The sequence below is a fragment of the Pseudomonas sp. DL genome (assembly GCF_047199225.1).
GTDB classification, from domain to species: Bacteria; Pseudomonadota; Gammaproteobacteria; order Pseudomonadales; family Pseudomonadaceae; genus Pseudomonas; species Pseudomonas aeruginosa.
In genome coordinates this window covers 5859760-5916031 of sequence record NZ_CP178323.1, presented here as the reverse complement: position 1 = coordinate 5916031, position 56272 = coordinate 5859760, and the positions used below count along the sequence as shown (strand labels likewise).

The window sequence follows — 56272 nt, the reverse complement described above, 5'->3', positions numbered from 1 at the left end:
ACAGGGTGGCCCGGAGGAGTAGAAAAAGATCCGCAGAAGGCATTGGATCTCTATCAAAAGATGATAGATCTGGATGTGCCTCAGGGGTTCTATGATATGGGGGCAATGATTGGTAATCGTGCCGGTGTTAAGAACCCTGCTACCGATGGTCTGACCTTCTTGGATAAAGCCGCTAGTTTGGGGAACCCGCCAGCACTGACCGAGTTGGGTAAACTCTATATTTATGTGGCCAAGGAAAAGGAATTGGGGCTGGCGTATACCAGTTGTGCTTCCAGTCAAGGTTATGCTCCGGCGAGCTATGAGCTTGGAAGCTACTATGAGTTGGTTGAACATAATTATCAAAAGGCACTTGGCTACTATCAAGTCTCCGTCTCTCAAGGCGGCAGGAGTGCAGCCTTTTTTCTCTCGCGCGTCTTCGGAAAGAGGACGCCTCCTTCAAGTGCAATGTGGTATACGCCGGATGAAAAGCTTGAGAAATTCTACTACTCCCTCTATCTGCAAATTGATGCCGACTCCGATCTTCGTTTTCCCAATTTGGTAAAAGATAACCCCTTGCCACCCCACCCCGTCCAGGGCTACGACGCAGCTCGACCCGACTGGAAGCCGGGTCAGTGATTCGGCTAATGGCTATTGGAATATGGGCTGTACTTTGTCTCGCAGCAGTTCCCGCTATGGCTGACAGCAAGCCTTTTGTCTGCGTTAACGAAAAGGACCATCTACCCCCTCTGGACCCGCAGGCCGATGCTTGGTATCGCGAAGCGGCGACCCTGGCCAAGCCCGATACCTTGCGTCCGTGGCCTCGTATCGTCGGGTTGTACAGCAAGGCGGCCGAGCGCGGCCACTGGAAGGCCATGCACAACCTGGCGAATCTTTATCGTACAGGGTGGCCCGGAGGAGTAGAAAAAGATACGCAGAAGGCATTGGATCTCTATCAAAAGATGATAGATCTGGATGTGCCTCAGGGGTTCTATGATATGGGAGCAATGATTGGAAATCGCGCCGGGGTTAAAAACCCTGCAACTGACGGACTTACTTTTCTTGATAAGGCTGCTAGCCTAGGAAATCCGCCGGCACTAACCGAGCTAGGTAAGCTCTATATATATGTGGCCAAAAAAAAGGATTTGGGGTTGGCGTATACTCACTGTGCTGCTAGCCAGGGCCATGCGCCGGCTAGTTATGAGTTGGGGGCGTATTACAAGATAGTAGAGCATAATTTTCCAAAAGCATTGGGTTATTATCAGGCGTCAGTCTCTCAGGGCGGAAAGAGTGCGGCTTTATTTATCTCCGGTGTTTTTGATAAAGCCAGTCCTGATGTCGATAGAATGTGGTACGCCCCCGATGAGAATCTGCACAAACTATATGATGGTATTTACGATCAACTTGCCGCTGATCCTGATTTGCGTTTTCCCAATTTGATAAAGGACCATCCTCTGCCTCCTCACCCGACCCAAGGCTACGACGTGGACCACCCAGACTGGAAGCCGGAGCGGTAAGTACGCGAGGCGTGGGCCAGAACGACGTCCAAGGTTTCCAGCGGCAGGCCAGGCGGCAAATGCTACATCTGCACGGCCCGCAAACGCTCCTCGGCCTGGCGGGCGAGCATCCGCAGCAGCGGAGCGAGGGTGTGCGGCGGGGTTTCGTCGGCGCGGGTGATGGCGTAGAGGGTGACCGGGAAGGCCGGGCTCAATGGGCGGATCGCGGTGCTGTGCGGGTCGGCGCCGAGGGCGGTGAAGGGATCGACCAGCGCCAGGCCCGCCCCAGCCTCCACCAGGGCGCGGGCGAGGGCGTAGGTCTGCACGGCGATCTTCACCTGCGGCGGTGGCTCCACGGCGCTGAGGTAATCCTCCAGGCGGGCGAACAGCGGGTCGGCGGTGGACAGCCCGATCAGCGCTTCGCCGGCCAGCCCGGCCAGGCTCAGCGGCTGCCGGCGTTCCGCTTCGGGCCAGTGTTCGCGCGGCGCCAGGGCCACCAATACGCCGCTGGCGATGGCTTCGCCGCGCAGGCCGGGGTGTTCCGGCTGCTTCAGGCTCAGGGCCAGGTCCAGTTCGCGCATCAGCAGGCCCTGCACCAGCTCGCGCGAATGCAAGGTGGCCAGTTCGCAGCCGCTCTGCGGATAGCGCGCGCTCCATTCGCCGATCGCCCGCGGCAGCAGCGACAGCGCCAGGGCCGGGGTGGCGCCGATGCGCAGGCTGTGGCCCGGCTGGCGCCGCAGGTTCTGCGCCAGGCGCCGCACCGCCTGCAGGCTATCGCTGAGCTTGGCCACTTCGCGCTCCAGTTCCAGCGCTTCCGGAGTCGCCAGCAGCTTGCCGCGCACTCGCAAGAACAGCGGGAAGCCCAGTTGCTGCTCGGCGTGCTGCAGGACCTTGCTCACCGCCGGTTGGGACACATGCAGCAACTGTGCGGCGCCGCTGACCGAGCCAGCCTGGCGGATCGCCTGGAACACTTCGATATGGCGGAGCTTCATCGGCGCGATCCCATAACCTGGATTTATACCCTGGCCATCTTTATTCATTGTCCTACCGCTGTCATCCGCGCCTATCGTCGAAGCCCTGGAAAACACCTGGATAACGATTGTCATGGCTCAGCGGGTTTGCATCATCGGCGCCGGCGTGGTCGGCCTGGCCACGGCCTACGCCCTGGTTCGCGAAGGATTCGACGTGACCCTGGTGGAAGCGCGCGAGCGGGGCGGGCTGGAAACCAGCTACGCCAATGGCGGGCAGTTGTCCTATCGCTACGTGGCGCCATTGGCCGACAGCGGCGTGCCGGCCCAGGCGCTCGGCTGGCTGCTGCGCAACGATGCGCCGTTGCGCCTGCGGCCGCGTCTTGATCCGGCGCAGTGGCGCTGGCTGCTGGGCTTCCTCGCGGCCTGCCGCGGCTCGTTGAACCGCCGCAATGCCGCGCACCTGCTGCGCCTGGCATTGCTCAGCCAGCGCACCCTGCAGGACTGGCGCGAGGAGGATGGCCTCGATGGCTTCGACTGGCGGCGCAACGGCAAGCTGGTGGCGTTTCGCCAACCGGCCAGCTTTGCGCGGGCCCGCCAGGGCCTGGCCGATCCCTCGGCGCAATTCGTCCTGTCCACCGCCGAGTGCCTCGCGCTGGAGCCGGCCCTGTCCGCCGCGCCCATCGTCGGCGGCATCCACACGCCGGACGAGGAGGTCGCCGACTGCCATGCCTTCTGCGTGCAACTTGCCGAGCGCTTGCAGGCTTCCGGACATTGCCGGCAACTGCATGGCCGCAGGGTGACGAAGATCGTCGAGGGCGGCGCGGCGGTGCGTGGCGTCGAGGTCGGCGGCGATCTCATCGAGGCCGATCATGTGGTGCTGGCCGCCGGCTACCGCAGCGCCGAATTGATGCTGCCGGGCCTGCGCCTGCCGCTATACCCGCTCAAGGGCTATAGCCTGACCCTGCCGGTCGGCGCGCAGCACCGCGCGCCGGATACCAGCATCACCGATTACGACCGCAAGATCGTCTACGCGCGAATCGGCGAGCGGCTGCGGATCGCCGCGATGGTCGACATCGTCGGCTTCGACCCCGGCCTCGAGCCCGCGCGCCTGGCACTGCTGCGCCAGCAGGCGCGAGACACGTTCCCGCAGGGCGGCGATTTCGACGCCGCCGTCGAATGGGCCGGCATGCGCCCGGCCACGCCCACCGGGGTACCGCTGGTGGGCAACGGCGGCTACCGCAACCTCTGGCTCAACCTCGGCCACGGCGCGCTCGGCTTCACCCTGGCCTGCGGCAGCGGGCGCCTGCTGGCCGAGCAGATCGGCCGCCGCCCGCCGAGCATCGATACCTCTGGCCTGCTTCCGCGCGGCGCGCTGGCTGGCTGAATTCCCCTCGACCTGGAGCACTCCCATGGAACCGACCCGTATCGCCACCAACGACCGCCTGTCCGCCGCGGTCTGCTTCGACGCCCTGGTATTTCTTTCCGGCCAGGTGCCGGGCCAGGCCGAGGATATCCATGGCCAGACCCGCGAGGTGCTGGCGAAGATCGACGCGCTGCTGGCCGAGGCCGGGTCGCGCAAGGAGCGTATCCTCAGCGCGACCATCTACCTGAAGGACATCGCCCGCGATTTCGCCGCCCTGAACGAGGTCTGGACCCAGTGGTTGCCGACCGGCCAGGCGCCCAGCCGGACCACCGTCCAGGCGGAGCTGGCGCGTCCGTCGGTGCTGGTGGAGATCACCGTGGTGGCGGCCAGGGGCTGACTTACTTTCCATAGCCATAAGAAAAAAGAGGCAGAACCTCCGATGAAAATCCTTGTATCCAGCACTCTCGCACTCTCCCTGTCGCTCGCCATCGGCGCCGCGCAGGCCGAGGAACTCAGCGGCACCCTGAAGAAGGTTGCCGACAACGGCACGATAACCCTGGGTTATCGCGATGCCTCGGTGCCTTTCTCCTACCTTGGCGATAACAGCGGCCAGCCCATGGGCTATTCGGTGGAACTGGCCGACAAGGTGGTGGAGCGGCTCAAAAGCACCCTCGGCAAGCCGGAACTCAAGGTGAAGTACAACCTGGTCACTTCGCAGACCCGTATCCCTCTGGTGCAGAATGGCACCGTCGACCTGGAGTGCGGCTCCACCGGGGTCACCGCCGAGCGGCAGAAACAGGTGGCGTTCTCCTACGGCTTCATCTACGTCAAGGGCCAGTTGCTGACCCGCAAGGACAGCGGCATCGCCCACTTCGACGACCTCAAGGGCAAGAACGTGGTGACCACCGCCGGCACCACCAACGAGCGCTACCTGAAGAACTACAACGCCGAACACAAGCTGGGGATGAACGTGGTCAGCGCCAAGGACCACGGCGAAGCCTTCCAGATGCTGCAATCGGGTCGCGCGGTGGCCTTCTACATGGACGATGCGCTGCTCTACGGCGAACGCGCCAAGGCGCGCCAGCCGCACGACTGGGTGGTGGTCGGCGAGCCGCAATCGCGGGAGATCTACAGCTGCATGGTGCGCAAGGACGACCCGCAGTTCCTTGCCCTGGTCAACGAGACCCTGGCCGGGCTGTATCGCTCGGGCGAGATACAGGGCATCTACCAGCGCTGGTTCCAGCAGCCGATCCCGCCCAAGGGGTTGAACCTGGAGTTTCCCATGACCGCGGAGCTGAAGGCGATCCTCGAGAACCCCACCAGCGATCCGGTGCAGTGAGCGTCTAGCGCTGCAGGCCGAGGTGGCGGATCGACGGCGTCGGCGCGTCCAGGCGCGACCAGACGTCGTCGGCCAGTTCGGCCGGATAGAACGACGGCAGGCCAGGCAGTTCGTCGCGGGCGATCCAGCCGACCTCGCGGATATCGAACTCGTCGCCGCCCAGGCCCTTCAGGTTGGCCAGGGTCGGCTCGCCACGCCAGGCGTCGATGCGGTAGAACAGCTCCATGTGGAAGCGCCCGGCGGCGGGTTCGGCGAATTCGCGCACGTAGACCAGCGGGCCGACGTCCACCCGCAGGCCGGTCTCCTCGAAAAACTCGCGCCGGACGGTATCCTTCGTCGATTCGTCGCATTCCGACTCGAAGCCGCCGCCGGGCGGAATCCAGTAGATGTCGCCGCCGACCTCGTGGCGGACCAGCAGGATGCGTTGCTCCACCACCAGCAGGCCGGCGGCGCGGATACGGTGTCGCAAGGCCTCGGCCATGCTCGTTCTCCCGGCGCCAGGCGCCGTTGCTTGGATTGATGGTTTCCCCTCTACCGGGGCGGACATGAAAGCCGCTCGGTTTTTTTCCCGGCGCCGAAGTATCATGCGCGGCAGAGCAAAGGACGGGCCCCGCTGTCGACGTTTGCGCCGGGGGCCGAACACATCGCCTCGGGAGCGCATCATGCTAGTTCTGTATCCGGAAATTAAACCCTACGCTCGCCACGAGCTGGCCGTCGACGAACCGCATGTGCTGTATGCCGACGAAAGCGGTTCGCCGGACGGACTGCCGGTCGTCTTCGTCCACGGCGGCCCCGGCTCCGGTTGCGATGCCCTGTCGCGTCGCTTCTTCGATCCCAACCTCTACCGTATCGTCACCTTCGACCAGCGCGGTTGCGGCCGTTCCACGCCCCACGCCAGCCTGGAGAAGAACAGCACCTGGGAGCTGGTGGCGGACATGGAGCGCCTGCGCGAGCACCTGGGTATCGAGAAGTGGGTGCTGTTCGGCGGTTCCTGGGGCTCGACCCTGTCGCTGGCCTACGCGCAGACCCATCCCGAGCGGGTCCATGCGCTGATCCTGCGCGGCATCTTCCTCTGCCGTCCGCAGGACATCCACTGGTTCTACCAGGAAGGCGCCAGCCGCCTGTTCCCCGACTATTGGGAAGACTATGTCGCGCCGATCCCGCCGGAAGAGCGCGGCGACCTGCTGGCGGCCTTCCACAAGCGCCTGACCGGTAGCGACCAGATCGCCCAGATGCACGCTGCCAAGGCCTGGTCGACCTGGGAGGGCCGCACCGCCACGCTGCGCCCCAACCCCATGGTGGTGGACCGCTTCACCGAGCCGGGCAGGGCGCTGTCGATCTCGCGCATCGAGAACCACTTCTTCGTCAACCAGGGCTTCCTCAGGCCCAACCAGTTGCTCGAGGACATGCACCGCATCGCCCATCTGCCTGGCGTGATCGTGCATGGCCGCTACGACGCCATCTGTCCCCTGGACAATGCCTGGGCCTTGCACCAGGCCTGGCCGAACAGCGAACTGCAGATCATCCGCGACGCCGGGCATACCGCCAGCGAGCCGGGGATAGTCGATGCGCTGGTGCGCGCCACCAACGAGATCGGCCGGCGACTGCTCGACCTGCCGCCGGAGGCCGAATGAAGGCATTGCTGCAGCGCGTCGGCGCGGCGCGGGTGGAGGTTGGCGGCGAAATCGTCGGCTCCATCGATCGCGGCCTGCTGGTGCTGGTCGGGGTCGAGCCCGAGGATGGCGAGCGTTGCGCGGCGAAGATGCTGCACAAGCTGCTCAACTACAGGGTGTTCGGCGACGACGAGGGCAAGATGAACCGGTCCTTGCTGGACGTGCAGGGCGGCTTGCTGCTGGTCTCGCAATTCACCCTGGCGGCGAACACCCGCAGCGGACTGCGTCCGAGCTTCTCCAGCGCGGCGCCGCCGGCGCAAGGAGAGGCGGTGTTCGAGCACCTGGTGAAACTGGCGCGGGAGGCCTATCCGCAGGTGGCGACCGGGCGTTTCGGCGCCGACATGCAGGTGCACCTGGTCAACGACGGGCCGGTGACCTTCCTGCTGGAGAGTTGATCGGCGTCGAGGGGATTTTCCCCAAGGTGCTTCAGGGAGGGATGGCGGGGCCGGAACGGTGAATTTTTGTGACAGATACATGGCCTTTTGTCACAACCTCGGTGCATCATCCGCACGCCGATTTCATGCTGTACAGGACAGGCCGGCCGGCATCCCGATGCCGGGCGGGGCGTCCTGCAACCCAATGGACGGGAATCATTCCGCCCGGGCAGGGTCGGAACCTCTGGGGTCGCTAGCCGACGAGCGGCATGCCCCCTGGTCTTCCAGGCCCGGTGCACGTAACGCGAATGACTGGAAACAGGCATTCTTTTTGTCAGATCGCGCCAAATCTGGCTATCTATCGGGTTTGGCAGCGAATGTGGCGAAACCATGTTCGACCGGCACTCCGGTGCCGTCGGAGACCCCTGAACGGTCAGGGCGTCTTCAGTAATTCATGTTCACGGACGAGGGGGCCTCGTGATTTTCCGTTCCGTTTCAAACACCGATTTCCGCGCCCGCGTGCGCACCCTGCTGCTTGCCGGCTCGACCGCGCTGGCATTCGTCGCCGCCCCGGTATGGGCGTTCAGCATCGACGACGTGGCGAGCAAGGCCAAGGACCTGGCCGGCGACAAGTATTCCGCGCCGACCAGCAACCTGCCATCGGAATTCAGCGAAATGAAATTCGCCGATTACCAGCAGATCCGTTTCATCAACGAGCGCGCCTACTGGGGCAAGCTGAAGACGCCGTTCAAGCTGAGCTTCTATCACCAGGGCATGCACTTCGACACGCCGGTGAAGATCAACGAGGTGACCGCTACCACGGTCAAGCCGATCAAGTACGATCGCACCAAGTTCGATTTCGGATCCCTGAAGTTCGACGAGAATGCCACCAAGGATCTCGGCTATGCCGGTTTCCGCGTGCTCTATCCGATCAACAAGGCCGACAAGCAGGACGAGATCGCCACCTTCCTTGGCGCGAGCTACTTCCGCGTGGTCGGCAAGGGCCAGGTCTACGGTCTGTCGGCGCGCGGCCTGGCGATCGATACCGCGCTGCCTTCGGGCGAAGAGTTCCCGCGCTTCCGCGAATTCTGGATCGAGCGGCCGAAGGCGCAGGACAAGCAACTGGTGATCTACGCCCTGCTCGACTCGCCGCGGGCCACCGGCGCCTACCGCTTCGTGCTGCGTCCGGGCAAGGATGCGGTGATGGATGTCCAGGCCCGCGTGTTCCTCCGCGACAAGGTCAGCAAGCTGGGCCTGGCGCCGCTGACCAGCATGTACCTGTTCGGCTCCAACCAGCCGTCCGAGCAGCACAACTTCCGGCCCGAGCTGCATGACTCCAGCGGCCTGCAGATCCATGCCGGCAACGGCGAGTGGCTGTGGCGTCCGCTGAACAATCCGAAGCACCTGTCGGTGAGCACCTTCAGCGTGGAGAACCCGAAAGGCTTCGGCCTGCTCCAGCGCGGCCGCGAGTTCTCCCGCTACGAAGACCTGGATGACCGCTACGACCTGCGTCCGAGTGCCTGGATCGAGCCGAAGGGCGACTGGGGCAAGGGCACCGTGGAACTGGTGGAAATCCCGACCCCGGACGAAACCAACGACAATATCGTCGCGTTCTGGAACCCCGAGACCCAGCCTGAGGTCGGAAAGCCGCTGGACTTCGCCTACCGCCTGCACTGGACCATGGATGAAGACGAGCTGCACGACCCGAAATCCTCCTGGGTCAAGCAGACCATGCGCTCGGTCGGCGACGTGAAGCAGAAGAACCTGATCCGCCAGCAGGACGGCAGCACCGCCCTGGTCGTCGACTTCGAAGGACCGGCCCTGAAGGACCTGGCGCCGGACGCGCCGGTGACCACCCAGGTCAGCACCGACAGCAACGCCGAGGTGGTGGAGAACAGCCTGCGTTACAACCCGGTCCTGAAAGGCTGGCGCCTGACGCTGCGGATCAAGGTCAAGGATCCGAAGAAGCCGGTGGAAATGCGCGCGGCGCTGGTCGACGAGGCGCAGAAGCCACTGAGCGAAACCTGGAGCTATCAGCTGCCTGCCGATGAATAACCCATCCACTACGAAAGCACCGCTGGCCGACTACCTCGCTCATCTTCCCCTGGCGGAAGAGGAGCGGGAGCGGCTTGGCGAGTCCGCTTCCTTCTCCGAGCTGCACGCTCGCCTGGCGGGAGCGGAAGGCGCCGCTGCCGATGCCGGGGGCGATCCCGCCCTGGCCTCGGTACGCGCCCGCCTGCAGCTGGGCACCCCTGAGCTGGACGACGCCGAGATGTTCGGCGTCGACGCCCAGGGTCGCACCTTCCTCAAGATTTCCCCGCCGATCCGCCGTACCAAGGTGATTCCCGAGCCCTGGCGCACCAACATCCTGGTGCGCGGCTGGCGTCGGCTGACCGGACGCAGCAACCCGCCCAAGCCCAAGCGTGCCCTGCCGCGGGCCCGCTGGCAGCGGGTCGGCTCGCTGCGCCGGTTCATCCTGCTGTTGTTGATGCTGGCGCAGACCTCGGTCGCCACCTACTACATGAAAGGCATCCTGCCCTACCAGGGCTGGGCCTTCGTCGACCTGGAGGAGCTGGCCCAGCAGAGCCTGCTGGATACCGTCCAGCAGGTGCTGCCCTATGTCATCCAGTTCGGCATCCTGACGCTCTTCGCGATCCTCTTCTGCTGGGTCTCGGCCGGCTTCTGGACCGCGCTGATGGGCTTCTGGGAGCTGCTCACCGGGCGTGACCGCTACCGGATCTCCGGCAGCAGCGCCGGCAGCGAGCCGATCGCCGCCGACGCCCGCACGGCGATCGTCATGCCGATCTGCAACGAAGACGTGCCGCGGGTATTCGCCGGCCTGCGGGCGACCGTCGAGTCGATGGCCGCCACCGGCGAGATGGAGCGCTTCGACTTCTTCGTCCTCAGCGACACCAACGACCCGGATATCGCCGTCGCCGAGCAGCAGGCCTGGCTCGAGCTGTGCCGCGAGACCAAAGGCTTCGGCAAGATCTTCTACCGTCGCCGCCGGCGTCGGGTGAAGCGCAAGAGCGGCAACATCGACGACTTCTGCCGGCGCTGGGGCGGCGACTACCGCTACATGGTGGTGATGGACGCCGACAGCGTGATGAGCGGCGACTGCCTGGCCAAGCTGGTACGCCTGATGGAGGCCAATCCTGAGGCGGGGATCATCCAGACCGCGCCGAAGGCGTCCGGCATGGACACCCTGTATGCGCGCATGCAGCAGTTCGCCACCCGCGTCTACGGCCCGCTGTTCACCGCCGGCCTGCACTTCTGGCAACTCGGCGAGTCGCACTACTGGGGCCACAACGCGATCATCCGCATGCAGCCCTTCATCGACCACTGCGCCCTGGCGCCGTTGCCGGGCAAGGGCTCGTTCGCCGGCGCGATCCTGTCCCACGACTTCGTCGAGGCTGCGCTGATGCGCCGTGCCGGCTGGGGCGTGTGGATCGCCTACGACCTCGACGGCAGCTACGAAGAACTGCCGCCGAACCTGCTCGACGAACTCAAGCGCGACCGCCGCTGGTGCCACGGCAACCTGATGAACTTCCGCCTGTTCCTGGTCAAGGGCATGCACCCGGTGCACCGCGCGGTGTTCCTCACCGGGGTCATGTCCTACCTGTCGGCGCCGTTGTGGTTCTTCTTCCTGGTGCTTTCCACCGCGCTGCTGGCGGTGCACCAGCTGATGGAGCCGCAGTACTTCCTGGAACCGCGGCAGTTGTTCCCGATCTGGCCGCAGTGGCATCCGGAGAAGGCCATCGCGTTGTTCTCCACCACCCTGACCCTGTTGTTCCTGCCCAAGCTGCTCAGCGTAATGCTGATCTGGGCCAAGGGCGCCAAGGGTTTCGGCGGGGTGATCCGGGTGACCCTGAGCATGCTTCTGGAGATGTTCTTCTCGGTGCTGCTGGCGCCGGTGCGCATGCTCTTCCACACCCGCTTCGTGCTGGCCGCCTTCCTCGGCTGGTCGGTGCAGTGGAACTCGCCGCAGCGCGACGACGACGCCACGCCCTGGAGCGAGGCGATCCGCCGGCACGGCATGCAGACTCTACTGGGTATCGCCTGGACCCTGCTGGTGGCCTGGCTCAACCCGCGCTTCCTGTGGTGGCTGTCGCCGATCGTCGGTTCGCTGATCCTGTCGATCCCGGTATCGGTGATCTCCAGCCGGGTGAAGCTGGGCCTGCGCGCCCGCGACGAAAAGCTGTTCCTGATCCCGGAGGAGTACGACACGCCGCGCGAGCTGCGCGCCACCGACGAGTACACCTACGAGAACCGCTGGCATGCGCTCAAGGATGGCTTCCTCAAGGCCGCCGTCGATCCGTTGCTCAACGCCCTGGCCTGCGCCATGGGCACGGCTCGCCACAACCGTGCGCAAGCCATCGAGACGGTGCGCGGCGAGCGTATCGGCAAGGCCATCGATAAGGGCCCGGAACAGCTCGACGGCGCCACGCGCCTGGCTCTGTTGAGTGACCCGGTAGCACTTTCGCGCCTGCATACGCGGGTCTGGGAAGAGGACCGCGACGACTGGCTCGGCCGCTGGCGCAAGGCCGAGGCGGACGACCCCCACGCCGCCAGCGTACCGCTGGCCCAGGTAGTGCCCGGCGACGCCGGCCTGCTGCCCGCCGCCCAGTCCTGATCCCATGCCCCCGGCGGAGCGCCGCCGGGGGCATGGTCTGTTTCTTGCCTGTTTTCCCCGTGCGGCGCTGCTGTTACCCTGCGCCGGCAATCCAGAAAGTCTCGTATCGTTCGCCAGCTGAGGTACTATCGGCCGCCTTTTGCGCAGCCGGTCATGGCCTGCTGCCCGCCCGGGACGGCGACACGACGAGAGCATCCGTTCGACGACTGTGTTTCTAAGACTGCTGGGGATTGGGGAATGAAAAAGTATCTTGCTTCATTGGTTCTGGGCGTCTGCGCCCTGGTGGGCGTGGCTTCGGTCCAGGCGGCCGGCGCGGTGGAGGACGCGGTCAAGCGCGGCACCCTGCGGGTCGGCATGGACCCGACCTACATGCCGTTCGAGATGACCAACAAGCGTGGCCAGATCATCGGCTTCGAAGTCGACCTGCTCAAGGCCATGGCCAAGTCCATGGGCGTCAAGCTGGAGCTGGTCTCCACCAGCTACGACGGCATCATCCCGGCGCTGCTGACCGACAAGTTCGACATGATCGGCTCGGGCATGACCCTGACCCAGGAGCGCAACCTGCGCCTGAACTTCTCCGAGCCCTTCATCGTGGTCGGCCAGACCCTGCTGGTGCGCAAGGAACTGGAAGGCAAGATCAAGTCCTACAAGGACCTGAACGATCCGCAGTACAGCATCACCTCGAAGATCGGCACCACCGGTGAGATCGTTGCCCGCAAGCTGATCAGCAAGGCCAAGTACCACGGCTTCGACAACGAGCCGGAAGCGGTGATGGACGTGGTCAACGGCAAGGCCGACGCCTTCATCTACGACTCGCCCTACAACGTGGTGGCGGTGAGCAAGTTCGGCGCCGGCAAGCTGGTCTACCTCGACCAGCCGTTCACCTACGAGCCGCTGGCGTTCGGCCTGAAGAAAGGCGACTACGACAGCATCAATTTCATCAACAACTTCCTCCATCAGATCCGCGAAGACGGCACCTATCAGCGCATCCACGACAAGTGGTTCAAGAACACCGAGTGGCTGAAGGAAATGGAATGAACCGCTGACGGCCCCCGCGAAGGGGGCCGTCGTACCTGCGCATTCCATCGTTCGAGAGAGTTTCCGTGACCAAGAAGAAACGTTCCGTCTGGCCCTGGCACCTGCTGACCGGGCTGATCCTGCTGGTCCTGGCCTGGGCGCTGTGGTTCTCCACCTCGCTGATTTCCTATGAATGGCGCTGGAACCGCGTTCCGCAGTACTTCGCCTACCAGGCCGAGGAGCCGTTACGGGCCAACGAGATCGGCCGGGTCGAGGCTATCGAGGAACAGGGCAGGGACGCGCGCGTCACGCTGCTTGGCGAGAGCGGCGAGAAGCAGGTCGTGACCGTCGCCCAGGACAGCCTGCAATTCTCCGAAGGCGACGACGTGGCCGAGGGCGACGCGGTCGGGGTGACCCGCCACTGGGCCGCCGGCCCACTGCTCTGGGGCCTGTGGACCACCCTCTGGCTATCGCTGGTGTCCGGTGCCATCGGTCTGGCTATCGGCCTGGTCGCCGGCCTCTGCCGGCTGTCGAAGAACCCGACCCTGCACGACCTGTCGACGATCTACGTCGAGCTGGTGCGCGGCACGCCGTTGCTGGTGCAGATCTTCATCTTCTACTTCTTCATCGGCACCGTGCTCAACCTGTCCCGCGAGTTCGCCGGGGTCGCGGCGCTGGCGCTGTTCACCGGCGCCTACGTGGCCGAGATCATCCGGGCCGGCGTGCAGTCCATCGCCCGCGGACAGAACGAGGCCGCCCGCTCCCTGGGCCTGAACGCCGGCCAGTCGATGCGCTACGTGATCCTGCCGCAGGCCTTCAAGCGCGTGCTGCCGCCGCTGGCCGGGCAGTTCATCAGCCTGGTCAAGGACACCTCGCTGGTCTCGGTGATCGCCATCACCGAACTGACCAAGAGCGGCCGCGAGGCGATCACCACCTCGTTCTCCACCTTCGAGATCTGGTTCTGCGTCGCCGCGTTGTACCTGCTGTTGAACCTGCCCCTTTCGCACATGGCATCCCGACTGGAGCGGAGGCTCGGACAAAGTGATTGAAGTACGCAACCTGCTGAAGGTCTTCGATACCCGCGGCCAGGTAGTGCGCGCGGTGGACGACGTGAGTACCCGCGTGGCCAGAGGCGAGGTACTGGTGGTGATCGGTCCGTCCGGTTCCGGCAAGTCGACCTTCCTGCGCTGCCTGAACGGCCTGGAGGAGTTCGACGAAGGCTCGGTGAGCATCGACGGCGTCGACCTGGCCGACCCGAGGACCGACATCAATGCCTACCGCCGCGAAGTCGGCATGGTGTTCCAGCATTTCAACCTGTTCCCGCACATGACCGTGCTCGAGAACCTCTGCCTGGCCCAGCGCGTGGTGCGCAAGCGCGGCAAGGCCGAGCGCGAGGCCAAGGCGCGGGCGCTGCTGGCCAAGGTCGGTATCGGGCAGAAGGCCGACGAATATCCCTCGCGCCTGTCCGGCGGCCAGCAGCAGCGCGTGGCGATCGCTCGGGCGTTGTGCATGGACCCCAAGGTGATGCTGTTCGACGAACCGACCTCGGCGCTCGATCCGGAGATGGTCGGCGAAGTCCTCGACGTCATGAAGACCCTGGCCGTGGAAGGCATGACCATGGTCTGCGTGACCCACGAGATGGGCTTTGCCCGCGAAGTGGCCGACCGCGTGCTGTTCTTCGACCACGGCAAGCTGCTGGAGGACGCGCCGCCGGCGCAGTTCTTCGACAATCCGCAGGACCCGCGGGCCCAGGCCTTCCTCCGCCAGGTCCTCTAGTACCGCGCTAGGCGAACGGCTTGCCCGGCGGCGGCAGGAGCGACGTCGGACTCTGCCGCGCGGCCGGCTGGATATCGTTGTCCTCCAGCCAGTCCAGCGCCCATTCGCGCAGGCGCTCGTTCTGGTAGCGGTACCAGTCCTGCAACAGTTCCGGGTACTCCATCAGAGAGTGCTTGAAGGCCTTGAACGGCTTGCGGCTCTGCAGCGCGTTGGCGAGCGTCGCATAGGCGTGCGGCTCTTCCACCTCGCGGAGGAAATCCTGCATCAGTCCCAGCGACTGGGTGGTGCTCAGCGGGTCGATCAGCAGCAGGCGTTCCGGCTCGTTTTCCAGCAATGCGTCCAGTTCGGGATCGGGCGCCTCGGCGGAGATCAGCAGCACCTTGCCGCTGTACAGGTCGAGGTAGTGGTCGATTCCCGGGGTATCCAGGGCGAAGGCCAGTTCGTCGATATCGATGGTCATCGGGCGCATGGCGTCATCTCCCAAAAGGCGAAAGCCTGATCCTACGCAAAGGTGCCCCTCCTGTCCGCTTTCGATGGACGGGAGGGGCTGCCGATGCAAGGAGGATCCTCTCGGGATGTTACAGGCGGAAGCGTCCCACCTGTGCCTGCAACTGCGTGCCCAGGCGCGCCAGCTCGCCGCTGGAGGCGGCGGTCTGCTCGCTGGCGGCGGCCGACTGCTCGGCGACGTCGCGTACGCTGAGGACGCTGCGGTTGATCTCCTCGGCCACCGTGCTCTGTTGCTCCGCGGCAGTGGCGATCTGCAGGTTCATGTTCTGGATGTCGGAGACGGTGCGGGTGATGCTGTCCAGCGCGGCGCCGGCGCGGCGCGCCAGTTCCACCGTGCTGGCGGTCAGCGAGCGGCTGTTCTCCAGGCGTTCGGCGGCTTCGCCGGCGCCCTGCTGGAGACGCTGGATCAGGCCCTCGATCTCGGCGGTGGACTGCTGGGTGCGCTGGGCCAGGCCGCGGACCTCGTCGGCGACCACCGCGAAGCCGCGTCCGGCGTCGCCGGCGCGTGCCGCTTCGATGGCTGCGTTGAGCGCCAGCAGGTTGGTTTGCTCGGCCACCGACTTGATCACGTCGAGGACGCTGCCGATCTGCTCGCTCTCGTTCTTCAGGCGCGCCATGGCTTCGCTGGAAACGTCCATTTCGCTAGCCAGGCGCTCGATGCGGGTCACCGCCTGGTCGACCACCGCGTCGCCCTGGCGCGCCTCTTCGTCGGCCTGGCGAGCGGCCTGGGAAGCCAGTTCGGCGTTGCGCGCGACGTCCTGCACGGTGGCGGCCATCTCGTGCATGGCGGTGGCGACCTGGTCGGTCTCCACTTTCTGGCTGTTGACCCCGGCGCGGGTCTGCTCGGTGACCGCCGAGAGTTCCTCGGCGGAGCTGGCCAACTGGCTGACGCCGTCGCCGATCCGCCCGACCAGCTCGCGCAGGCTGTCGCCCATGCGCTGCATGACTCGCTGCAACTGGCCCAGTTCGTCGCGGCGCTGGAGGGTCAGGGGATTCTGCGGACGCTTGCCGAGGTCGCCGGCGGCGATGGCCTCGGCCTGCGCGAGGGCTTCGTCCAGCGGCCGGACGATCTGCCGGTTGATCGCCCAGCCGGCGACGCAGCCGAAGGCCAGGGCCAGCGCGGCGATCAGCCAGAGGCTGGCGCGGTCGCGGCTGGCGGTGCTCTCGCGCAATTGGCGACCGGCTTCGGTGAGGGTCCGGCCGGCCCGGGCCATATCCTGGGTGCTGCTTTGCATCGCTTGCTGCGCCTGGCGCGTGCGGATGACGCCGGCACGGAACTGCTCGATCCCGCCACGATAGCCCTGGAGGCTGCCCATGGCCTGTTCCAGCGCCGCATCGGCCTCGCCGGGCAACTGGCCACGCAGCGTCGTGGCGGCCTGGCGGAGGGCGTCGAACGCGGCGAACGCGGCCTGCTCGGCCTTGTCGCTGCGTTCGAAGACGTAGCCGCGCACCTGGTAACGCACCATGAGCAACTGTTGGTGCAGGTCGGCCACCGCACGGCTACGTTGCAACGCCTGCGGGTCGCCGGCCTGCTGCGCGAGGCTGGCGTCCATCAGTTCCTCGAGGCGGGCGAAGCTGTCCAGCGCCTGCTGTGCAGTGCCCACCAGCACACCACGGGCGGCGCTGCGTTGCTGATCGGCTGCGGCGAGGTCGTCGAAAGCCTTGCGGTAGGCTTCGATGGCTTCGGCTTGGTGGGCCAGGGCGGCCGGGTCGAGCTCGCTGTCGCGCAGCGCCTGCAGGCGCTGGAGCATCCCGGCCAGGGTCTGGCGGACCTGCTCGGCCTGGCGCGGGTCGCTGCCGGCTTCGAATGCCAGGCGGCCTTGTTCGGCTTGCTGGGTCTGTTCCATCAGGCTGGCGACTTCGGCGAGCTGCTCGCTGAGGGCGGTCTGGTGCGTGAGGGTGCGGTTGCTGCTGATCACCACCAGCAGAAGCAGCGCGAGGAGGACACCGAAACCGACCATCAGCTTGCGGCTGACGCTCAGCTTGGCCAGTTGGAGAACCCACCAATCGTACATCGTCATTACTCCAGGCAGTGCGACACCCTGGGTTGGCAGCCCCATGGCGTGGCGGAACAGGTAATGGCTCAGCGTCGTCGCGTCCGGCGTGCGGGCGCGGAGGGCCGGTACGTGGCCGGCGGGCGAGGTCTTATGGTTGTCGTGCGGAGCCCTGCGCGACAGAGGATGTCGGCCGGGCGGGGAAAACCTTCAGTCTTTTACCGGAGTTTTTTCAGAACAACCGCGCAAGCAGGGCGCTGACCGCGGTTTCCACGCGCAGGATGCGTTCGCCGAGCTGCACCGGATGCAGTCCGGCTTCGCGCAGCTTGTCGACCTCGTAGGGAATCCAGCCGCCTTCCGGGCCGATCGCCAGGGTCACCGGCTTCTCCACCGCGCGCGGACAGGCCGGCCAGGGACCGGGATGGCCGACCAGGCCGAGGCTGCCGGCGGCCAGGGCCGGCAGGCGGTCTTCGACGAAGGGTTTGAAGCGCTTCTCGACGATGATTTCCGGCAGCACCGTATCGCGGGCCTGCTCTAGGCCGAGGACCAGGTTCTCGCGGATCGCCGCCGGGTCGAGGAACGGGGTCTGCCAGAAGCTCTTTTCCACGCGGTAGCTGTTCAGCAGCACCAGCTTCGGTACGCCCATCGCGGCGATGGTCTGCAACACCCGGCGGAGCATCTTCGGTCGCGGCAAGGCCAGCAGCAGGGTGATCGGCAGCTTGGCCGGCGGCGGCTGGTCGAAGCGCACTTCCAGGGTCGCCTCGCTGGCGTCGAGCTTCAGCAGGCGACCTTCGCCCATCCAGCCGCCGAGGCGGCCGACCCGCAGGGTGTCGCCGTTCTCGGCGCGGTGCACTTCGTGCAGGTGCTTGAGGCGGCGATCGTGCAGGACCGCACGATCCGCCGACACGAAGTCGGCGTCGTCGAGGAGCAGCAGGTTCACTGGCGGGTGGCCGGAGGCTGGTCGCCGTCGCTGGCCGGTTGGTCGTCCGGATGCTCGCCGCGCTTGCGTACCAGGCGGCCGAACAGCAGGCCGATCTCGAACAGCAGCCACATCGGCACCGCGAGCATGGTCTGGGAGAAGATGTCCGGCGGGGTCAGGACCATGCCGACCACGAAACAGCCGATGATCACGTACGGGCGGATCTTCTTCAGGTACTCGACGTCGACCACTCCGATCCAGATCAGCAGCACCGTGGCCACCGGGATCTCGAAGGCGACGCCGAAGGCGAAGAACAGAGTCAGGACGAAGTCCAGGTAGCTGTTGATGTCCGTCATCATCGCCACGCCCTCGGGCGTCACGCTGGCGAAGAAGTGGAAGATCATCGGGAACACCAGGAAGTAGGCGAAGGCCATCCCGGCGTAGAACAGGATGATGCTGGACACCAGCAGCGGCAGCGCCACGCGCTTCTCGTGCTTGTACAGGCCGGGCGCGATGAAGCCCCAGACCTGCGCGAGGATCACCGGCATGGCGAGGAACAGCGCCACCACCATGGTCAGCTTGAACGGCGCGAGGAACGGCGAGGCGACGTCGGTGGCGATCATGCTGGTGCCTTCCGGAAGGAAGCGGCGCAACGGCTCGGAGACCAGGGTGTAGATCTTCTGCGAGAAGTAGAACAGGCCGGCGAAGATCAGGAAGATCGCCGCCACGCTGCGCAGCAGGCGCGTACGCAGTTCGGTCAGGTGCGAGACCAGGGGCATTTCCTGGTCGTGCTCGGGCTGCTCGGGTTTATCGGCGCTCATGGATTACGCGGCGTCTCGGACGGTGGCGAAGGGGGAGTGGAGGCAGCGACTGCCGGCGGTGCCGCGGCGTCCGCGGGCGGAACCGCAGGCGTGCTGGTCGGCGGCGGCGTGGGTACGCTCGGCGCCGGGCTCTCGGCCGCCGGCGGCGGGGTTTCCTGCGGGGGATTCTGGCCGGTCAGCGGGGCCAGCAGCTTCTGCGCTTCGCGCTCCATCGAGAGGATGTGCTCGTTGTGCAGTTGCCGGCGAATCTCGTCCGCGCCGATTTCCCGTTCCACTTCCTGCTTGATGGTATTGAAACTGCGCTTCAGGCGGCCGATCCACAGGCCGGCGGTACGTGCGGCGCCCGGCAGGCGCTCGGGGCCGAGCACCAGCAGGGCGACCAGCCCGACCAGCAACAGTTCGCTGAAGCTGATTCCGAACATCGATGGCTACCCGTCAGTCCTTGCGCGCCGGCTCTTCGACCTTCTGCGCCTGGGCGTCGATGGTGTGCGGCTGGTTCAGCGGTTGGGCCGGCTGGGCGGCGGGCTGGTCCTTCTTGTCGTCTTCCTCGGTGTTCACCGCCTTGCGGAAGCCCTTGATCGCTTCGCCGACGTCGGAACCGAGGTTCTTCAGGCGCTTGGTGCCGAACACCAGTACCACGACGATCAGGATGACGATCCAGTGTTTCCAGTCAAAAATGCCCATGTCGTATTCCTCGCAATGTGTAGGTTCAGGCCGATGGTTGGCGGGCGGCTTTCTCGGCGTGGCCGGAAAGGCCGAAGCGGCGCTCCAGTTCGTCCAGCACGGCTTGCGGATGCTGGCCGAGGGCCGAGAGCATCACCAGCGAGTGGAACCAGAGGTCGGCGGTTTCGTAGATCAGGTCCTGGCAGTCGCCGCTGGCCGCGGCATCCTTGGCGGCGATGATGGTTTCCACCGACTCCTCGCCGACCTTCTCCAGGATCTTGTTCAGGCCCTTGTGGTACAGACTGGCCACATAGGAGCTGTCGGGCGCGGCGTTCTTGCGCTCCTCGAGCACCGCCGCCAGGCGGGTCAGGGTGTCACTCATGGTGGTGTCCTGCGTGTTCGTAGATAGCGTCCGGGTCCTTCAGCACCGGATCGACGGTCTTCCAGGCGCCGTTCTCGAAGACGCGGTAGAAACAGCTTTCCCGGCCGGTATGGCAGGCGATCCCGCCGACCTGCTCGACCATCAGGATGACCACGTCGGCGTCGCAGTCCAGACGCAGTTCGTGCAGCTTCTGCACGTGCCCGGACTCCTCGCCCTTGCGCCACAGCTTGCCACGCGAACGCGACCAATAGATTGCACGGTTCTCGCTGGCGGTCAGGGCCAGCGCCTCGCGGTTCATCCAGGCCATCATCAGCACGCGCCCGGTCTCGTGATCCTGGGCGATCGCCGGGACCAGGCCGTCGGCGTTCCAGTGAATCTCATCCAGCCAGTCTTTCATGGTCTTTCCACGTTCGTTGCCGGTACGTTGCGCGCGTTTCCGGCGGAAATGGGAGTAGTGTGCCAGCCGGGAGCGCGACTGGCTATCGGCGCGGGCCTAGTGGCCGTGCGCGGCGCTAGCGGCGCAGGATCAGGAACACCCCGCCGGCCAGCATCACCCACGCCGGCCAGGCTTCCAGCTGCTGGCCCAGGCCGACCTCGGCGGCGCCGACCAGCAGCACCGCGCCCACCAGGCGCCCGAGCCAGTCGTGGCGGGAACCTTTCCACTCCGGCGGCGGCGCATTGTGGGCGTGCGGTTGTGACAGGCGTTCGAGGGTGTCGCGGGCCATTTGCGATAGGTGCGGCACCTGCTCGACCTGTTGCTGGAAATTGCGCAGCAACTGCTTCGGGCTGACCCGTTCGCGCATCCAGCGCTCCAGGAACGGCTGGGCGGTGGCCCACAGGTCGAGTTCCGGGTAGAGCTGGCGGCCGAGGCCTTCGATGTTCAGCAGGGTCTTCTGCAGCAGCACCAGTTGCGGCTGGATCTCCATGTTGAAACGACGCGCGGTCTGGAACAGGCGCAGCAGGACCTGGCCGAAGGAGATGTCCTTCAGCGGCTTCTCGAAGATCGGTTCGCAGACGGTGCGGATCGCCGCCTCGAAGTCGTTGACCTTGGTTTCCGCCGGTACCCAGCCGGAGTCGATATGCAGTTGGGCGACCTTGCGGTAGTCGCGCTTGAAGAAGGCGATCAGGTTGCGCGCCAGGTAGTCCTGGTCCTCGTCGGTCAGGCTGCCGACGATGCCGCAGTCCACCGCGATGTATTGCGGGCTCCAGGGCGCGCGGGTGCTGACGAAGATGTTGCCGGGGTGCATGTCGGCATGGAAAAAGCTGTCGCGGAACACCTGGGTGAAGAAGATCTCCACGCCGCGCTCGGCCAGTGCCTTGAAGTCGGTGCGCTGGTCGCGCAGGGTTTCCAGGTCGGTCACCGGGATGCCGTAGATGCGCTCCATCACCAGCACCTTGGGCCGGCACCAGTCCCAGTAGACCTGTGGCACGTAGAGCAGCGGCGAGCCTTCGAAGTTGCGTCGCAGCTGCGAGGCGTTGGCCGCCTCGCGGAGCAGGTCGAGTTCGTCGACGATGGTCTTCTCGTAGTCGCTGACCACTTCCACCGGGTGCAGGCGCCGCGCCTCGCTGGAGACCCGCTCGGCGAGGCGGGCGAGGATGAACAGCCAGGCGATGTCGGAGCGGATCACCGGTTCCAGGTTCGGCCGGATCACCTTCACCACCACTTCCTCGCCGCTCTTCAGGCGCGCGGCGTGGACCTGGGCCACCGAGGCGGAGGCCAGCGGTTCGCGTTCGAAGCGGGCGAAGACCTGTTCGATCTTCGCGCCCAGCTGTTCCTCGATGCGCTTGACCGCCAGCTCCGGCGGGAAGGGCGGCACCTTGTCCTGCAGCCAGGCCAGTTCGTTGGCGATGTCGTCGGGCAGCAGGTCGCGGCGGGTGGAGAGAATCTGGCCGAACTTGATGAAGATCGGTCCGAGGTCCTGCAGTGCCAGGCGCAGGCGCGCGCCGCGGGTCAGTTCCAGCTTGCGCCGCGGCAGCCAGCGCCAGGGCAGGGTGGCACCGAGCAGGCGCAGCCACCAGGGCAGCATCGGCAGTTCGAGGATCAGGTCGTCCAGGCGGTAGCGGATGACGACGCGCTGGATGCGCAGGAGGCGGCGGACAGCGAGGAGCTTCATGCGTCGGGCTTGGTCTTTTGGCTGAGGCGTCCGACGCGCGCGTCGAGACGATCGAGGGCCAGCTTCAGCTGGTCCAGTTCGGCGAAGCGTGCTTCGGCTTCGTGCTGGCCGACCAGCGTACGGCTTTCCTCGGCAAGGTAGTCGGCCAGGTTCAGGCGCAGGCTGTGCAGGCTCTGCGCGCTCCAGCGCGAAGCGTCGCGCAGGCCGCTGCCGAGCACCTGGGTGGCGAGCGGGCCGAGCCAGCGCGACAGTTCGTACTCCCAGTCCAGCTCCAGGCTCTGCAGGATGCCGGCCAGTTCCAGCAGGGCCGCGCTGTCGCCGTCCATGCTGACTTCCGGGCTGTGCAGGACGCGGGTCTTGTCGCGCGCCAGGGCCAGGTGCAGGAGGTTGCCGGCCGGCGCACGCAGGGTGCAGTCGACCTCCGCCTCATGCTGCGCGGCGAAGTGCAGGCCGTCGCCGGCGGGCAGGATGAAGATCCGCAGCGGCGGGCTCAGGCAGTCGACCTCGATGACCTTGGCGGAAAGCCTGCGCAGGCGCGGCAGCGCTGTCCCGTCGAGGCGCAGGACGCGATTGATGCCGGTTTCGGCGGCGGCCAGCACGGCCTGGATCAGCAGCGAGCTCATCGGCGCGCCCTCGGTTAAGGCTTGATACCGCGGTGCAGGGCGACGATGCCGCCGGTCATGTTGTGGTAGGTCACGCGGTCGAAGCCGGCTTCCACCATCATCGCCTTCAGGGTTTCCTGGTCGGGGTGCATGCGGATCGACTCGGCCAGGTAGCGATAGCTCTCGGAGTCGTTGGTGACCAGCTTGCCCATCAGCGGCAGCAGGCTGAACGAATAGGCGTCGTAGGCCTTGGACAGCAGGTTGCTGCTCGGCTTGGAGAACTCCAGCACCAGCAGGCGGCCACCGGGCTTGAGCACGCGCAGCATGGAGCGGATCGCTTCGTCCTTGTGGGTGACGTTGCGCAGGCCGAAGGCGATGGTCACGCAGTCGAAGTGGTTGTCCGGGAAGGGCAGCTTCTCGGCGTCCGCCTGGACGAAGCTGACGTTGCCGGAGACGCCCTTGTCGAGCAGCTTGTCGCGGCCGACCTTGAGCATCGAGGCGTTGATGTCGGCCAGCACCACCTCGCCGGTCGGGCCGACCAGGCGCGAGAACTGCCGGGTCAGGTCGCCGGTGCCGCCGGCGATGTCGAGCACGCGGTTCCCGCTGCGCACGCCGGACAGCTCGATGGTGAAGCGCTTCCACAGGCGATGGATGCCACCGGACATCAGGTCGTTCATCAGGTCGTACTTGGCTGCCACCGAGTGAAATACCTCGGCGACCTTCTTCGCCTTCTGGCTTTCCGGAACGTTCTGGTAGCCGAAGTGGGTGGTGGGTTCGGCGTCGGCGCCTTTGCGGGGATCGTTCATGACGTTCTCACCTGGAAAGAATGCCGGGCATTCTAACAGGATGTGGGGAAAGTGCTGTGCCGCCGTCCGACGGCGCGGGTGCGGTGTTTTGTCTGGCCGCGTATAGTTTTCCGATCTGCAATCAGGAGTCGATCCATGTCGCGTATCCACATCGAACGTCCGCACAGCCTGGGGCTGGACGCCGCACGGGCCAAGGCGGAGAAACTGGCCGAACGTCTGGCGAAGGAGCACGGCGTGCAGTGCGAATGGCAGGGCGACGAGCTGACCTTCAAACGCAGTGGCGTCGACGGCAGGATCGCGGTGGGGGCGGACAAGGTCGCGGTGGACGTCAAGCTCGGCCTGATGCTGTCGGCCATGAGCGGCCTGCTCAAGGGCGAGATCGAGAAGGCGCTGGACAAGGCGCTGGCCTGATCCCGCCGGGCGTTCGCCGTCCTGGCGGCGCCCATCTTCCGCTTAGTATGCGGTTTCTAATTTTCCCCGATACCTTGCTCTCACGCTGCCAGCGTTCCGGCGGCGCCTGCGGTTTCTTCAACCCAACGAGCGTGAGGTGCCCCATGGCCAAGATTGCCCTGAAGAAAAAGACCGTTTCCGAATCCACTTCCCTGGTCTCCGAGATCCGCCACTATGCCCGCCAGATCTGGCTTGCCGGCCTGGGTGCGTATTCCCGCCTGGGCACCGAAGGCAGCGACTACTTCAAGGAATTGGTGAAAGCTGGCGAAGCCCTGGAGAAAAAAGGCAAATCGCTGGTCACAAGTCAGGTCGATTCGGCCAATGACAGTGTCAAGACCGGCCTCTCTTCGGTGAAGGGAAAAGTCGAAGACCAGCTCGACAGGATCGAGCAGGCATTCGACAGCCGTGTCGCTAGCACGTTGAACCGGATAGGCATACCTTCCCGGAACGATGTCGAAGCACTCTCTGCTAAGCTGGATGAGCTGAGCGCAGTGCTCGAGCGTGTCGCGAGAACCCAATAAGGAGAGCAGGATGGCTGGCAAGAAGAAGAGCGAAAAAGAGTCCAGTTGGATCGGCGAGATCGAGAAATACTCGCGGCAGATCTGGCTGGCTGGTCTGGGGGCCTACTCGAAGGTCAGCAAGGACGGCAGCAAGCTGTTCGAGACCTTGGTGAAAGACGGCGAGAAGGCTGAAAAAGAAGCGAAGTCCGATGTGGACGCGCAGGTCGGTGCGGCGAAGGCTTCCGCCCGCTCTGCGAAGAGCAAGGTCGACGAGGTTCGGGACCGTGCGCTCGGCAAGTGGAGCGAGCTCGAGGAAGCTTTCGACAAGCGCCTGAACAGCGCCATCTCGCGTCTCGGCGTGCCGAGCCGCAACGAGGTGAAGGAGCTGCACAGCAAGGTCGATACGCTGACCAAGCAGATCGAGAAACTCACCGGCGTCAGCGTCAAGCCGGCGGCGAAGGCAGCGGCCAAGCCTGCGGCGAAACCGGCTGCCAAGCCCGCGGCGAAAACCGCAGCGGCCAAGCCGGCAGCTAAACCGGCAGCCAAGGCCGCCGCCAAGCCTGCGGCGAAACCCGCGGCGAAAAAAACCGCGGCGAAAACCGCGGCCGCCAAGCCGGCAGCCAAGCCCGCCGCCAAACCGACTGCGAAGGCCGCAGCGAAACCGGCGACCAAGCCGGCAGCCAAGGCCGCGGCGAAGCCTGCTGCGAAACCTGCCGCAGCCAAGCCTGCCGCGAAGCCGGCAGCCAAGCCGGCCGCTGCGACCGCCGCCAAGCCCGCGGCGAAACCTGCCGCCAAGCCGGCTGCGAAAAAGCCTGCGGCGAAGAAGCCGGCAGCCAAGCCCGCCGCGGCGAAACCGGCCGCTCCCGCCGCGTCTTCGAGCGCGCCCGCTGCCCCCGCCGCCACACCGGCTGCCAGCGCTCCGGCAGCGAACGCTCCGGCGACGCCGAGCAGCCAGGGCTGAGTCCTGGCGGCAAGGCACACGCCCGGCACTCGCCGGGCGTTTTTCATTCCGGTCCCAGGTAGCGCTGCGCCAGGCTTTCCGCCGAGCGTTGGGCCTCGCTGCGCAGATGCGGGGCGACCAGCATCATGATCTGGTAGACCACCGTGCGCACCTCGCCCTTGCTGCCCAGTACCCGCTGGTAATCCAGGGAGAACAGCAGGGTCAGGGTGATCTGTTCGACCAGTTGCCCGAGTGCCGGCGCGTCGCTGCGCAACTGCCGGTCGGCCTTGAGGCGGGCCAGCAGGGTGGCCAGGGTCCGCTTCAGCGCGCCGAGCCAGGTACGGATGCCGCGAGCCAGCCGTGGCAGGCGCCCGGTCAGGTTGGACAGGTCCTGGAACAGGAAGCGGTAGTGGGCGAGGCGCTCGACGATCAGGTGCAGGAACAGCCAGTAGTCCTCCGCGCCCAGGCGCACCTCCTCGGGCGGATCGAGCAGCGGCGCCAACTCGGCCTGGAACCGCTCGAACAGCGCCATCACCAGCGGTTCCTTGCCATGGAAGTGGTAGTAGAGATTGCCCGGGCTGATGCCCAGTTCGTTGGCGATCTCCAGTGTCGAGACGTTGGGCTCGCCCTGTTCGTTGAACAGCAACAGCGAGCATTCGAGGATTCGGTCGCGTGTCTTCATCCGGACTTCTTCTGGGGATGGAGGTGCCCGGCTCCAGGCGCCCGGGCCGGATCTTTCAGCGTATATGCACGTAGGTGCCCGGGGCCGCTTCGAGGGGCGGATGCGCGGCGCTGCCAAGGTTGAAGTCAGGGTTGCCCAGCTCGCCCGAGCGCTCCTGCAGCCAGCCCAGCCAGACCGGCCACCAGCTGCCCTCTTCGCGCTTGGCGTCGTAGTACCAGGCGCGTGGATCGCTGCTCAGCTTGTCGTTCTCGAAGTAGCAGGCCTTGGGGTTTCCGGGAGGGTTGAGGATGCTCTGGATGTGCCCGCTGTTGGACAGGATGAAGCGGCGCTGGCCGCCCAGCAGGAGGGCCGAGCGATAGACCGCGTCCCAGGGCGTGATGTGGTCGGTGATGCCGGCGACGTGGAAGCTGTCGATCGCCACCTTGCCCAGGTCCACCGCGGTCCCGCTGACCTCCAGCGCGCCCGGGCGGGTCAGCGGGTTGTGCTTGAACAGGTCGAGCAGTTCGCCGTGGAACGCCGCGGGCAGCCGCGTGTTGTCGTTGTTCCAGTAGAGGATGTCGAACGCCGGCGGCTGCCTGCCGAGCAGGTAGTTGTTGACCCAGTAGTTCCAGATCAGGTCGTTGGGGCGCATCCAGGCGAACACCTTGGCCATGTCGCGCCCGTCCAGCACGCCATGCTGGTAGGAGCGGCGCTTGCTGCTCTCCAGGGTCTGCTCGTCGGCGAAGAGCATCGCCGGGCTTTCCATCTGGCTGTCGAGCAGGCTGACCAGGTAGGTGACGCTACTGACCTTGCGCAGTTGCCGGCGCACCTGCAGGTGGCCGAGCAAGGCGGCCACGGTGAGCCCGCCGGCGCAGGCGCCGGCCAGGTTCACGCTGCGGCTGCCGGTGATCTCGCGGCTGACCTCGATGGCCTGGTCGAGGGCCTCGACATAGGTGCTCAGGCCCCATTCGCGGTGCTGGGCGTCGGGGTTGCGCCAACTGATGACGAAGACCTGCAGGTTGTTCTTCAGGGCGTACTGGACGAAGCTCTTTTCCGGCGACAGGTCGAAGATGTAGTACTTGTTGATCTGCGGCGGCACGATCAGCAGGGGCTTGGCGTACTGGCGCTCGCCCAGCGGCTTGTACTGGATCAGCTCCAGCACCTCGTTGCGGAACACCACCGCGCCTTGCGTGGTGGCGAGGTTGCGACCGATCTCGAAGGCGGTCTTGTTCACCTGGCTGGGCATGCCGCCGTTGTGCACCAGGTCTTCGAGCAGGTGGCGGACGCCATTGAGCAGGCTGATCCCGCCGGTATTGAACAGTTCCTTTACCGCCAGTGGATTGATCAGGCTGTTGCTGGGTGCCACGGCGTCGGAGAGCAAGGCGACGAGGAAGCGGGCGCGGGCGCGATCGTCGCAGTCCAGGTTGCTTTCGTCGATCCAGGCGAGCAGTTGCTTCTGCCACGCCAGGTAGGCCTGCAGGGTGCGCCGGTAGAAGGGATTGAGGCGCCAGGATGGATCCTGGAAGCGGGCGTCCTGTGGGTTCGGCTGGTGCAGGGTGTCGCCCAGCAGCACCTTGCCCAACTGGCCTCCGAAGGCGACCAGGTGCCGCGCACTGTGCAGCGGCTGGCGCAGGCCGTGGACAGCCAGGCTGCGGACCGTCGTCAGCAGGTCCTTGCCGCGCAGGCCGACGATGGCGCTCTGTGCACTCATGAACTCGGCGGGCACCGGCACGCTACCCGATTCCTGCTTTTCTCGCATGGACCACACTCCGTCGTAGGACCACAGTCTGGATGCCACGGGCGATCGTCCCCTGGCTCGGAATACTCAGTTATAGCCTGTGAATTCCGTTTCACCCGGGGCAGAACCGCACACCTGCCTGAACAGGGAGGATGCCGCCCGACAGTGGGGCAGCAAGCGCTGTACCACAACGCCGGGAGGGGCGTCGCAGAGCTTGCGCTGTCGCGGCGAAGCCAGGCGCCATGCGCCGTTGCGGAACATTGACTATGCACCTGCACCATGACGAAGCAGTGTCTGCTGCCCTGGTGTTGCCCGTGCAGCAGTTCAGCCGGTCTTGGGCAGGAACGGACGAGGGTGCATGATGGCGCGACGGCGCTCCTCGGCGAGGAACTTCATGATGATCGGCGCCACCGATTCGGCGCGGGTCACCAGGAACAGGTGGCCGTCGTCGATCACGTGCAGTTCGGCGTTGGGAATGCGCCAGGCCAGCACACGCATGTTGATCAGCGGGATGATCGGGTCGTCGTCGCCGGCCAGCACCAGGGTCGGCTGGCGGATCCTATGCAGCCAGTGGATGCTGGTCCAGCCGAGCCCGGCGAACAGTTGCCAGTAGTAGCCCAGCTTGCCCGACGAACGCACCTTGCTGGCATGCGCCATGGCCAGCTTGGGGTCGCGGCGGAAGGCCCCGCCGTAGATGTCCGGGGCGATGTGTACGCCATAGGAGGGCTGGATGTAGCGCCGCGGGCTGGCCATGCGCATCAGTACCTTCGGCTTGCCTGGCACCATCACCGCGCCAGCCGAAGTGGCGGCGAGGATCAGCTTCTTGCAGCGTTCCGGATAGTCGTGGGCGAACTGCTGGGCCAGCGCGCCGCCCCAGGACACGCCGATCGCGTTGACCTGGCCGTAGTCCAGGTAGTCGAGCATCCGCGCCGCCAGCTTGGCCAGGCCGGGAAAGCGGTAGGGCACGCTGGGCGTCGAGGAACCGCCGACGCCGGGAACGTCGAAGGCGATCACCTCCAGTTCCGGGTCGAGCGCCTGGACGAAGGGGAACACCAGTTCCAGGTTGGCGCCTATGCCGTTGAAGATCAGCAGCGGAGTGCTTCCTTCCTTGCCCGGCCGCACTGCGGTGCGGATGGTCTGGCCGTCGAGGTCGATGGTCCGGAAGACGAAGGGCTGGGGCATGCTCGGGGTCCTCGGCGGCGCGGCCGCGGGCTCGGCGATACGGGGCCTGGCCGGCTTCCGCGCGGCACGGGGCCGCGCCGGAGGCGCTGGCGGGGTTTCGTCGGCGGAGGCCGCGGATCGCTCCTGCGGCTGTTCTTCAGGCTGGTCGCTTTTCATCGTTCATGCACGTAGGTTCCGGGCGCGGCTTCGCCGGCCGGATAGGTCTTGTTGCCCAGGTTGGCGGGCGCCTTGCGGGTCTTGCCGGAGCGTTCGGCCAGCCATTGCTGCCAGTGCAACCACCACGAGTCGGCGTGCTTGCCGGCCTGTTCCAGCCAGGCCTTGGGCTCGGCGGGCAGTTCCGGATTGGTCATGAAGCGTGCCTTGGGGTTACCCGGTGGGTTGAGGATGCTCTGGATGTGACCGCTGTTGGAGAGGATGAACTCGCACTTGCCACCCAGCAGCCTGGCCGACTTGTAGCACGACTCCCAGGGGGTGATGTGGTCGTTCAGACCGGCGACACAGTAGAAGTCGCAAGTCACCTGCTTCAGGTCGATGGGCGTGCCGGAGACCTCCAGGGCGCCGGGGCGGTTCAGCGGGTTGCTCTTGAACAGTTCGACGAACTCGCCGTGCAGCGCGGCGGGCAGGCGCGTGGTGTCGTTGTTCCAGTAGAGGATGTCGAACGCCGGCGGCTGGTTGCCGAGCAGGTAGTTGTTGACCCAGTAGTTCCAGATCAGGTCGTTGGGGCGCATCCAGGCGAACACCTTGGCCATGTCCTTGCCCTCCAGCACGCCGGACTGGTAGGAACGACGCTTGGCGGCCTCCAGAGTCTTCTCGTCGGCGAACAGCGCGACCTGGGTATTCAGTTCGAAGTCGAGCACGCTGACCAGTTGGGTGAAGGCGTTGACCTTCTTCTCGCCGCTGGCCACGTAGTGGCCGACCAGGGTCGCGGTGGTGATCCCGCCGGAGCAGGCGCCGAGGAGGTTGAGGTCCTTGCTGCCGGTGATCGACAGGACTACCTCGATGGCCTCCTTGAGCGCCTCGATATAGGTGGTCAGGCCCCATTCGCGCTGCGACTTGGTCGGGTTGCGCCAGCTGACGATGAAGGTCTGCACGCCGTTGCGCAGGCAGAAGCGCGCCAGGCTCTTGTCCGGCGACAGGTCGAAGACGTAGAACTTGTTGATCTGCGGCGGCACCACCAGCAGCGGGCGTTCGTGCACCGACTCGGTGATCGGCCGGTACTGGATCAGTTCCAGCACGTCGTTGCGGAACACCACGGCGCCCTCGGTGGTGGCCAGGTTCTTGCCCACCTCGAAGGCGTCCATGTCCACCTGGCTCGGCATCCCGCCGTTGTTCACCAGGTCCTTGGCCAGGTGGCCGAGGCCGTCCAGCAGGCTCTTGCCGCCGGTCTCGAAGAAGCGCTTGACCGCCGCCGGGTTGCTCAGGCTGTTGGTCGGCGACATCGCCTCGGTCAGCAGGTTGATGACGAACTGGCCACGACTGATGTCCTGCGGCGACAGGTCGCTGTGGCTGATCCAGCTGTGCAGCTCCTTGCGCCAGGCCAGGTAGGTCTGCATGTAGCGCTTGTACAGTGGATTCTGGCTCCAGGCCGGATCGGAAAAGCGTCGGTCGTCATCGCCTGGGCGTAGCTCCGACTGGCCGAGCAGGACGTTCTTCAGCTCCAGGCTGAAATGCGCCACGTGCCTGGCGCTGTGCAGCGGCTGGCGCACCGCCTGGAGCAGGACCATGCGCGCGGAGGTGAGCAGGTCCTTGCCCCGGATGCCGATCACCGGATTCAGGTTCAGCGTGTTTTCCGCGGCTTGCTTGGGAAGCTCGTTATTGTTCTTCTGACTCATCGGCAACGCTCCATTGTTCGAGGCGAAACAGGGGACCGCAACGAAACCGGGGACCAGGTGTCCGGCCGGCTACTGCTCGACTACCAGCCCACCCGCACGTTTCAGGGCGGGGCGGACGCACGTCAGGGAAGGGAACCCGGACAAGGGGCTGCACCGTCTTGGTTACGCGAGTTTCCGCTGGCGTGCAAGCTGGCAGAAGCATCGGTGGCCGGCGTGGCTGGCCCGGCGAGCGGCCGACCTGCGGACTAGAGCGTTGCTGCCGTGCAGGGTAGGACATTCGCCGTGGCGACCGCGCCGACCGGATGTCTGGTCTGGCAGTCTGCGGGGCGAATGTTGCAAATGACGTGCCCTCGTTCGGGGCAGCGGGGAAAAATCGCCTGGATGCCGTGTGCCGCGAAGGGGCACTCGGCCCGGCGCTTCAGAGCATCAGCTTGACGACCGACTCGTCGGGGTCGCGCGACTTGCCGGCGCTGGCCAGCTCCGCCAGGTAGTCGGCCCATAGCTGGTCCTTGCGGGTCGCCAGCTCGTACAGGTAGTCCCAGGTGAACAGGCCGCTGTCGTGGCCGTCGTCGAAGCTCAGCTTAAGTGCGTACTGGCCGGCGGGTTCGACGCCGACCAGGCCGACGTTCAGCTTGCCGTACTGCAATACCGGGTTGCCGTGGCCCTGGACCTCGGCCGAGGGCGAATGCACGCGGAGGAACTCGGCAGGCAGGTCGTAGCTATCCTCGCCGTAGCGCAGGGTCAGGGTCTTCGAGGCTTTGTGCAGCTGGATGGCGGAAGGGATACGCATCGCATCGGACTCGCGGAAGGGCGGAGTACAAGGATACCCCGGTTCGGGACCGCGCGGCCCGCCGCCACGGTGTTGGCCGTGGCGGCGGCGGTGGTCAAAGGATGTAGCGGGACAGGTCCTCGTCCTCGGCCAGCTCGCCGAGGTGGCTGTTGACGTAGCCGGCATCGATCAGGATCGGCTTGTCGCTATGCTCGCTGGCCAGGTCGGCGGCGCTGAACGAGACCTCTTCCAGCAGCCGCTCGAGCAGCGTATGCAGGCGGCGGGCACCGATGTTCTCGGTCTTCTCGTTGACCTGCCAGGCGATCTCGGCAAGGCGCTTGATGCCGTCCTCGGCGAACTCGATGGCCAGCCCCTCGGTCTTCAGCAGCTCGCGGTACTGCTCGGTGAGCGAGGCATGCGGCTCGGTGAGGATGCGCTCGAAATCGTTCGGACTGAGGGCCTTGAGCTCCACGCGGATCGGCAGGCGGCCCTGCAGCTCGGGAACCAGGTCGCTCGGCTTGCTCAGGTGGAAGGCGCCGGAGGCGATGAACAGGATGTGGTCGGTCTTGACCATGCCCAGCTTGGTGTTCACCGTGCAGCCCTCGATCAGCGGCAGCAGGTCGCGCTGTACGCCCTCGCGGGAGACGTCGGCGCCGCCGGCGTTGGCGCGCTTGGCGATCTTGTCGATCTCGTCGATGAAGACGATGCCGTGCTGCTCGACCGCCTCCAGGGCGCGTGCCTTGAGCTCTTCCTCGTTGACCAGGCGCACCGCCTCTTCGTCGCGGATCAGCTTCAGGGCCTCGGCGACCTTCAGCTTGCGGGTCTTCTTCTTGCCCTTGCTCATGCCGGAGAACAGGTTCTGCAACTGGTTGGTCATCTCCTCCATGCCGGGCGGGGCCATGATCTCCACGCCGGCCGGGTTGTCGGCCACCTCGATGTCGATTTCCTTGTCGTCCAGCTGGCCTTCGCGCAGGCGCTTGCGGAACAGCTGGCGGGTGTTGCTGTCCTCGCGTGCCGGCTCGTCGCCGAAGCCCATGGCGGGACGCGCGGCCGGCAGCAGGGCATCGAGGATGCGCTCTTCGGCGGCGTCCTCGGCGCGATACTTGACCTTCTGGATCTCCTGTTCGCGGAGCATCTTCACCGCGGCGTCGGCGAGATCGCGGATGATCGATTCGACGTCGCGTCCGACATAGCCGACCTCGGTGAACTTGGTCGCCTCGACCTTGATGAACGGCGCGTTCGCCAGGCGCGCCAGGCGGCGGGCGATCTCGGTCTTGCCGACGCCGGTGGGGCCGATCATGAGGATGTTCTTCGGTGTTACCTCGGCGCGCAGCTCGGCCGGCAGTTGCATGCGTCGCCAGCGGTTGCGCAGGGCGATGGCGACGGCGCGCTTGGCGTCGTCCTGGCCGATGATGTGGCGGTTGAGTTCGTGGACGATCTCGCGGGGCGTCATGGACATTCGTTTACTCCAGCGGGGGACGAGCGCTTCAGACGGCGCTGTCCAGCTCCTCGATGGTCAGGTTCTGGTTGGTGAAGACGCAGATCGAGCCGGCGATGTTCAGCGCGGTCTCGGCGACTTCCCGAGCGCTCAGCTCGGCGTTGTGCTGCAGTAGGGCCAGGGCCGCGGCCTGGGCGAAGCCGCCGCCGGAGCCCATGGCGATCAGGCCGTGTTCGGGTTCGACCACGTCGCCGTTGCCGGTGATGATCAGCGAGGCATCCTTGTTGGCGACCGCGAGCATGGCTTCGAGGCGGCTCAGGGAGCGGTCGGTGCGCCAGTCCTTGGCCAGTTCGACGGCGGCGCGGACCAGGTGCCCCTGGTGTTTCTCCAGTTGCTGCTCGAAGCGCTCGAACAGGGTGAAGGCATCGGCGGTGGCGCCGGCGAAACCGGCCAGTACCTGACCGTGATACAGGCGCCGGACCTTCTTGGCGTTGCCTTTCATCACGGTGTTGCCCAGGGAAACCTGGCCGTCGCCGCCCATGACGACTTTGCCGTTGCGGCGGACAGATACGATGGTGGTCAAGGGGGAAATCTCCACACTGCGGGGCCGAATGCCCGGAATGCTGGGAGATATAGGGGCGATCCGCGGCTTTTCAACCGCACGCACCGCCGTGCGTCGGAACGCACGGCGTGGCCCGCGTTCAGCGGGCCTTGCGTTGCTGTAACAGCAGGTTGCTGAAGCCGTTGGAGGACAGTGTCTTCTGCGCCTGGGACAACTGGTCGCGGCTGTTGAACGGGCCGACCATCACCCGGTACCAGGTCTCGTCGCGGACGTTGCCGGCCTCGACGTTCACCGACTGCCCGAGCAGGATGATCTGCGCGCGCACGCGGTCGGCGTCGGACTGCTTGCGGAACGAGCCGGCCTGCAGGAAGAACTGCGTGCTGGCGGCGACCACCGCTTTCGGCAGCGGCGGTGGCACCTGCCCGGCGAGTGCGGCCTTGGCCCGCGCTTCGTCGGCCTTGGCCAGTTCGGCGGGGGTGGGCGGCGGCGGGGCCTTCTCCGGTACCGCTTCCGGCGGCACCACGACCTCGGACTCCGGCAGCAGGGTGTAGAACTCGTACTTCGGCTTGGCCTGGGCCGGCGTCTGCGTTTGCGCGGGCTGCTGGGCCTGGCCGTTCTGCTGCGGCTGCTTGCCCTGCACGGCGGCCGGGCGCTGGGCGTCCGGGCGTTCGCGCTGGACGTCCTTGCGCCCGGGTTCGAGCTTCATCAGGAACATGATGAAGCCGCCGATGGCCAGGCCGGCGACCAGCCAGACCCAGCCGGGAACGCCGTTCTTCGCGGCGGGCGCCTGGTAGCGGCTGGCGCCGCGCTTGGGGGCGGGTTTCTTCTTTGCCATGGGGGTTCCCGGACTCCTGTTCGGGCGGGTTCGATTACATGCGTTCCAGAGTCTTCAGACCGAGCAGCTCCAGGCCCTGTTCCAGGGTACGGCCGGTCAGCGCGGCGAGACGCAGGCGGCTGTCCTTCTGCGCCGGGTCCTCGGCGGTGAGGATCGGGCAATGCTCGTAGAAGCTGGAGAACAGCCCGGCCAACTCGTACAGGTAGGCGCAGAGCAGGTGCGGCACGCCCTTGAGCGCGACGTTGTTGATCAGGTCGCCGAACTGCGCCAGCTGTGCGGCCAGGGCCAGCTCCTGGGGCTGCTCGAGGACGATCTTCCCGCCCAGTTGCTCGCGGCCCTGGCCGAGCTTGCGGAAGACGCTGGCCACGCGGGTGCAGGCGTAGAGCAGGTAGGGTGCGGTGTTGCCTTCGAAGCTCAGCATCAGTTCGAAGTTGAAGCTGTAGTCGCTGGTGCGGTGCTTGGACAGGTCGGCGTACTTCACCGAGTCGATCCCCACCACCCGGCCGATCTCGCGCAGCTGGACCTCGTCGAACGGCTCCTCGCCACGCTCGGCGCGCTGCTCGTTGCGTTCCTTGACCAGCGCATAGGCGCGGCTCTCGGCCTCTTCCAGCAGGTCGATCAGCTTCACCGTACCGCCGTCGCGGGTCTTGAACGGACGGCCGTCGGCGCCGTTCATGGTGCCGAAGCCCATATGCTCCAGCTCCATGCCGGCCGGAACGAAACCGGCGCGCCGCGCCACTTCGAAGACCTGCTGGAAGTGCAGGGCCTGGCGCTGGTCGACGAAGTACAGCACGCGGTCGGCGTGCAGCACGTTGTGCCGATAACGCATGGCGGCGAGGTCGGTGGTGGCGTAGAGGTAGCCGCCGCCGGCCTTCTGCACGATCACCGGGAGCGGATTGCCCTCGGCGTTCTTGAACTCTTCGAGGAAGACGCACAACGCGCCGTTGTCTTCGGTGAGCAGGCCCTTGGCGGTCAGGTCGGCGACCACCTGGGCGAGGTCGTCGTTGTAGGCGCTCTCGCCCATGACGTCGGCCATGCTCAGCTTCACGCCGAGACGGTCGTAGACCTTCTGGCAGTGCGACAGGGAAATCTCGTTGAAGCGGGTCCACAGGCGCAGGCAGTCGGGGTCGCCGGCCTGCAGCTTGACTACCAGTTCGCGGGCGCGGTCGGCGAATTCGGGAGACTCGTCGAAGCGTTTCTTCGCCGCGCGGTAGAAGACCTCCAGGTCGTGCAGCTCGGCCTCGGCGTCGACCGGTTGCTCTTCCAGGTAGGCGAGCAGCATGCCGAACTGGGTGCCCCAGTCGCCGACATGGTTCTGCCGGATCACCGTGTCGCCGAGGAACTCGAGGACGCGCGCGACGGCGTCGCCGATGATGGTCGAACGCAGGTGGCCGACGTGCATCTCCTTGGCCAGGTTCGGCGAGGACAGGTCGATCACCACGCGCTGCGCCGGGCCTGCCTTGCGCACGCCGAGACGTTCGTCGGCGAGTGCGCGGTCGAGGCTGGCGGCGAGCCAGACGTGATCCTGGAAGAAGTTGAGGAAGCCGGGGCCGGCGATCTCCACCTTGGCCAGTTGCTCGTGGGCGGGGATTGCCTCGACCAGCCTGGCGGCCAGGTCGCGCGGCTTCATCCCGGCCGGCTTGGCCAGCATCATGGCGATGTTGCTGGCGAAATCGCCGTGGCTACGGTCCTTGGTGTTCTCCACCTGGATGTCCGGGGTCAGGCCGGCGGGCAGGGTGCCGTCCGCGGTCAGTTGGTCGAGGGCTTGCTGGATCAGCTGGCGAATCGTGTCTTTCATCGTTTTTCTCCGTGCTCGCGGGCAGAGGGGCGGCGCGCGACGGTCGGGCAGGGGAAGGGCCGGCGGATGCGGCGCTCCGAAGTTCACTCCCCGCGATGTGCGCGGGGTGGCCGGTCGAGGCTCAGAACCGCGCATTATCCGTGGGCGGACAGGCGTTGCCAACCGTTGCGGCGATTAGCCGACAGTTTGCGCCGGACATCGCGGATTCCGGCTGACCCCAGTCAAGCGGGGCGTCTTCCTGGAAGGCGCTCAGAACAGGTCGATCGGATCGATATCGAGCGACCAGCGCACCTGGCGCCCGCCGGGCAACTGTTCGAGGCTCTGCAGCCAGGGCGTCAGCAGGCGATGCAGCGGCGCCCGGCTCATGCACTGCAGCAGCAGTTGCGCGCGGTGCTTGCCGGCACGCCGCTCCATGGGCGCGGGCACCGGCCCGAGCAGTTCCACCTCCGGTCCGCCCATCTGCTCGAGCAATTGCTCGGCGGCACTGCAGGCGCTGTCGAGGAAGGCTTCCGCCTGGCCCGGCTTGTGCGCTTCGGCGCGCAGCAGGGCGAGGTGGGCGAAGGGCGGCAGGCCGGCGGCGCGGCGTTCGCTGAGGGCCTGTTCGGCAAAGGCGAAGTAGCCGTCCTCGGTGAGCTGGACCAGCAGCGGGTGATCGGCCAGGTGGGTCTGGATCAGTACCCGTCCGGGCTCCTCGGCGCGTCCTGCGCGGCCGGCGACCTGGACGATCTGCTGGGCCATGCGTTCGCTGGCGCGGAAGTCGGCGGAAAACAGGCCGCCATCGGCATCGAGGATCGCCACCAGGGTGACCCGTGGGAAGTGGTGCCCCTTGGCGAGCATCTGGGTGCCGACCAGGATGCATGGCTCACCGCTGTTGATGGTGGCGAAGAGGTCGCGCATGGCGTGCTTGCGCGAGGTGCTGTCGCGGTCGATGCGCAGCACCGGATGGTTCGGGAAGAGAATCCGCAGGCGTTCCTCGGCGCGCTCGGTGCCGGCGCCTACCGGACGCAGGTCGAGCTTGCCGCACTGCGGGCAGTTCATCGGCGGCCGCTGGCGGTGGTCGCAGTGGTGGCAGCGCAACTCGCCGCTGCCCTGGTGCACGGTCATCCGCGCGTCGCAGCGCGGGCATTGGCTGATCCAGCCGCAGTCGTGGCAAAGCAGGGTCGGAGCGAAGCCGCGGCGGTTGAGGAACACCAGGACCTGCTGGCCGGCCGCCAGGGTATCGCCGATGGCCTGTTGCAGCGGGCGGGAAAGGCCGGCGTCGAGCGGCATGCTCTTCACGTCGAGGCGGATGAACTTCGGCGGGTGCGCGCCACCGGCGCGCTGGGTCAGGCGCAGCAGGCCGTAGCGGCCGGCCTGGGCGTTGTGCAGGCTTTCCAGGGCGGGCGTGGCCGAACCGAGCAGGATCGGCACGTTCTCCAGGCGTGCGCGTACCAGTGCCAGGTCGCGGGCGTGGTAGCGCAGTCCGTCCTGCTGTTTATAGGAGGCGTCGTGTTCCTCGTCGACGATGATCAGTCCCGGCCGCTTCAGCGGCGTGAACAGTGCCGAGCGGGTGCCGATGACGATGTCGGCCTCGCCATCCCGGGCGGCGAGCCAGGCGTCGAGGCGCTCGCGGTCGGTCAGGGCCGAATGCAGCAGGGCGATGCGCGCGTTGAAGCGGCGTTCGAAACGCGCCAGGGTCTGCGGCCCCAGGTTGATCTCGGGAATCAGCACCAGGGCCTGGCGGCCTGCGGCCAGGGTTTCGCGGATCAGTTGCAGGTAGACCTCGGTCTTGCCGCTGCCGGTGACCCCGGCCAGCAGGAAGCAATGGAAACCGCCGTGGCTGGCGCGAACCGCCTCGAAGGCGGCGCGCTGCTCGGGGTTCAGCGGCAACTCCGCCTGGGCCAGCCAGCCGCCTTCGCGCGGCGGGGTGCTGTGGCGCCGCACCTCCAGTTCGACCAAGCCTTTTTCCTTGAGCAGGTCGAGGCTGTCCTTGTTTATCTGCAACTGGTTCAGCAACTCATGGGACACCCCGTGCGGATGCTGCTTGAGAATCGCCAGGGCCTGGCGCTGGCGCGGCGCCCGGGCCAGGCGCGGATCGTCGAGGCTGGATTGCGCGGTGGCATGCCAGAAGCGCTGCTGGCGCGCCTCGGCCGGCTCGCCCTGGCGCAACAGGTTGGGCAGCGCCCAGGACAGGGTGTCGCCGAGGCTGTGCTGGTAGTACTGGGCGGTCCAGCGACAGAGTTCGAGCAGGTGCGCCGGCATCGGCGGCTTGGCGTCGAGTACCCTGAGGGCAGGCTTGAGCTTGTCTTCGGGTACTTCGGAACGGTCCGTCACCTCTATCAGAACGCCAACCAGCTCCCGGCGCCCGAACGGCAGCAGCAGGCGAATCCCCGGCTGTAGGGCGCTGCGCGGAATGCCGCGGGGCGCGCGGTAGTCGAACAGGCGGCGGAGTGGCGAAGGCAGGGCTAGGCGTAGGATCAGGTCTGACACTCAGCGGCTTCCGGGGATGAAGGAAACGAGGACTGGGCCGGCGATGTTAGCAGACGACCGGCGGGCGGGGTCGCTTGCATAGATGAATCGGTCTGGTATGATCCACGCCCTTAATTACGTGCGGTGCCTGGTAAACGCGCTGGGTGGCGGCACACAACGCCTCGAGGATTGAATCATGAAAGCGGACATCCATCCGACTTACGAAGCTATCGAAGCTACCTGCAGCTGCGGTAACGTCATCAAGACCCGTTCCACCCTGTGCAAGCCGATCCACCTGGACGTGTGCTCCGAATGCCACCCGTTCTACACCGGCAAGCAGAAGGTGCTGGACACCGGCGGCCGTATCGACCGCTTCAAGCAGCGTTTCGGCGTATTCGGCGCCACCAAGTAAGCCGCTTGCCGCGAACGCGCGCAATGCTACTTGTCGCTGTACCGAGAAAGGCGTCCCTGGTGGGCGCCTTTTTCATGTCCGTGGTTTCCGCCTTCGCCGGTGCGGCGGAGGCCTGCCGGCCTACCGGCGCCTTGCAGAACGTCGAGGTGGCGCGGGTGGTGGACGGCGATACCGTGCGCCTGCGCGATGGCCGCAGCGTGCGGCTGATCGGTATCAACGCGCCTGAGCTGGCGCACAACGGTCGCACCACCGAGCCCTTCGCCGAAGCCGCGAAGCAGCGACTGCAGGCGCTGGTATCGGCCAGCGACGGGCGTCTCGCCCTGCAGCCGGGCCGCCAGGCCCGCGATCACTACGGGCGGACCCTGGCGCACCTGTTCGATGCCAGCGGCGCCAACCTCGAGGCGCGCCTGCTCGGCGAGGGCCTGGGCTACCTGGTGGCGGTCGCGCCGAACACCGAGCTGACGGCCTGTCAGCAAGCGGCGGAACGTGCAGCGCGTTCGGCTAATCTGGGTGTATGGAAGCGTTCGCCGGTGCTTTCGCTCGATCGACTGGCGCAGAGCGGCTTCGCCGTGGTCCGCGGGCGGGTGCTCGAGGTCGAACGCAACCGGGGCGGTATCTGGCTGGAGATGGACGGTCCGCTGGTCCTGCGGATCGAGCCGAAGGTGCTCAAGGCGTTCGATGCGAAACGGGTGATGCAGATGGCGGGACGTTCGCTGGAAGTGCGTGGCTGGGTGGTCGATCGTTCCCGCCGTGGCGCTGTGCCGGCCGGCAAGGCGCGCTGGCAGATGTCGGTGACCGATCCGGCGATGCTGGAATGGTTGCCATGAAGACCGCCTGGCTCCTGCTGCTGTTGCTGGGAGTCGGCGCGCTGGGCGGCTGCGCGGTGAACCCGGCCACCGGCAAGAGCGATTTCGTGATGATGAGCGAGCAGCAGGAACTCGGCATGGGCGCTCGCTACAACCAGGAAATCCTCAAGCAGTTCCCCCGCTACAACGATGAAAAGCTCCAGGCCTACGTGCAACGGGTAGGCGAGCGGGTCGCCCGCAGCAGCCACCGCAGCAATCTGCAATATCATTTCACCGTCATCGATTCGCCGGACATCAACGCCTTCGCCCTGCCGGGCGGCTACATCTATATCCATCGCGGACTGATCGCCTACCTTGGCTCCGAGGCCGAACTGGCCGCGGTGCTCGGTCATGAGGTCGGCCACGTCACGGCGCGCCACAGCGTGCGCCAGCAGAGCCAGGCCAGCGCCTGGAACATCCTTGGCCAGGCGGTGGCGATCGGCACCGGGGTCGGTGCCGCCGGCGACCTGGCCAACGTGCTCGGCACGGCCTTCGTCCGCGGCTACGGGCGTGACATGGAACTGGAAGCCGATGGTCTCGGCGCTCAGTACCTGGCCCGCGCCGGCTACGATCCGACGGCGATGATCCAGGTGGTGCGGGTGCTGAAGAACCAGGAGGACTTCGCTCGCGAAGAGGCTGCGCGCAATGGCCAGGCGGTACAGGCCGGCGGCTACCACGGGTTGTTCGATACCCATCCGGACAACGACCGGCGTCTGCAGGAAGTGGTCGGCCCGGCCCGGCAACTGGCCAACGGACAGCAGGAAGTGGGGCGCGAGGTCTTTCTTCGCCATCTGGAAGGCATGCCGTTCGGCGACTCGGCATCGGCCGGGGTGCGTCGCGGGCAGAACTTCTACCATGCCGAGCTGGACTTCACCCTGAGCTATCCGGCGGGCTGGAAGATCCTCAACCAGCCCAGTGCCCTGCTTGGCTATCCGGCGGACGAGCAGTCGTTCATCGGCATGAAGCTGGTGCCCCATGATTCCCGCCTGACGCCCGCGGAGTTCCTGCGCAAGAACGCCGGGCAACGGCTGGCCCAGGAAGAGTCGCTGAAGCAGGCAGGACTGAACGGCTACACGGCGGTGGTGCCAGGCAACCCGGCGCGACGGGTTGCTGTGATCTACCAGGGCGACCGCGCCTACCTGTTCGTCGGCGTGGTCAAGGTCGGTTCCCTGGAGACCCAGGACGACCGCTTCCTCAGCGTGATCCGCAGCTTCCGTCCGCTGCGCGACAAGGAGCGGGCCCTGGCGCAGCCGCGACGCCTGCACCTGGTGCAGGTCAAGGCGGGGCAGACGCTGGAGCAATTGGCGGCTGGCGGCGAGGGGTCATTGAGTGACTCCGTGGCTCGTCTGCGTCTGCTGAATGACCTTTATCCGAGCGGTGAACCCCGTCCGGGCGATTGGCTTAAAGTCGTACGCTAGAGGTCTTGACAGCCGGGTCCTGACGATCTTGTGGGGCGTCGTCTTCTTGCGTATGCTCGGTCGCCCCGTCTGTCCAACAAGCAATAAAGCGGAAGTGCCCAAATGTCCGATCTTAAAACCGCTGCCCTCGAATATCACGCACAACCCCGTCCGGGAAAACTGAGTGTCGAGCTGACCAAACCCACCGCTACCGCCCGGGACCTGTCCCTGGCCTACAGCCCGGGTGTCGCCGAGCCGGTGCGTGAAATCGCCCGCGATGCCGAGCTGGCCTACCAGTACACCGGCAAGGGCAACCTGGTGGCAGTGATTTCCGACGGCACCGCGATTCTCGGCCTGGGTAACCTCGGCCCGCTGGCCTCCAAGCCGGTGATGGAAGGCAAGGGTGTGCTGTTCAAGCGCTTCGCCGGCATCGACGTGTTCGACATCGAGGTCGACGCCGAGAGCCCGCAGGCTTTCATCGATACCGTCAAGCGTATTTCCATCACCTTCGGCGGTATCAACCTCGAGGACATCAAGGCTCCCGAGTGTTTCGAGATCGAGCGCGCGCTGATCGAACAGTGCGACATCCCGGTGTTCCACGATGACCAGCACGGCACCGCCATCGTGACCGCGGCGGGCATGCTCAACGCGCTGGAACTGGCCGGCAAGAAGCTGGAAGAAGCGAAGATCGTCTGCCTCGGCGCCGGCGCTGCCGCCATCTCCTGCATGAAGCTGCTGGTGAGCATGGGCGCCAAGGTCGAGAACATCTACATGATCGACCGCAAGGGCGTGATCCACGCCGGTCGCGACGACCTGAACCAGTACAAGTCGGTGTTCGCCACCGAGACCGACAAGCGCACCCTGGCCGACGCCCTGGAGGGCGCCGACGTGTTCGTCGGCCTGTCCGGCGCCAACCTGCTGGAGCCGGAAGACCTCAAGCGCATGGCGCCGAACCCGATCGTGTTCGCCTGCTCGAACCCGGACCCGGAGATCAAGCCGGAACTGGCCCATGCCACCCGTAACGACGTGATCATGGCTACCGGTCGTTCCGACTATCCGAACCAGGTCAACAACGTGCTCGGTTTCCCCTTCATCTTCCGTGGTGCCCTGGACGTACGTGCCACGCGCATCAACGAAGAGATGAAGATCGCCGCCGCCCTGGCCCTGCGCGACCTGGCCAAGCAGCCGGTCCCGGAAGACGTCTGCGCCGCCTATGGCGTGGACAAGCTGGAATTCGGCCGCGAGTACATCATTCCGAAGCCGATGGACAAGCGCCTGATCACCGTGGTCTCCGATGCCGTGGCCAAGGCTGCCATCGAGACCGGCGTGGCTACCCTGCCGTATCCGAAGAACTATCCGCTGAAATCGGTGGACGACGTCTTCAACGGCTGATCGATCGATCCGCCGGATAAAAAGAAACCCCGCCTTGGCGGGGTTTCTTTTTGCCTGCGCCTCGCGCTCCCGTCGTCGCCAACGAAGCGCAGGCGCCGGCCGGTTCAGAACAGGTCGATCGGCGCGCCTTCGTCATCCGGCAGCGGGCTGCCAGGGAAGCTGCCTGGCGGCAGTTCATTGACCGAGGGCGGGGTATCCTCGTTCTTGAACATCTCGAAATAGGCGCCGGGAGTGCCCGGCGCGGCCGAACGGCCGGTCACCGGGTCGATGCGCAGGCTGACGATGCCTGGCGGCTCGGCCATGGTGTGCATCGGCTTGTCCTTGAGGGCGAAGCCCATGTACCTGATCCAGATCGGCAGCGCGACGGTACCGCCGTACTCGCGGCGACCCAGGGTCTCCGGCTGGTCGAAGCCGACCCAGACGCTGGTCACGTAGTCGGAGTTGTAGCCGGAGAACCAGCCATCCTTGGAATCGTTGGTGGTGCCGGTCTTGCCGGCCAGGTCGGTGCGCTTCAGCGCCAGGGCGCGACGCCCGGTACCGCGCTTGATCACGTCCTGCAGCATGCTGGTCATGATATAGGCGGTACGGGCATCGATGATCCGCTCGGCCGGGGTCGGCTCGAAGGTGGTCTGGGCCTTGGCGGCGACTTGCTGGGCTTCGATCGAACCTTCGCCTTCGGCGCTCTCCGGATGCTCGGGGTCACCAGGATTCCCGGCGTCTTCCGCATCCGCAGCGACCTGTTCTTCCACCGGCACGCGGGGCGGATTGGCCTGGTACAGCACCTGTCCGTCGCGGCTCTCGATGCGTTCGATGACGTACGGATTGACCTTGTAGCCGCCGTTGGCGAATACGCTCCAGGCGCCGGCGATTTCCATCGGTGTGACTGTCGCGGTACCCAGGGCCAGGGAGAAGTTGCGCGGCAGTTCGTCGCGCTGGAAGCCGAACTTGGTGATGTAGCTGATCGCCCGCTCGATGCCCAGGCCCTGCAGGACGCGGATCGAGACCATGTTGCGGGACTTGTACAGGGCTTCGCGCAGCGGGATCGGGCCGAGGAAGGTATTGGTGTCGTTCTTCGGTCGCCAGACCTTGTCCAGGTACTCGTCGACGAACACGATCGGCGCATCGTTGACCAGGCTGGCGGCGGTGAAGCCGTTGTCCAGGGCCGCGCTGTAGATGAACGGCTTGAAACTGGAGCCCGGCTGGCGCTTGGCCTGGATCGCGCGGTTGTAGTTGCTCTGCTCGAAGGAGAAGCCGCCGACCAGCGAGCGGATCGCCCCGTCCTTCGGGTCAAGGGAGATCAGCGCGCTCTGTGCGGCGGGAATCTGTACGAAGCGCAGGGTGCCGTCTTCCTGGCGCTGCACGCGGATCTGGTCGCCGGCCTGGGCCACGTCGGCGGGCTGGCGCGGCATCGGGCCCATGCTGTTGTTGCTGAGGAAGGGGCGTGCCCATTTCATGCTGTCCCAGGTCACGGCTTCTTCCTTGCCGTCGCGGGTCATCACCATGATCCCGCTCTTTTCCACCTGGGTGACGATCGCCGGCTCCAGGCCGCCGATGCTGCGCTGCTGGCCCAGGTGCTTGAGCCAGGCGTCGCGGGTCTGGCCCGGCAGGCGGGTCTCCGGGCCGCGGTAGCCGTGGCGCTGGTCATAGTCGATGAGGCCGTCGCGGACCGATTGGCTGGCGGCGTTCTGCAGGTCGCTGCGGACCGTGGTGATGACCTTGTAGCCCTCGGTATAGGCCTCGCTGCCGTAGCGGCCGACCATCTCGGCACGGGCCATCTCGGCGATGTAGGGCGCATTCAGTTCGGGGGTCTGCACGTGGTAGGAGGCGTTGATCGGCTCCTCGACGGCGGCCTGGTAGCGTTGCTGGTCGATGAAGCCGAGCTTGAGCATGCGCTCGAGGATCCAGTTGCGCCGCTCCGTACTGCGGGTCGGGTTGACCAGCGGGTTGTAGCGCGAGGGCGCTTTCGGCAGGCCGGCGATCATCGCCATCTCGGCCAGGCTCAAGTCTTTGATCGGCTTGCCGTAATAGACCTGTGCGGCAGCCTCGATGCCATAGGCACGGTTGCCCAGGTAGATCTTGTTGACGTAGAGCTCGAGGATCTCGTCCTTGGTCAGCTGTCGCTCGATCTGCAGGGCCAGGAGGATTTCATTGATCTTTCGCGAGAAGCTTCTTTCATTGGTAAGGAAGTAGTTCTTCGCTACCTGCATGGTGATGGTGCTGCCGCCAGTCTGGATGTGACCGCTTTTCAATAATTGCGCGGCGGCGCGCATTAGGCTTTTCACATCGACGCCATAATGGTTGGCGAAATTGTCGTCCTCGGCGGACAGCAGGGCATGGATGAAGTCCTGCGGGATGTCGGCGAAGCGGATCGGCGTCCGGCGCATCTCGCCGAACTCGGAGATCAGCTTGCCGTCCTCGCTGTAGACCTTGAGGGGGATCTGCAGCTGGACGTTACGCAGAGCTTCCACCGAGGGCAGGCTGGGACTCAGATAGAGATAGGCGCCGCTGAAACTGAGCAGCACTCCACAAATCAGGGTGACGCAAGTCCACCACAGGAACTTCAGCAGGCGCATGGGTAGATTCGGATTTCCAGGAAAAAGAAAGAGTTAAGCGAATAGGACAGGAAAAAGGCAAAAGCTGTTCACATTATAAGCAATTTTTCTGTGACCTAGCCATTTGCCTGGCCTTCGGCTCTGGTATCTAATGTGAAAAAAGAAGAATCGTTCGTAAGTATTGAACGCTAATAGGGAATTGGTCGTGCTAGGGCTCATAAAGAAGAAAGCGAACACCTTGCTGGGGATCGACATCAGCTCGACCTCGGTAAAGCTCCTTGAGTTGAGCCGCTCCGGAGGCCGCTACAAAGTGGAGGCCTATGCCGTCGAGCCGCTTCCGCCGAATGCAGTCGTGGAAAAGAACATCGTCGAGCTGGAAGGGGTCGGCCAGGCGTTGTCACGGGTGCTGGTCAAGGCGAAAACCAACCTGAAGTCGGCCGTGGTCGCCGTCGCCGGTTCGGCGGTGATCACCAAGACCATCGAGATGGAGGCCGGGCTTTCCGAGGATGAACTGGAAAACCAGCTGAAGATCGAGGCCGACCAGTACATCCCCTATCCGCTGGAGGAAGTCGCCATCGACTTCGAGGTCCAGGGGCTCTCCGCGCGCAATCCCGAGCGCGTGGACGTACTCCTGGCCGCCTGTCGGAAAGAGAACGTCGAGGTCCGCGAAGCGGCCCTGGCGCTGGCCGGCCTGACCGCCAAGGTGGTCGACGTCGAGGCCTACGCGCTGGAGCGCTCCTATGCGCTGCTGAGCAGCCAGCTGGGTGCCGACACCGACCAGTTGACCGTGGCGGTAGTGGACATCGGCGCGACCATGACCACCCTGAGCGTCCTGCACAACGGACGCACCATCTATACCCGCGAACAGCTGTTCGGCGGTCGCCAGCTCACCGAGGAGATCCAGCGGCGTTACGGACTCTCGGTGGAGGAAGCCGGTCTCGCCAAGAAGCAGGGCGGTCTTCCGGATGACTACGACAGCGAAGTTCTGCGTCCGTTCAAGGACGCCGTGGTGCAGCAGGTTTCCCGCTCGCTGCAGTTCTTCTTCGCCGCCGGACAGTTCAACGACGTCGACTACATCGTCCTGGCGGGCGGTACGGCGTCTATCCAGGATCTCGATCGGTTGATCCAGCAGAAGATCGGCACCCCGACCCTGGTCGCCAACCCGTTCGCCGACATGGCGCTGAACGGCAAGGTGAATGCCGGCGCCCTGGCCAGCGACGCTCCGGCGTTGATGATCGCCTGCGGCCTGGCGTTGAGGAGTTTCGACTGATGGCACGGATCAACCTTCTACCCTGGCGCGAAGAGCTGCGCGAGCAGCGCAAGCAGCAGTTCCTGGTGATTCTTGGCGGCGTCCTGGTGGCATCGGCTGCGCTGGTATTCCTTGGCGACCAGTACTTCACCGCGGCCATCGAGAACCAGAACGCCCGCAACGACTTCCTGCGCAAGGAAATCGTCGTACTCGACGCCCGGATCAAGGAAATCAGCGAACTGAAGTCGCGGCGCCAGCAATTGCTCGAGCGGATGAAGATCATCCAGGACCTGCAGGGCAACCGTCCCATCATCGGACGGGTGTTCGACCAGCTCGTGCGGACCTTGCCCGACGGCGTGTATTTCACCGACCTGAAGATGACCGGCAAGAACATCGCCATCGCCGGCGCGGCCGAGTCCAACAACCGCGTTTCCAATCTCATGCGCAACATGGACGCGTCCGAGTGGCTGACCGCCCCGACCCTGAACGAGGTCAAGGCGGTGACCCAGGGCGCGGTGGACCAGGCCAACGTGTTCCAACTGACCGTGCAGCAGACGCAGCCCGGCGAAGAAGACGCCAAGGCGAAGCATGGGGTTGCGCAAGGAGCCAAGAAATGAGTCTGGCCAGTTCCCTGGAAAGTCTGCGCAAGATCGATATCAACGATCTCGACCTGAACAACATCGGTTCCTGGCCGGCGGCGGTCAAGGTCATCGTCTGCGTGCTGCTGACCGCGGCGGTCCTGGCGCTGGGCTACAACTTCCATCTGAGTGACATGCAGGCTCAGCTCGAACAGCAGGCCGCGGAAGAGGAGACGCTCAAGCAGCAGTTCTCCACCAAGGCCTTCCAGGCCGCGAACCTGGAAGCCTACAAGGCACAGATGAAGGAGATGGAAGAGTCCTTTGGCGCCTTGCTGCGGCAGTTGCCCAGCGACACCGAGGTACCCGGGCTGCTCGAGGACATCACTCGTACCGGCCTGGGCAGCGGCCTGGAGTTCGAGGAAATCAAGCTGCTTCCCGAGGTTGCCCAGCAGTTCTACATCGAGCTGCCGATCCAGATCAGCGTGGTCGGCGGCTACCACGACCTGGCGACCTTCGTCAGCGGCGTGTCCAGCCTGCCGCGGATCGTCACCCTGCATGACTTCGAGATCAAGCCGGTCGCGCCCGGCAGCACGTCCAAGCTGCGCATGAGCATCCTGGCCAAGACCTATCGCTACAACGACAAGGGGCTGAAGAAATGAGAGCCCGCCTGATTCTGAGCAGCCTGCTGCTCGCCAGCCTGGCCGGATGCGGCGGCGGTTCCGATTTCGCCGATCTGCAGTCCTACATGGACGAGGTTCGCGCCCGGCCCAAGGGCACCATCGAGCCGTTGCCGAAGTTCCAGCCGTACGAGGCCTTCACCTATAGCGCCGCGTCGCTACGCAGCCCGTTCCAGCCGCCGGTGAAGATCGACCTGACCGTGCGGCAGAAGGGCAACAAGGTGATCAAGCCCGACGAGACGCGGGTCAAGCAGTTCCTGGAAGGCTTCAACATCGAGACCTTCGAGATGGTCGGCACCCTGTCCAACGCCCAGGGCACCTTCGCCCTGGTGAAGGGCGCGGGTGGCGTGCACCGGGTGAGGGTCGGGGACTACCTGGGGCGCAACGACGGCAAGGTCGTCGGCATCAGCGAAGGAAAAATAGACGTGATCGAAATCGTTCCTGACGGAGAGGGGAACTGGCTGGAGCGTCCGCGCAGCCTGACTCTCAAGGAACGCTCCTGAGGGCGGGGAAAAACATGCATAACCAACAGCAGTCTGTACAACGGAGTCGGACGATGAACAGTGGCCTCTCGCGCCTCGGGATCGCTTTGCTGGCCGCCATGTTAGCGCCGGCATTGCTCGCCGCGGACCTGGAGAAACTCGACGTGGCGGCATTGCCTGGCGACCGGGTCGAGCTAAAGCTGCAGTTCGACGAGCCCGTCGCCGCGCCGCGTGGCTATACCATCGAGCAGCCGGCGCGAATCGCCCTCGATCTGCCGGGGGTACAGAACAAGCTCGGCACCAAGAACCGCGAGCTGAGCGTGGGCAATACGCGCAGCGTCACGGTGGTCGAGGCGAAGGATCGCACACGGTTGATCATCAACCTGACCACGTTGTCGTCCTACACCACCCGGGTGGAAGGCAACAACCTCTTCGTGGTGGTCGGCAATTCGCCGGCCGGCGCCAGCGTCGCTTCCACCGCTCCGGTCAAGGCTAGCCCGGCTCCGGCCAGCTATGCCCAGCCGATCAAGCCCAAGCCGTACGTGCCGGCGGGTCGTGCCATTCGCAACATCGATTTCCAGCGTGGCGAAAAGGGCGAGGGCAACGTGGTCATCGACCTGTCCGACCCGACCTTGAGCCCGGATATCCAGGAGCAGGGCGGCAAGATCCGCCTGGACTTCGCCAAGACCCAGCTGCCGGATGCGCTGCGGGTTCGCCTGGACGTCAAGGACTTCGCCACGCCGGTGCAGTTCGTCAACGCCAGCGCGCAATCCGACCGTACCAGCATCACCATCGAGCCGAGCGGGCTCTACGACTACCTGGTCTACCAGACCGACAATCGCCTGACCGTCAGCATCAAGCCGATGACCACGGAAGACGCCGAGCGGCGCAAGAAGGACAATTTCGCCTATACCGGCGAGAAACTGTCGCTGAACTTCCAGGACATCGACGTGCGTTCGGTACTGCAGCTGATCGCCGACTTCACCGACCTGAACCTGGTGGCCTCGGATACCGTGCAGGGCAATATCACCCTGCGCCTGCAGAACGTGCCGTGGGACCAGGCGCTGGACCTGGTGCTGAAGACCAAGGGCCTGGACAAGCGCAAGCTCGGCAACGTGCTCCTGGTGGCCCCGGCCGACGAGATCGCCGCCCGTGAGCGCCAGGAGCTGGAAGCGCAGAAGCAGATCGCCGAGTTGGCGCCACTGCGTCGGGAACTGATCCAGGTGAACTACGCCAAGGCCGCGGACATCGCCAAGCTGTTCCAGTCGGTGACCAGCGATGGTGGCCAGGAAGGCAAGGAAGGCGGGCGCGGCTCGATCACCGTCGACGACCGCACCAACAGCATCATCGCCTATCAGCCCCAGGAGCGACTGGACGAACTGCGGCGGATCGTTTCGCAGCTGGATATTCCGGTGCGCCAGGTGATGATCGAGGCACGCATCGTCGAGGCCAACGTCGGTTACGACAAGAGCCTCGGTGTGCGCTGGGGCGGCGCTTATCACAAGGGCAACTGGAACGGCTACGGCAAGGACGGCAATATCGGGATCAAGGACGAGGACGGCATGAACTGCGGCCCGATCGCCGGCAACTGTACTTTCCCCACCACGGGAACCAGCAAGTCGCCGTCGCCGTTCGTCGACATCGGCGCCAAGGATGCCACCTCCGGGATCGGCATCGGCTTCATCACCGACAACATCATCCTCGACCTGCAACTGTCGGCGATGGAAAAGACCGGCAACGGCGAGATCGTCTCCCAGCCCAAGGTCGTGACCTCGGACAAGGAAACCGCGAAGATCCTCAAGGGCCAGGAAGTACCCTACCAGGAGGCCAGCTCCAGTGGCGCTACCAGCACCTCGTTCAAGGAGGCCGCGCTGTCCCTCGAGGTGACCCCGCAGATCACCCCGGACAACCGGATCATCGTCGAAGTGAAGGTGACCAAGGATGCGCCGGACTTCGATCGCGCACTGAACGGCGTACCGCCGATCAACAAGAACGAGGTCAACGCCAAGATCCTGGTCAACGACGGCGAGACCATCGTCATCGGCGGCGTGTTCAGCAACACCCAGAGCAAGTCGGTGGACAAGGTGCCGTTCCTCGGCGACCTGCCTTACCTGGGGCGGCTGTTCCGGCGCGATACGGTCTCGGATGTGAAAAACGAACTTCTGGTTTTCCTGACACCGCGGATCATGAATAATCAGGCCATCGCAATCGGTCGCTGATATCGAACAACGTGGTCAACCTGATCCTCGTCGGCCCGATGGGTGCTGGAAAGAGCACCATCGGGCGCCTGCTCGCCAAGGAGCTGCATCTCGCGTTCAAGGACTCCGACAAGGAGATCGAACAGCGGTGCGGCGCGAATATCCCATGGATCTTCGATGTCGAGGGCGAGGTCGGTTTCCGCGAGCGCGAGCAGGCCATGCTCACCGAACTCTGCGCCGCCGACGGCATGGTGATCGCCACCGGCGGCGGGGCGGTGATGCGCGACGGTAACCGCCAGGTGCTGCGCGCCGGTGGCCGGGTTGTGTACCTGCATGCCTCGGTCGAGCACCAGATCGCGCGCACGGCGCGGGACCGCAACCGCCCCTTGTTGCAGAAGCCCAACCCGGGACAGATCCTCCGCGACCTGATGGCGCTGCGCGATCCGCTCTACCGCGAAATCGCCGATGTGGTGGTGGAGACCGACGAAAGGCCGCCGCGCCTGGTCGTCCAGGAAATTCTCGAACGCCTGCGCAAGTTGCCGCCCCGCTGAGGCGCGGCGAATTGCGTTATCCTATTGCCCTTTCCTGTCTGGGGGCCTCATGCGCACACTTCACGTCGATCTAGGCGAGCGTAGCTATCCCATTTACATCGGTGAAAACCTGCTGGGCGACGCCCGCTGGTTCGCGCCGCATATCGTCGGTCGCCGGGTCGCGGTGATCAGCAACGAAACGGTCGCTCCTCTCTATCTGGAAACCCTGCTCAAGGCACTGCAAGGCCATGAGGTCACCCCTGTGGTGCTGCCCGACGGCGAGGCCTACAAGCAGTGGGAAACCCTGCAACTGATCTTCGATGCCCTGCTGAAGGAGCGGCATGACCGCAAGACTACCCTGATCGCCCTGGGCGGCGGCGTCATCGGTGACATGGCCGGTTTCGCCGCGGCCTGCTACCAGCGTGGGGTCAACTTCATCCAGGTGCCGACCACCCTGTTGTCCCAGGTCGACTCCTCGGTGGGCGGCAAGACCGGGATCAACCATCCGTTGGGCAAGAATATGATCGGTGCGTTCTACCAGCCCCAGGCGGTGGTCATCGACACCGCGTCGCTGAAGACGCTGCCGTCCCGCGAGCTGTCCGCCGGGCTGGCGGAGGTGATCAAGTACGGTTTCATTTGCGACGAACCGTTCATCACCTGGCTGGAAGAGCACATGGATGCCTTGCTGGCACTGGAGCCGACCGTTGTCACCGAGGCCATCGAGCGCTCTTGCGCGGCGAAGGCCCGCGTGGTGGGCGCCGACGAGCGCGAGTCGGGCGTGCGCGCCACGCTGAACCTCGGCCATACCTTCGGTCACGCGATCGAGACCCAGCAGGGTTACGGCGTCTGGTTGCACGGCGAAGCGGTAGGGGCGGGAACCGTGATGGCACTCGAGATGTCGCATCGGTTGGGCTGGCTGAGCGCCGCCGAGCGTGATCGCGGTACCCGCCTGCTGCGCCGGGCTGGCCTGCCCGTGGTACCGCCGGCCGAGATGACGGCGGAAGATTTTATGGAACACATGGCCGTCGACAAGAAAGTGCTCGATGGCCGCCTGCGTCTGGTTTTGCTGCAAGGACTGGGGAATGCCGTGGTCACCGGCGATTTTCCCCGTGAGATCTTGGACGCGACCCTGCGCACCGACTATCGGGCCTTGGCCGACCAGCTTGGAGATGAATGAGGTCCCATGACCAGCTTGCATGCCGATGAGGCCTTCCTGGGCCACTACCAATTCAGTCACGACCCGTTCGCGCCGCGCGTTCCGGGTTTCAAGTTCTTCCCGGCGCAGCGCAAGCCGGTGCTCGGCCAGTTGCACCATCTGGCCCGCTACAGCCAGCTCCTGCTGCTGGTCACCGGGCCCCTGGGCAGCGGCAAGACCCTGCTGCGCCAGGCGCTGGTGGCCAGCACCAACAAGGATGCGGTCCTCAGCGTGGTGATCTCGGCGCGCACCGCCGCCGACGAGACTTCGTTGCTGCGCCAGGTGGCGCAGGGCCTGAGCATCAACCAGGCGAGCCTGGAGGCGATCCTGACCAAGGTGGCGCAGCTGGCGATCACCGGGCAGGACGTCTACCTGATGGTGGACGATGCCGAGCAGCTCCAGGACAGCGCGCTGGAAGTGCTGTTGCTGCTGGCTTCCGGCACCAACGAGGGACGCCTGCATGTATTCCTGTTCGGTGAGCCGTCGTTGCTGCCGCGCCTGGAGGTGTTTTCCGAGGGTGAGGAGCGCTTCCATGCCATCGAGTTGCAGCCATACAGCGAAGAGGAAACCCGCGACTACCTGGCCCAGCGTCTCGAGGGCGCCGGGCAGGGCATCGAGCTGATTTCCAACGACCTGCTGGTGGACATCCACGAGCAGTCGGAAGGCTGGCCGGGAGCGATCAACCAGGTCGCCCGCGATGCCCTGATCGAAGCGATGCTGGCCAATCGTGGCGCAGCGCGCAAGGCAACCGGAGGGTCTTTCAACTTGCCCAAGAAGCATCTGGTGATTCTTGCGGTCGTGGCCATCGGCGTGATCGCCGCCTGGTTCATGCAAGGCAAGAGCAAGCCGGAGGCGCCGCAGACCGCCTCTACCGAATTGTCCATGAATGGCGCTACGCCGGCCCAGGCCCAGCAGCCGGGCAGCGGCCCGGCCGTGGAGTTCAACGGCTCCAGCCAGCCGTTGCCGCTACCGTTGGTCGGCGAGTCGCAGCCGGTCATTCGCGAGCCGCTGGCCCAGGCCGCCGGGCAAGGTGGCGACGACGAAGGCGGCCTGCCGTCCGCCGCGGTGCCGCCTACCGTTTCCAGCTCGGCTCCTCCGGTGACGCCGCTGGCCAACAACGGCGTCACGCCGATGCATCCGGTGCCGCCGGCGCCGACCGAACCGACCGCGCCTGCGGCGACCCCGACTCCGGCGCAGACCCCGGCACCGGCCGCGCCGGTCGCCAGCGCCCCGGCCAGCAAGCCGGCCCCGGCTCCGGCCAAGCCGGCGGCCAGCAAGCCGGCCACCACCGCCGCGGCGAAGCCGGCCCCGGCTCCGGCCGCCAAGCCGGCCAGCGGTGGCGGTGCGGGAAGTCAGTGGTATCGCAACCAGTCTGGTGGTAACTTCGCCCTGCAGATCCTCGGTACCGGCTCCGAAGCCAATGCCCAGGCGTTCATTCGCCAGCAGGGCGGCGGCGATTTCCGCTACTTCAAGAAAACCCTGCAAGGCAAGCCGTTCTACGTCGTCACCTATGGCAGCTTCCCGAACCGTGCCGCCGCCCTGGCCGCAGTGAAAAAACTGCCGTCCAAGGTGCAGGCCGGCAAGCCGTGGCCGCGTACCTTCGCCAGCATCCAGCAGGAGATCGGCCAGGCGCATTGATCCGACCTGCCGTCGCCTCTTGACGAAACTCGCTAGTCGTTAGCATGACCGGCGGGTTTCGTCTTTCATTTTGGCGACATTGAATTTCATTTTCTCGTCGCAAAATTTGTGAGGCCTTGTGCACCTATGTACAATGGCCTCCCTTTGCCTGTCGAAAACTCGCCGCATGAGCGGGTGACAGGCGAAGTAGATGACTAAAAAAGTTTTGCCGGTGAGAGTTCCTTATGAAAGCAGGTCTGTACCATCCTGAAACGTTCAAGGATAACTGCGGATTTGGCCTGATCGCCCATATGCAGGGCGAGCCGAGCCATCAACTTCTGCAAACCGCAATCGAAGCACTGACCTGCATGACCCACCGCGGTGGGATCAATGCCGATGGCAAGACCGGGGACGGCTGCGGGCTGCTGATCCAGAAGCCCGACCTGTTCCTGCGTGCCGTCGCCAGGGAAGCCTTTTCTGTCGACCTGCCCGAGCAATACGCGGTGGGCATGGTGTTCTTCAACCAGGACCCGGTGAAAGCCGAGGCGGCACGCGAGAACATGAATCGCGAGATCGTCGCCGCCGGACTGGAGCTGGTCGGCTGGCGCAAGGTGCCGATCGATACCAGCGTTCTCGGCCGCCTGGCGCTGGAGCGCCTGCCGCAGATCGAACAGGTGTTCATCGGCGGCGCCGGCCTGAGCGACCAGGACTTCGCCATCAAGCTGTTCAGCGCACGGCGCCGCTCGTCGGTGGCCAACGCCGCCGACAGCGACCACTACATCTGCAGCTTTTCGCACAAGACCATCATCTACAAGGGCCTGATGATGCCGGCCGACCTGGCCGCCTTCTATCCGGACCTTGGCGACGAGCGCCTGCAGACCGCGATCTGCGTATTCCACCAGCGCTTCTCCACCAACACCCTGCCGAAATGGCCGCTGGCGCAGCCGTTCCGCTTCCTCGCCCACAACGGCGAGATCAACACCATCACCGGCAACCGCAACTGGGCCCAGGCGCGGCGGACCAAGTTCACCAACGAACTGATCCCCGACCTGGAAGAGCTCGGCCCGCTGGTGAACCGCGTCGGCTCCGACTCGTCGAGCATGGACAACATGCTCGAACTGATGGTCACCGGCGGCATGGACCTGTTCCGCGGCCTGCGCATGATCATCCCGCCGGCCTGGCAGAACGTCGAAACCATGGACGCCGACCTGCGCGCGTTCTACGAGTACAACTCGCTGCACATGGAGCCCTGGGATGGCCCCGCCGGCGTCGTGCTGACCGACGGTCGCTATGCCGTCTGCCTGCTCGACCGCAATGGCCTGCGCCCGTCGCGCTGGGTCACCACGAAGAACGGCTACATCACCCTGGCTTCGGAAATCGGCGTCTGGGACTACAAGCCCGAGGACGTCATCGCCAAGGGTCGCGTCGGCCCGGGGCAGATCCTCGCGGTGGACACCGAGACCGGCCAGGTCCTGCACAGCGACGACATCGACAACCGCCTGAAGTCGCGCCATCCCTACAAGCAGTGGCTGCGGCAGAATGCCCTGCGCATCCAGGCGACCCTGGACGACGACCATGGCGTGGCCAGCTACGACGCCGACCAGCTCAAGCAATTCATGAAGATGTTCCAGGTCACCTTCGAGGAGCGTGACCAGGTGCTGCGTCCGCTCGGCGAGCAGGGCCAGGAAGCGGTGGGCTCCATGGGCGACGATACGCCGATGGCGATCCTCTCCCGGCGCATCCGCTCTCCGTACGATTACTTCCGCCAGCAATTCGCCCAGGTCACCAACCCGCCGATCGACCCGCTGCGCGAAGCCATCGTGATGTCCCTGGAAACCTGCCTGGGCGTCGAGCAGAACATCTTCGAGGAAGCCCCGCACCATGCCAACCAGGCGATCCTCACCACTCCGGTGATCTCGCCGGCGAAGTGGCGGACCATCATGACCCTGGACCGCCCGGGCTTCGACCGCCACTTCATCGACCTCAACTACGACGAGTCGGTGGGCCTGGAGGCCGCGGTGCGCAACATCGCCGACCAGGCCGAGGAAGCCGTGCGCGGCGGCAAGGTGCTGCTGATCCTCAGCGACCGCCATATCGCTCCCGGCAAACTGCCGGTGCATGCTGCCCTGGCCGTCGGTGCGGTGCATCACCGCCTGGTGCAGACCGGGCTGCGCTGCGACTCCAACATCCTGGTGGAGACCGCCACCGCCCGCGATCCGCACCATTTCGCGGTGCTGATCGGCTTCGGCGCCTCGGCGGTCTATCCGTTCCTCGCCTACGAGGTGCTGGCCGACCTGATCCGCACCGGTGAAGTGCTGGGCGACCTCTACGAGGTGTTCAAGTACTACCGCAAGGGGATCTCCAAGGGCCTGATGAAGATTCTCTCGAAGATGGGCATCTCCACCGTCGCGTCCTACCGTGGCGCGCAGCTGTTCGAGGCGGTGGGCCTGTCCGACGAGGTCACCGACCTGTGCTTCACCGGAGTCGCCAGCCGCATCCAGGGCGCGCGCTTCGTCGATATCGAGAACGAGCAGAAGCTCCTGGCCGCCGAGGCCTGGAGCAACCGCAA

General features: G+C 65.5%; 52 protein-coding genes (2 of these 52 running past the window's edge). 28 read left to right on the top strand and 24 right to left on the bottom strand.

All coding sequences use genetic code 11. The features are described from left to right. Nucleotides 1-615, top strand: partial view of a tetratricopeptide repeat protein gene (locus ACI766_RS27570; protein ID WP_049874928.1) — the 3' portion only. The gene continues 207 nt to the left of window position 1, outside the view; only the last 615 of its 822 coding nucleotides appear in the window; its start codon lies beyond the left edge, outside the window; its stop codon occupies nt 613-615. Nucleotides 616-623: 8 nt separating this feature from the next. Beyond that, nucleotides 624-1493: a tetratricopeptide repeat protein gene (locus ACI766_RS27565; protein ID WP_076939054.1), complete on the top strand. Its 870-nt coding sequence runs from the start codon at nt 624-626 to the stop codon at nt 1491-1493. Between the two features lie 62 nt (nt 1494-1555). Here the strand turns inward: ACI766_RS27565 and ACI766_RS27560 are convergent, their stop codons facing one another. Further along, complete coding sequence (locus tag ACI766_RS27560; RefSeq protein ID WP_003121218.1) at nt 1556-2512, bottom strand: LysR family transcriptional regulator; 957 nt, start codon at nt 2510-2512, stop codon at nt 1556-1558. Between the two features lie 64 nt (nt 2513-2576). On the opposite strand from ACI766_RS27560, the gene ACI766_RS27555 reads away from it, so the two are divergent. The 3 genes from ACI766_RS27555 to ACI766_RS27545 are packed head-to-tail and all read left to right on the top strand — an operon-like array spanning nt 2577 to nt 5145. Further along, nucleotides 2577-3827, top strand: a complete 1251-nt coding sequence (locus ACI766_RS27555) for a D-amino acid dehydrogenase (RefSeq protein ID WP_017001892.1) — start codon at nt 2577-2579, stop codon at nt 3825-3827. A 25-nt stretch (nt 3828-3852) separates the two neighbouring features. Continuing rightward, entirely contained in the window at nt 3853-4203 is a 351-nt protein-coding gene (locus ACI766_RS27550; RefSeq protein ID WP_003095925.1) for a RidA family protein, read from the top strand. A 42-nt stretch (nt 4204-4245) separates the two neighbouring features. Beyond that, a complete protein-coding gene (locus tag ACI766_RS27545; protein WP_003103446.1) occupies nt 4246-5145 on the top strand; it encodes a transporter substrate-binding domain-containing protein in 900 nt (299 codons plus the stop codon). Nucleotides 5146-5149: 4 nt separating this feature from the next. On the opposite strand, the gene ACI766_RS27540 is transcribed toward ACI766_RS27545, so the two are convergent. Then, nucleotides 5150-5626, bottom strand: coding sequence for an NUDIX domain-containing protein (locus ACI766_RS27540; RefSeq protein ID WP_003095920.1), 477 nt, complete (start codon nt 5624-5626; stop codon nt 5150-5152). A gap of 181 nt (nt 5627-5807) precedes the next feature. Between ACI766_RS27540 and pip the strand changes: the two genes are divergently transcribed. The 7 genes from pip to ACI766_RS27505 all read left to right on the top strand — a co-directional run bounded on the left by pip (nt 5808) and on the right by ACI766_RS27505 (nt 14618). Next, the gene (gene pip, locus ACI766_RS27535) at nt 5808-6779 is read left to right on the top strand and encodes a prolyl aminopeptidase (RefSeq protein ID WP_003095918.1); all 972 of its coding nucleotides are present in this window, start codon (nt 5808-5810) and stop codon (nt 6777-6779) included. Then, the gene (dtd, locus tag ACI766_RS27530) at nt 6776-7213 is read left to right on the top strand and encodes a D-aminoacyl-tRNA deacylase (RefSeq protein ID WP_003103447.1); all 438 of its coding nucleotides are present in this window, start codon (nt 6776-6778) and stop codon (nt 7211-7213) included. The genes pip and dtd overlap by 4 nt, the downstream gene beginning before the upstream one ends. A gap of 456 nt (nt 7214-7669) precedes the next feature. Then, nucleotides 7670-9247 (top strand): glucan biosynthesis protein G, encoded by a 1578-nt coding sequence (locus ACI766_RS27525; RefSeq protein ID WP_003095915.1) that lies wholly within the window; start codon nt 7670-7672, stop codon nt 9245-9247. After that, on the top strand, nt 9240-11825 hold the full coding sequence (gene mdoH / locus ACI766_RS27520; protein ID WP_023089706.1) for a glucans biosynthesis glucosyltransferase MdoH: 2586 nt from the start codon (nt 9240-9242) through the stop codon (nt 11823-11825). The genes ACI766_RS27525 and mdoH overlap by 8 nt, the downstream gene beginning before the upstream one ends. 237 nt (nt 11826-12062) lie before the next feature. Continuing rightward, the gene (locus ACI766_RS27515; protein WP_003095910.1) at nt 12063-12863 is read left to right on the top strand and encodes a transporter substrate-binding domain-containing protein; all 801 of its coding nucleotides are present in this window, start codon (nt 12063-12065) and stop codon (nt 12861-12863) included. 65 nt (nt 12864-12928) lie between these two features. Beyond that, nucleotides 12929-13891, top strand: a complete 963-nt coding sequence (locus ACI766_RS27510) for an amino acid ABC transporter permease (RefSeq protein ID WP_003103450.1) — start codon at nt 12929-12931, stop codon at nt 13889-13891. Then, nucleotides 13884-14618, top strand: coding sequence for an amino acid ABC transporter ATP-binding protein (locus ACI766_RS27505; RefSeq protein ID WP_003095906.1), 735 nt, complete (start codon nt 13884-13886; stop codon nt 14616-14618). Before ACI766_RS27510 ends, ACI766_RS27505 begins: the two co-directional genes overlap by 8 nt. A 7-nt stretch (nt 14619-14625) precedes the next feature. Here ACI766_RS27505 and ACI766_RS27500 read toward each other — a convergent pair whose 3' ends face one another. The 11 genes from ACI766_RS27500 to ubiE all read right to left on the bottom strand — a co-directional run bounded on the left by ACI766_RS27500 (nt 14626) and on the right by ubiE (nt 23426). After that, complete coding sequence (locus ACI766_RS27500) at nt 14626-15087, bottom strand: UPF0158 family protein (protein WP_003095904.1); 462 nt, start codon at nt 15085-15087, stop codon at nt 14626-14628. Between the two features lie 109 nt (nt 15088-15196). Then, a complete protein-coding gene (locus ACI766_RS27495; RefSeq protein WP_003103452.1) occupies nt 15197-17140 on the bottom strand; it encodes a methyl-accepting chemotaxis protein in 1944 nt (647 codons plus the stop codon). A gap of 211 nt (nt 17141-17351) precedes the next feature. Further along, the gene (locus tag ACI766_RS27490; RefSeq protein ID WP_003095898.1) at nt 17352-18059 is read right to left on the bottom strand and encodes a 16S rRNA (uracil(1498)-N(3))-methyltransferase; all 708 of its coding nucleotides are present in this window, start codon (nt 18057-18059) and stop codon (nt 17352-17354) included. After that, complete coding sequence (gene tatC / locus ACI766_RS27485; RefSeq protein WP_003095896.1) at nt 18056-18859, bottom strand: twin-arginine translocase subunit TatC; 804 nt, start codon at nt 18857-18859, stop codon at nt 18056-18058. Before tatC ends, ACI766_RS27490 begins: the two co-directional genes overlap by 4 nt. Continuing rightward, a complete protein-coding gene (gene tatB / locus ACI766_RS27480; RefSeq protein WP_003115042.1) occupies nt 18856-19281 on the bottom strand; it encodes a Sec-independent protein translocase protein TatB in 426 nt (141 codons plus the stop codon). Before tatB ends, tatC begins: the two co-directional genes overlap by 4 nt. A gap of 13 nt (nt 19282-19294) precedes the next feature. Next, nucleotides 19295-19543: a twin-arginine translocase TatA/TatE family subunit gene (locus tag ACI766_RS27475; protein ID WP_003095893.1), complete on the bottom strand. Its 249-nt coding sequence runs from the start codon at nt 19541-19543 to the stop codon at nt 19295-19297. Between the two features lie 25 nt (nt 19544-19568). Next, nucleotides 19569-19904, bottom strand: coding sequence for a phosphoribosyl-ATP diphosphatase (locus ACI766_RS27470; protein WP_003103458.1), 336 nt, complete (start codon nt 19902-19904; stop codon nt 19569-19571). Continuing rightward, on the bottom strand, nt 19897-20301 hold the full coding sequence (gene hisI / locus ACI766_RS27465) for a phosphoribosyl-AMP cyclohydrolase (protein WP_003095888.1): 405 nt from the start codon (nt 20299-20301) through the stop codon (nt 19897-19899). Before hisI ends, ACI766_RS27470 begins: the two co-directional genes overlap by 8 nt. A gap of 115 nt (nt 20302-20416) precedes the next feature. Further along, nucleotides 20417-22018: a ubiquinone biosynthesis regulatory protein kinase UbiB gene (gene ubiB / locus ACI766_RS27460; protein ID WP_003095885.1), complete on the bottom strand. Its 1602-nt coding sequence runs from the start codon at nt 22016-22018 to the stop codon at nt 20417-20419. Continuing rightward, nucleotides 22015-22641, bottom strand: a complete 627-nt coding sequence (locus ACI766_RS27455) for an SCP2 domain-containing protein (RefSeq protein ID WP_003103460.1) — start codon at nt 22639-22641, stop codon at nt 22015-22017. Before ACI766_RS27455 ends, ubiB begins: the two co-directional genes overlap by 4 nt. 14 nt (nt 22642-22655) lie before the next feature. Continuing rightward, on the bottom strand, nt 22656-23426 hold the full coding sequence (gene ubiE / locus ACI766_RS27450) for a bifunctional demethylmenaquinone methyltransferase/2-methoxy-6-polyprenyl-1,4-benzoquinol methylase UbiE (protein ID WP_003103462.1): 771 nt from the start codon (nt 23424-23426) through the stop codon (nt 22656-22658). Between the two features lie 135 nt (nt 23427-23561). Between ubiE and ACI766_RS27445 the strand changes: the two genes are divergently transcribed. The 3 genes from ACI766_RS27445 to ACI766_RS27435 all read left to right on the top strand — a co-directional run bounded on the left by ACI766_RS27445 (nt 23562) and on the right by ACI766_RS27435 (nt 25337). Then, a complete protein-coding gene (locus ACI766_RS27445) occupies nt 23562-23837 on the top strand; it encodes a polyhydroxyalkanoic acid system family protein (protein WP_003095874.1) in 276 nt (91 codons plus the stop codon). Nucleotides 23838-23980: 143 nt separating this feature from the next. Next, nucleotides 23981-24397, top strand: coding sequence for a phasin family protein (locus ACI766_RS27440; protein ID WP_003103463.1), 417 nt, complete (start codon nt 23981-23983; stop codon nt 24395-24397). Nucleotides 24398-24407: 10 nt separating this feature from the next. Further along, entirely contained in the window at nt 24408-25337 is a 930-nt protein-coding gene (locus ACI766_RS27435) for a phasin family protein (protein ID WP_003146415.1), read from the top strand. 43 nt (nt 25338-25380) lie between these two features. Here ACI766_RS27435 and ACI766_RS27430 read toward each other — a convergent pair whose 3' ends face one another. The 10 genes from ACI766_RS27430 to ACI766_RS27385 all read right to left on the bottom strand — a co-directional run bounded on the left by ACI766_RS27430 (nt 25381) and on the right by ACI766_RS27385 (nt 38600). Continuing rightward, nucleotides 25381-25998 carry a TetR/AcrR family transcriptional regulator gene (locus tag ACI766_RS27430; RefSeq protein ID WP_003103292.1) on the bottom strand — a complete coding sequence of 206 codons (618 nt, stop codon included), beginning with the start codon at nt 25996-25998 and terminating at the stop codon, nt 25381-25383. A gap of 55 nt (nt 25999-26053) precedes the next feature. After that, the gene (gene phaC, locus ACI766_RS27425; RefSeq protein WP_003103289.1) at nt 26054-27736 is read right to left on the bottom strand and encodes a class II poly(R)-hydroxyalkanoic acid synthase; all 1683 of its coding nucleotides are present in this window, start codon (nt 27734-27736) and stop codon (nt 26054-26056) included. A gap of 303 nt (nt 27737-28039) precedes the next feature. Further along, nucleotides 28040-28897: a poly(3-hydroxyalkanoate) depolymerase gene (gene phaZ, locus ACI766_RS27420; protein WP_009877202.1), complete on the bottom strand. Its 858-nt coding sequence runs from the start codon at nt 28895-28897 to the stop codon at nt 28040-28042. A 152-nt stretch (nt 28898-29049) separates the two neighbouring features. After that, nucleotides 29050-30729, bottom strand: a complete 1680-nt coding sequence (phaC, locus tag ACI766_RS27415; RefSeq protein WP_003161244.1) for a class II poly(R)-hydroxyalkanoic acid synthase — start codon at nt 30727-30729, stop codon at nt 29050-29052. A 418-nt stretch (nt 30730-31147) separates the two neighbouring features. Further along, complete coding sequence (locus ACI766_RS27410; RefSeq protein ID WP_003095857.1) at nt 31148-31519, bottom strand: gamma-butyrobetaine hydroxylase-like domain-containing protein; 372 nt, start codon at nt 31517-31519, stop codon at nt 31148-31150. Nucleotides 31520-31613: 94 nt separating this feature from the next. Then, nucleotides 31614-32957, bottom strand: a complete 1344-nt coding sequence (gene hslU / locus ACI766_RS27405; protein ID WP_003095854.1) for an ATP-dependent protease ATPase subunit HslU — start codon at nt 32955-32957, stop codon at nt 31614-31616. Between the two features lie 28 nt (nt 32958-32985). Further along, nucleotides 32986-33519: an ATP-dependent protease subunit HslV gene (gene hslV / locus ACI766_RS27400; protein WP_003095852.1), complete on the bottom strand. Its 534-nt coding sequence runs from the start codon at nt 33517-33519 to the stop codon at nt 32986-32988. Nucleotides 33520-33637: 118 nt separating this feature from the next. Then, nucleotides 33638-34333 (bottom strand): SPOR domain-containing protein, encoded by a 696-nt coding sequence (locus ACI766_RS27395; RefSeq protein ID WP_003095850.1) that lies wholly within the window; start codon nt 34331-34333, stop codon nt 33638-33640. Nucleotides 34334-34367: 34 nt separating this feature from the next. Continuing rightward, complete coding sequence (gene argS / locus ACI766_RS27390; protein WP_003110892.1) at nt 34368-36131, bottom strand: arginine--tRNA ligase; 1764 nt, start codon at nt 36129-36131, stop codon at nt 34368-34370. A gap of 249 nt (nt 36132-36380) precedes the next feature. Next, nucleotides 36381-38600 (bottom strand): primosomal protein N', encoded by a 2220-nt coding sequence (locus tag ACI766_RS27385; RefSeq protein ID WP_003103282.1) that lies wholly within the window; start codon nt 38598-38600, stop codon nt 36381-36383. 175 nt (nt 38601-38775) lie between these two features. Between ACI766_RS27385 and rpmE the strand changes: the two genes are divergently transcribed. From rpmE to ACI766_RS27365, 4 genes are all read left to right on the top strand, one after another. After that, a complete protein-coding gene (gene rpmE / locus ACI766_RS27380; protein ID WP_003095846.1) occupies nt 38776-38991 on the top strand; it encodes a 50S ribosomal protein L31 in 216 nt (71 codons plus the stop codon). A gap of 59 nt (nt 38992-39050) precedes the next feature. Next, nucleotides 39051-39818, top strand: a complete 768-nt coding sequence (locus ACI766_RS27375; protein ID WP_003103280.1) for a thermonuclease family protein — start codon at nt 39051-39053, stop codon at nt 39816-39818. Further along, the gene (locus ACI766_RS27370) at nt 39815-41254 is read left to right on the top strand and encodes a M48 family metalloprotease (protein WP_003095844.1); all 1440 of its coding nucleotides are present in this window, start codon (nt 39815-39817) and stop codon (nt 41252-41254) included. Before ACI766_RS27375 ends, ACI766_RS27370 begins: the two co-directional genes overlap by 4 nt. A 102-nt stretch (nt 41255-41356) precedes the next feature. Continuing rightward, a complete protein-coding gene (locus ACI766_RS27365) occupies nt 41357-42625 on the top strand; it encodes a malic enzyme (protein ID WP_003103278.1) in 1269 nt (422 codons plus the stop codon). Nucleotides 42626-42729: 104 nt separating this feature from the next. Here ACI766_RS27365 and ACI766_RS27360 read toward each other — a convergent pair whose 3' ends face one another. Next, nucleotides 42730-45198 carry a penicillin-binding protein 1A gene (locus ACI766_RS27360; RefSeq protein ID WP_003114576.1) on the bottom strand — a complete coding sequence of 823 codons (2469 nt, stop codon included), beginning with the start codon at nt 45196-45198 and terminating at the stop codon, nt 42730-42732. A 184-nt stretch (nt 45199-45382) separates the two neighbouring features. On the opposite strand from ACI766_RS27360, the gene pilM reads away from it, so the two are divergent. The 9 genes from pilM to gltB form a co-directional block, all read left to right on the top strand. Then, nucleotides 45383-46447, top strand: coding sequence for a type IV pilus assembly protein PilM (gene pilM, locus ACI766_RS27355; protein ID WP_003110888.1), 1065 nt, complete (start codon nt 45383-45385; stop codon nt 46445-46447). Further along, nucleotides 46447-47043: a type 4a pilus biogenesis protein PilN gene (pilN, locus tag ACI766_RS27350; RefSeq protein ID WP_003095839.1), complete on the top strand. Its 597-nt coding sequence runs from the start codon at nt 46447-46449 to the stop codon at nt 47041-47043. Before pilM ends, pilN begins: the two co-directional genes overlap by 1 nt. Further along, nucleotides 47040-47663 (top strand): type 4a pilus biogenesis protein PilO, encoded by a 624-nt coding sequence (gene pilO / locus ACI766_RS27345; RefSeq protein WP_003103268.1) that lies wholly within the window; start codon nt 47040-47042, stop codon nt 47661-47663. Before pilN ends, pilO begins: the two co-directional genes overlap by 4 nt. After that, nucleotides 47660-48184: a type 4a pilus biogenesis lipoprotein PilP gene (gene pilP / locus ACI766_RS27340; protein WP_003095836.1), complete on the top strand. Its 525-nt coding sequence runs from the start codon at nt 47660-47662 to the stop codon at nt 48182-48184. The genes pilO and pilP overlap by 4 nt, the downstream gene beginning before the upstream one ends. 53 nt (nt 48185-48237) lie before the next feature. Beyond that, on the top strand, nt 48238-50382 hold the full coding sequence (pilQ, locus tag ACI766_RS27335; RefSeq protein ID WP_014603377.1) for a type 4a pilus secretin PilQ: 2145 nt from the start codon (nt 48238-48240) through the stop codon (nt 50380-50382). Between the two features lie 11 nt (nt 50383-50393). Then, complete coding sequence (gene aroK / locus ACI766_RS27330) at nt 50394-50912, top strand: shikimate kinase AroK (protein WP_003095833.1); 519 nt, start codon at nt 50394-50396, stop codon at nt 50910-50912. 49 nt (nt 50913-50961) lie between these two features. After that, entirely contained in the window at nt 50962-52068 is a 1107-nt protein-coding gene (aroB, locus tag ACI766_RS27325) for a 3-dehydroquinate synthase (RefSeq protein WP_003162482.1), read from the top strand. Between the two features lie 6 nt (nt 52069-52074). Then, on the top strand, nt 52075-53724 hold the full coding sequence (locus ACI766_RS27320; protein WP_023104793.1) for an AAA family ATPase: 1650 nt from the start codon (nt 52075-52077) through the stop codon (nt 53722-53724). 224 nt (nt 53725-53948) lie between these two features. Beyond that, nucleotides 53949-56272, top strand: the 5' portion of a protein-coding gene (gltB, locus tag ACI766_RS27315) for a glutamate synthase large subunit (RefSeq protein WP_023086708.1). The gene runs 2122 nt beyond the window's last position; 2324 of the gene's 4446 nt are visible here — the first part of the coding sequence; the start codon lies at nt 53949-53951; its stop codon lies off the right edge, out of view.

Bases quoted from the DNA above. Each gene is read 5' to 3' on its own strand.
- pilO (WP_003103268.1), top strand. From the start codon at position 47,040: ATGAGTCTGGCCAGTTCCCTGGAAAGTCTGCGCAAGATCGATATCAAC.
- pilN (WP_003095839.1), top strand. From the start codon at position 46,447: ATGGCACGGATCAACCTTCTACCCTGGCGCGAAGAGCTGCGCGAGCAG.
- aroB (WP_003162482.1), top strand. From the start codon at position 50,962: ATGCGCACACTTCACGTCGATCTAGGCGAGCGTAGCTATCCCATTTAC.
- ACI766_RS27540 (WP_003095920.1), bottom strand. From the start codon at position 5,626: ATGGCCGAGGCCTTGCGACACCGTATCCGCGCCGCCGGCCTGCTGGTG.
- ACI766_RS27545 (WP_003103446.1), top strand. From the start codon at position 4,246: ATGAAAATCCTTGTATCCAGCACTCTCGCACTCTCCCTGTCGCTCGCC.
- ACI766_RS27445 (WP_003095874.1), top strand. From the start codon at position 23,562: ATGTCGCGTATCCACATCGAACGTCCGCACAGCCTGGGGCTGGACGCC.
- phaZ (WP_009877202.1), bottom strand. From the start codon at position 28,897: ATGCCCCAGCCCTTCGTCTTCCGGACCATCGACCTCGACGGCCAGACC.
- tatB (WP_003115042.1), bottom strand. From the start codon at position 19,281: ATGTTCGGAATCAGCTTCAGCGAACTGTTGCTGGTCGGGCTGGTCGCC.
- pip (WP_003095918.1), top strand. From the start codon at position 5,808: ATGCTAGTTCTGTATCCGGAAATTAAACCCTACGCTCGCCACGAGCTG.
- ACI766_RS27455 (WP_003103460.1), bottom strand. From the start codon at position 22,641: ATGAGCTCGCTGCTGATCCAGGCCGTGCTGGCCGCCGCCGAAACCGGC.
- ubiE (WP_003103462.1), bottom strand. From the start codon at position 23,426: ATGAACGATCCCCGCAAAGGCGCCGACGCCGAACCCACCACCCACTTC.
- tatC (WP_003095896.1), bottom strand. From the start codon at position 18,859: ATGAGCGCCGATAAACCCGAGCAGCCCGAGCACGACCAGGAAATGCCC.
- hslU (WP_003095854.1), bottom strand. From the start codon at position 32,957: ATGTCCATGACGCCCCGCGAGATCGTCCACGAACTCAACCGCCACATC.
- mdoH (WP_023089706.1), top strand. From the start codon at position 9,240: ATGAATAACCCATCCACTACGAAAGCACCGCTGGCCGACTACCTCGCT.
- hisI (WP_003095888.1), bottom strand. From the start codon at position 20,301: ATGAAAGACTGGCTGGATGAGATTCACTGGAACGCCGACGGCCTGGTC.
- ACI766_RS27430 (WP_003103292.1), bottom strand. From the start codon at position 25,998: ATGAAGACACGCGACCGAATCCTCGAATGCTCGCTGTTGCTGTTCAAC.
- ACI766_RS27470 (WP_003103458.1), bottom strand. From the start codon at position 19,904: ATGAGTGACACCCTGACCCGCCTGGCGGCGGTGCTCGAGGAGCGCAAG.
- ACI766_RS27515 (WP_003095910.1), top strand. From the start codon at position 12,063: ATGAAAAAGTATCTTGCTTCATTGGTTCTGGGCGTCTGCGCCCTGGTG.
- pilP (WP_003095836.1), top strand. From the start codon at position 47,660: ATGAGAGCCCGCCTGATTCTGAGCAGCCTGCTGCTCGCCAGCCTGGCC.
- dtd (WP_003103447.1), top strand. From the start codon at position 6,776: ATGAAGGCATTGCTGCAGCGCGTCGGCGCGGCGCGGGTGGAGGTTGGC.
- ubiB (WP_003095885.1), bottom strand. From the start codon at position 22,018: ATGAAGCTCCTCGCTGTCCGCCGCCTCCTGCGCATCCAGCGCGTCGTC.
- ACI766_RS27365 (WP_003103278.1), top strand. From the start codon at position 41,357: ATGTCCGATCTTAAAACCGCTGCCCTCGAATATCACGCACAACCCCGT.
- ACI766_RS27370 (WP_003095844.1), top strand. From the start codon at position 39,815: ATGAAGACCGCCTGGCTCCTGCTGCTGTTGCTGGGAGTCGGCGCGCTG.
- ACI766_RS27565 (WP_076939054.1), top strand. From the start codon at position 624: ATGGCTATTGGAATATGGGCTGTACTTTGTCTCGCAGCAGTTCCCGCT.
- ACI766_RS27560 (WP_003121218.1), bottom strand. From the start codon at position 2,512: ATGAATAAAGATGGCCAGGGTATAAATCCAGGTTATGGGATCGCGCCG.
- ACI766_RS27550 (WP_003095925.1), top strand. From the start codon at position 3,853: ATGGAACCGACCCGTATCGCCACCAACGACCGCCTGTCCGCCGCGGTC.
- ACI766_RS27475 (WP_003095893.1), bottom strand. From the start codon at position 19,543: ATGGGCATTTTTGACTGGAAACACTGGATCGTCATCCTGATCGTCGTG.
- rpmE (WP_003095846.1), top strand. From the start codon at position 38,776: ATGAAAGCGGACATCCATCCGACTTACGAAGCTATCGAAGCTACCTGC.
- ACI766_RS27320 (WP_023104793.1), top strand. From the start codon at position 52,075: ATGACCAGCTTGCATGCCGATGAGGCCTTCCTGGGCCACTACCAATTC.
- ACI766_RS27555 (WP_017001892.1), top strand. From the start codon at position 2,577: ATGGCTCAGCGGGTTTGCATCATCGGCGCCGGCGTGGTCGGCCTGGCC.
- argS (WP_003110892.1), bottom strand. From the start codon at position 36,131: ATGAAAGACACGATTCGCCAGCTGATCCAGCAAGCCCTCGACCAACTG.
- ACI766_RS27500 (WP_003095904.1), bottom strand. From the start codon at position 15,087: ATGCGCCCGATGACCATCGATATCGACGAACTGGCCTTCGCCCTGGAT.
- ACI766_RS27495 (WP_003103452.1), bottom strand. From the start codon at position 17,140: ATGTACGATTGGTGGGTTCTCCAACTGGCCAAGCTGAGCGTCAGCCGC.
- ACI766_RS27360 (WP_003114576.1), bottom strand. From the start codon at position 45,198: ATGCGCCTGCTGAAGTTCCTGTGGTGGACTTGCGTCACCCTGATTTGT.
- ACI766_RS27440 (WP_003103463.1), top strand. From the start codon at position 23,981: ATGGCCAAGATTGCCCTGAAGAAAAAGACCGTTTCCGAATCCACTTCC.
- phaC (WP_003161244.1), bottom strand. From the start codon at position 30,729: ATGAGTCAGAAGAACAATAACGAGCTTCCCAAGCAAGCCGCGGAAAAC.
- ACI766_RS27395 (WP_003095850.1), bottom strand. From the start codon at position 34,333: ATGGCAAAGAAGAAACCCGCCCCCAAGCGCGGCGCCAGCCGCTACCAG.
- phaC (WP_003103289.1), bottom strand. From the start codon at position 27,736: ATGCGAGAAAAGCAGGAATCGGGTAGCGTGCCGGTGCCCGCCGAGTTC.
- pilQ (WP_014603377.1), top strand. From the start codon at position 48,238: ATGAACAGTGGCCTCTCGCGCCTCGGGATCGCTTTGCTGGCCGCCATG.
- ACI766_RS27435 (WP_003146415.1), top strand. From the start codon at position 24,408: ATGGCTGGCAAGAAGAAGAGCGAAAAAGAGTCCAGTTGGATCGGCGAG.
- ACI766_RS27410 (WP_003095857.1), bottom strand. From the start codon at position 31,519: ATGCGTATCCCTTCCGCCATCCAGCTGCACAAAGCCTCGAAGACCCTG.